Annotated in this window: 61 protein-coding genes (2 of these 61 only partly in view); 42 read left to right on the forward strand and 19 right to left on the reverse strand. The window is 38.3% G+C overall.

Annotated features, from left to right (window positions below):
* The 6 genes from ctaD to AC5WOC_RS20080 all read left to right on the forward strand — a co-directional run.
* A protein-coding gene (gene ctaD / locus AC5WOC_RS20055; protein WP_496057254.1) for a cytochrome c oxidase subunit I crosses the window boundary here: on the forward strand, positions 1–429 show its 3' portion. 1398 nt of this gene lie to the left of the window's left edge; only the last 429 of its 1827 coding nucleotides appear in the window; its start codon lies beyond the left edge, outside the window; it ends in the stop codon at positions 427–429.
* A gap of 2 nt (positions 430–431) precedes the next feature.
* A complete protein-coding gene (locus AC5WOC_RS20060; protein WP_496057196.1) occupies positions 432–1049 on the forward strand; it encodes a cytochrome c oxidase subunit 3 in 618 nt (205 codons plus the stop codon).
* A gap of 3 nt (positions 1050–1052) precedes the next feature.
* The gene (locus AC5WOC_RS20065; RefSeq protein WP_496057197.1) at positions 1053–1349 is read left to right on the forward strand and encodes a cytochrome C oxidase subunit IV family protein; all 297 of its coding nucleotides are present in this window, start codon (positions 1053–1055) and stop codon (positions 1347–1349) included.
* 64 nt (positions 1350–1413) lie between these two features.
* Entirely contained in the window at positions 1414–1968 is a 555-nt protein-coding gene (locus AC5WOC_RS20070; RefSeq protein WP_496057198.1) for a DUF420 domain-containing protein, read from the forward strand.
* 111 nt (positions 1969–2079) lie between these two features.
* A complete protein-coding gene (locus tag AC5WOC_RS20075; protein ID WP_496057199.1) occupies positions 2080–2346 on the forward strand; it encodes a hypothetical protein in 267 nt (88 codons plus the stop codon).
* A gap of 132 nt (positions 2347–2478) precedes the next feature.
* Positions 2479–2742, forward strand: a complete 264-nt coding sequence (locus tag AC5WOC_RS20080; protein WP_496057200.1) for a hypothetical protein — start codon at positions 2479–2481, stop codon at positions 2740–2742.
* A gap of 157 nt (positions 2743–2899) precedes the next feature.
* Here the strand turns inward: AC5WOC_RS20080 and AC5WOC_RS20085 are convergent, their stop codons facing one another.
* A complete protein-coding gene (locus AC5WOC_RS20085) occupies positions 2900–3325 on the reverse strand; it encodes a MarR family winged helix-turn-helix transcriptional regulator (RefSeq protein WP_496057201.1) in 426 nt (141 codons plus the stop codon).
* 118 nt (positions 3326–3443) lie between these two features.
* Here AC5WOC_RS20085 and AC5WOC_RS20090 point away from each other — a divergent pair, with 118 nt between their 5' ends.
* Entirely contained in the window at positions 3444–4031 is a 588-nt protein-coding gene (locus tag AC5WOC_RS20090) for an NAD(P)H-dependent oxidoreductase (protein ID WP_496057202.1), read from the forward strand.
* Between the two features lie 44 nt (positions 4032–4075).
* Here the strand turns inward: AC5WOC_RS20090 and AC5WOC_RS20095 are convergent, their stop codons facing one another.
* Positions 4076–5806, reverse strand: coding sequence for an ABC transporter ATP-binding protein (locus AC5WOC_RS20095; RefSeq protein ID WP_496057203.1), 1731 nt, complete (start codon positions 5804–5806; stop codon positions 4076–4078).
* A gap of 305 nt (positions 5807–6111) precedes the next feature.
* Here AC5WOC_RS20095 and AC5WOC_RS20100 point away from each other — a divergent pair, with 305 nt between their 5' ends.
* Positions 6112–6369: a hypothetical protein gene (locus AC5WOC_RS20100; protein WP_496057204.1), complete on the forward strand. Its 258-nt coding sequence runs from the start codon at positions 6112–6114 to the stop codon at positions 6367–6369.
* A gap of 133 nt (positions 6370–6502) precedes the next feature.
* On the opposite strand, the gene AC5WOC_RS20105 is transcribed toward AC5WOC_RS20100, so the two are convergent.
* The 3 genes from AC5WOC_RS20105 to AC5WOC_RS20115 are packed head-to-tail and all read right to left on the reverse strand — an operon-like array spanning position 6503 to position 7961.
* Positions 6503–6805 (reverse strand): hypothetical protein, encoded by a 303-nt coding sequence (locus tag AC5WOC_RS20105; RefSeq protein ID WP_496057205.1) that lies wholly within the window; start codon positions 6803–6805, stop codon positions 6503–6505.
* A 12-nt stretch (positions 6806–6817) separates the two neighbouring features.
* Positions 6818–7411 (reverse strand): hypothetical protein, encoded by a 594-nt coding sequence (locus tag AC5WOC_RS20110; RefSeq protein ID WP_496057206.1) that lies wholly within the window; start codon positions 7409–7411, stop codon positions 6818–6820.
* A 25-nt stretch (positions 7412–7436) separates the two neighbouring features.
* The gene (locus AC5WOC_RS20115) at positions 7437–7961 is read right to left on the reverse strand and encodes a DUF6557 family protein (protein ID WP_496057207.1); all 525 of its coding nucleotides are present in this window, start codon (positions 7959–7961) and stop codon (positions 7437–7439) included.
* Between the two features lie 362 nt (positions 7962–8323).
* Here AC5WOC_RS20115 and AC5WOC_RS20120 point away from each other — a divergent pair, with 362 nt between their 5' ends.
* The 3 genes from AC5WOC_RS20120 to AC5WOC_RS20130 are packed head-to-tail and all read left to right on the forward strand — an operon-like array spanning position 8324 to position 13905.
* Entirely contained in the window at positions 8324–10036 is a 1713-nt protein-coding gene (locus AC5WOC_RS20120; protein WP_496057208.1) for a fatty acyl-AMP ligase, read from the forward strand.
* Entirely contained in the window at positions 10033–13158 is a 3126-nt protein-coding gene (locus AC5WOC_RS20125; RefSeq protein WP_496057209.1) for a beta-ketoacyl synthase N-terminal-like domain-containing protein, read from the forward strand. Before AC5WOC_RS20120 ends, AC5WOC_RS20125 begins: the two co-directional genes overlap by 4 nt.
* A gap of 12 nt (positions 13159–13170) precedes the next feature.
* Positions 13171–13905: a thioesterase II family protein gene (locus AC5WOC_RS20130; protein ID WP_496057210.1), complete on the forward strand. Its 735-nt coding sequence runs from the start codon at positions 13171–13173 to the stop codon at positions 13903–13905.
* Between the two features lie 55 nt (positions 13906–13960).
* On the opposite strand, the gene AC5WOC_RS20135 is transcribed toward AC5WOC_RS20130, so the two are convergent.
* The 4 genes from AC5WOC_RS20135 to AC5WOC_RS20150 all read right to left on the reverse strand — a co-directional run bounded on the left by AC5WOC_RS20135 (position 13961) and on the right by AC5WOC_RS20150 (position 18332).
* Entirely contained in the window at positions 13961–14371 is a 411-nt protein-coding gene (locus AC5WOC_RS20135) for a lipocalin-like domain-containing protein (RefSeq protein ID WP_496057211.1), read from the reverse strand.
* A gap of 57 nt (positions 14372–14428) precedes the next feature.
* Entirely contained in the window at positions 14429–14755 is a 327-nt protein-coding gene (locus AC5WOC_RS20140) for an EthD family reductase (RefSeq protein ID WP_496057212.1), read from the reverse strand.
* Positions 14756–15138: 383 nt separating this feature from the next.
* Positions 15139–16434 (reverse strand): glutamate-1-semialdehyde 2,1-aminomutase, encoded by a 1296-nt coding sequence (locus AC5WOC_RS20145; protein ID WP_496057213.1) that lies wholly within the window; start codon positions 16432–16434, stop codon positions 15139–15141.
* A 461-nt stretch (positions 16435–16895) separates the two neighbouring features.
* Positions 16896–18332: a hypothetical protein gene (locus AC5WOC_RS20150; RefSeq protein ID WP_496057214.1), complete on the reverse strand. Its 1437-nt coding sequence runs from the start codon at positions 18330–18332 to the stop codon at positions 16896–16898.
* A 160-nt stretch (positions 18333–18492) separates the two neighbouring features.
* On the opposite strand from AC5WOC_RS20150, the gene AC5WOC_RS20155 reads away from it, so the two are divergent.
* Positions 18493–19374, forward strand: coding sequence for a winged helix-turn-helix domain-containing protein (locus AC5WOC_RS20155; protein ID WP_496057215.1), 882 nt, complete (start codon positions 18493–18495; stop codon positions 19372–19374).
* Between the two features lie 161 nt (positions 19375–19535).
* Here the strand turns inward: AC5WOC_RS20155 and AC5WOC_RS20160 are convergent, their stop codons facing one another.
* A complete protein-coding gene (locus AC5WOC_RS20160) occupies positions 19536–19988 on the reverse strand; it encodes a hypothetical protein (RefSeq protein ID WP_496057216.1) in 453 nt (150 codons plus the stop codon).
* Between the two features lie 218 nt (positions 19989–20206).
* Between AC5WOC_RS20160 and AC5WOC_RS20165 the strand changes: the two genes are divergently transcribed.
* From AC5WOC_RS20165 to AC5WOC_RS20190, 6 genes are all read left to right on the forward strand, one after another.
* Positions 20207–23344 (forward strand): hypothetical protein, encoded by a 3138-nt coding sequence (locus tag AC5WOC_RS20165; protein WP_496057217.1) that lies wholly within the window; start codon positions 20207–20209, stop codon positions 23342–23344.
* 43 nt (positions 23345–23387) lie between these two features.
* Entirely contained in the window at positions 23388–24131 is a 744-nt protein-coding gene (locus AC5WOC_RS20170) for a sporulation protein (RefSeq protein WP_496057218.1), read from the forward strand.
* 10 nt (positions 24132–24141) lie between these two features.
* Positions 24142–24900 (forward strand): sporulation protein, encoded by a 759-nt coding sequence (locus tag AC5WOC_RS20175; RefSeq protein ID WP_496057219.1) that lies wholly within the window; start codon positions 24142–24144, stop codon positions 24898–24900.
* Between the two features lie 273 nt (positions 24901–25173).
* Complete coding sequence (efeO, locus tag AC5WOC_RS20180) at positions 25174–26031, forward strand: iron uptake system protein EfeO (RefSeq protein WP_496057220.1); 858 nt, start codon at positions 25174–25176, stop codon at positions 26029–26031.
* Entirely contained in the window at positions 26028–27290 is a 1263-nt protein-coding gene (gene efeB, locus AC5WOC_RS20185; protein ID WP_496057221.1) for an iron uptake transporter deferrochelatase/peroxidase subunit, read from the forward strand. The genes efeO and efeB overlap by 4 nt, the downstream gene beginning before the upstream one ends.
* Positions 27291–27292: 2 nt before the next feature.
* The gene (locus tag AC5WOC_RS20190) at positions 27293–29053 is read left to right on the forward strand and encodes an FTR1 family iron permease (RefSeq protein ID WP_496057255.1); all 1761 of its coding nucleotides are present in this window, start codon (positions 27293–27295) and stop codon (positions 29051–29053) included.
* Between the two features lie 377 nt (positions 29054–29430).
* Here the strand turns inward: AC5WOC_RS20190 and AC5WOC_RS20195 are convergent, their stop codons facing one another.
* Entirely contained in the window at positions 29431–29727 is a 297-nt protein-coding gene (locus tag AC5WOC_RS20195) for a hypothetical protein (RefSeq protein WP_496057222.1), read from the reverse strand.
* 555 nt (positions 29728–30282) lie between these two features.
* Between AC5WOC_RS20195 and AC5WOC_RS20200 the strand changes: the two genes are divergently transcribed.
* Genes AC5WOC_RS20200 through AC5WOC_RS20210 form a run of 3 tightly spaced genes read left to right on the forward strand, consistent with a single transcriptional unit; the run spans position 30283 to position 32862 of the window.
* Positions 30283–31278, forward strand: coding sequence for an ABC transporter ATP-binding protein (locus AC5WOC_RS20200; protein WP_496057223.1), 996 nt, complete (start codon positions 30283–30285; stop codon positions 31276–31278).
* Between the two features lie 2 nt (positions 31279–31280).
* Positions 31281–32075, forward strand: coding sequence for an ABC transporter permease (locus AC5WOC_RS20205; RefSeq protein ID WP_496057224.1), 795 nt, complete (start codon positions 31281–31283; stop codon positions 32073–32075).
* Between the two features lies 1 nt (position 32076).
* Positions 32077–32862 (forward strand): ABC transporter permease, encoded by a 786-nt coding sequence (locus AC5WOC_RS20210; protein WP_496057225.1) that lies wholly within the window; start codon positions 32077–32079, stop codon positions 32860–32862.
* Here AC5WOC_RS20210 and gerPC read toward each other — a convergent pair.
* Positions 32813–33142, reverse strand: a complete 330-nt coding sequence (gene gerPC / locus AC5WOC_RS20215) for a spore germination protein GerPC (RefSeq protein WP_496057226.1) — start codon at positions 33140–33142, stop codon at positions 32813–32815. The two genes, AC5WOC_RS20210 and gerPC, sit on opposite strands and share 50 nt — an antisense overlap.
* Before the next feature lie 106 nt (positions 33143–33248).
* Between gerPC and AC5WOC_RS20220 the strand changes: the two genes are divergently transcribed.
* The 12 genes from AC5WOC_RS20220 to AC5WOC_RS20275 all read left to right on the forward strand — a co-directional run bounded on the left by AC5WOC_RS20220 (position 33249) and on the right by AC5WOC_RS20275 (position 47231).
* Positions 33249–33638 carry an Hsp20/alpha crystallin family protein gene (locus AC5WOC_RS20220; RefSeq protein WP_496057227.1) on the forward strand — a complete coding sequence of 130 codons (390 nt, stop codon included), beginning with the start codon at positions 33249–33251 and terminating at the stop codon, positions 33636–33638.
* 22 nt (positions 33639–33660) lie between these two features.
* The gene (locus AC5WOC_RS20225) at positions 33661–33879 is read left to right on the forward strand and encodes a spore germination protein (RefSeq protein WP_496057228.1); all 219 of its coding nucleotides are present in this window, start codon (positions 33661–33663) and stop codon (positions 33877–33879) included.
* On the forward strand, positions 33879–34175 hold the full coding sequence (locus AC5WOC_RS20230) for a hypothetical protein (RefSeq protein WP_496057229.1): 297 nt from the start codon (positions 33879–33881) through the stop codon (positions 34173–34175). Before AC5WOC_RS20225 ends, AC5WOC_RS20230 begins: the two co-directional genes overlap by 1 nt.
* A gap of 381 nt (positions 34176–34556) precedes the next feature.
* Positions 34557–42878 (forward strand): DNRLRE domain-containing protein, encoded by an 8322-nt coding sequence (locus AC5WOC_RS20235; RefSeq protein WP_496057230.1) that lies wholly within the window; start codon positions 34557–34559, stop codon positions 42876–42878.
* Between the two features lie 4 nt (positions 42879–42882).
* Complete coding sequence (locus AC5WOC_RS20240; protein WP_496057231.1) at positions 42883–43371, forward strand: DUF2247 family protein; 489 nt, start codon at positions 42883–42885, stop codon at positions 43369–43371.
* Between the two features lie 61 nt (positions 43372–43432).
* Complete coding sequence (locus AC5WOC_RS20245; RefSeq protein WP_496057232.1) at positions 43433–44251, forward strand: polymorphic toxin-type HINT domain-containing protein; 819 nt, start codon at positions 43433–43435, stop codon at positions 44249–44251.
* 11 nt (positions 44252–44262) lie between these two features.
* Positions 44263–44514: a DUF7660 family protein gene (locus tag AC5WOC_RS20250; RefSeq protein ID WP_496057233.1), complete on the forward strand. Its 252-nt coding sequence runs from the start codon at positions 44263–44265 to the stop codon at positions 44512–44514.
* A gap of 142 nt (positions 44515–44656) precedes the next feature.
* Positions 44657–44917 (forward strand): hypothetical protein, encoded by a 261-nt coding sequence (locus AC5WOC_RS20255; RefSeq protein WP_496057234.1) that lies wholly within the window; start codon positions 44657–44659, stop codon positions 44915–44917.
* Between the two features lie 25 nt (positions 44918–44942).
* On the forward strand, positions 44943–45437 hold the full coding sequence (locus tag AC5WOC_RS20260; RefSeq protein ID WP_496057235.1) for a pentapeptide repeat-containing protein: 495 nt from the start codon (positions 44943–44945) through the stop codon (positions 45435–45437).
* Between the two features lie 108 nt (positions 45438–45545).
* Complete coding sequence (locus AC5WOC_RS20265; protein ID WP_496057236.1) at positions 45546–45779, forward strand: hypothetical protein; 234 nt, start codon at positions 45546–45548, stop codon at positions 45777–45779.
* Between the two features lie 199 nt (positions 45780–45978).
* On the forward strand, positions 45979–46455 hold the full coding sequence (locus AC5WOC_RS20270; RefSeq protein ID WP_496057237.1) for a DUF2247 family protein: 477 nt from the start codon (positions 45979–45981) through the stop codon (positions 46453–46455).
* A 362-nt stretch (positions 46456–46817) separates the two neighbouring features.
* A complete protein-coding gene (locus AC5WOC_RS20275) occupies positions 46818–47231 on the forward strand; it encodes a hypothetical protein (RefSeq protein ID WP_496057238.1) in 414 nt (137 codons plus the stop codon).
* Between the two features lie 217 nt (positions 47232–47448).
* On the opposite strand, the gene AC5WOC_RS20280 is transcribed toward AC5WOC_RS20275, so the two are convergent.
* Positions 47449–48318 carry a hypothetical protein gene (locus AC5WOC_RS20280; protein WP_496057239.1) on the reverse strand — a complete coding sequence of 290 codons (870 nt, stop codon included), beginning with the start codon at positions 48316–48318 and terminating at the stop codon, positions 47449–47451.
* A 310-nt stretch (positions 48319–48628) separates the two neighbouring features.
* Between AC5WOC_RS20280 and AC5WOC_RS20285 the strand changes: the two genes are divergently transcribed.
* The 3 genes from AC5WOC_RS20285 (at position 48629) to AC5WOC_RS20295 (ending at position 50522) form a co-directional block, all read left to right on the forward strand.
* A complete protein-coding gene (locus tag AC5WOC_RS20285) occupies positions 48629–48802 on the forward strand; it encodes a hypothetical protein (RefSeq protein ID WP_496057240.1) in 174 nt (57 codons plus the stop codon).
* Positions 48803–48823: 21 nt separating this feature from the next.
* The gene (gene bla / locus AC5WOC_RS20290; protein WP_496057256.1) at positions 48824–49474 is read left to right on the forward strand and encodes a subclass B1 metallo-beta-lactamase; all 651 of its coding nucleotides are present in this window, start codon (positions 48824–48826) and stop codon (positions 49472–49474) included.
* A 790-nt stretch (positions 49475–50264) separates the two neighbouring features.
* On the forward strand, positions 50265–50522 hold the full coding sequence (locus AC5WOC_RS20295; protein WP_496057241.1) for a DUF4176 domain-containing protein: 258 nt from the start codon (positions 50265–50267) through the stop codon (positions 50520–50522).
* A 167-nt stretch (positions 50523–50689) separates the two neighbouring features.
* Here the strand turns inward: AC5WOC_RS20295 and AC5WOC_RS20300 are convergent, their stop codons facing one another.
* The 3 genes from AC5WOC_RS20300 to AC5WOC_RS20310 form a co-directional block, all read right to left on the reverse strand.
* Positions 50690–51058, reverse strand: a complete 369-nt coding sequence (locus AC5WOC_RS20300; protein WP_496057242.1) for a spore germination protein — start codon at positions 51056–51058, stop codon at positions 50690–50692.
* Positions 51059–51338: 280 nt separating this feature from the next.
* Entirely contained in the window at positions 51339–52241 is a 903-nt protein-coding gene (locus AC5WOC_RS20305; protein ID WP_496057243.1) for a L,D-transpeptidase family protein, read from the reverse strand.
* A gap of 134 nt (positions 52242–52375) precedes the next feature.
* Positions 52376–52642, reverse strand: coding sequence for a hypothetical protein (locus AC5WOC_RS20310; RefSeq protein ID WP_496057244.1), 267 nt, complete (start codon positions 52640–52642; stop codon positions 52376–52378).
* A gap of 160 nt (positions 52643–52802) precedes the next feature.
* Here AC5WOC_RS20310 and AC5WOC_RS20315 point away from each other — a divergent pair, with 160 nt between their 5' ends.
* Entirely contained in the window at positions 52803–53336 is a 534-nt protein-coding gene (locus tag AC5WOC_RS20315) for a hypothetical protein (RefSeq protein ID WP_496057245.1), read from the forward strand.
* Between the two features lie 148 nt (positions 53337–53484).
* Here the strand turns inward: AC5WOC_RS20315 and AC5WOC_RS20320 are convergent, their stop codons facing one another.
* Together AC5WOC_RS20320 and AC5WOC_RS20325 are read right to left on the reverse strand one after the other, a co-directional pair.
* Positions 53485–53715: a hypothetical protein gene (locus AC5WOC_RS20320; RefSeq protein ID WP_496057246.1), complete on the reverse strand. Its 231-nt coding sequence runs from the start codon at positions 53713–53715 to the stop codon at positions 53485–53487.
* Between the two features lie 185 nt (positions 53716–53900).
* Positions 53901–54347, reverse strand: a complete 447-nt coding sequence (locus AC5WOC_RS20325) for a carboxymuconolactone decarboxylase family protein (RefSeq protein ID WP_496057247.1) — start codon at positions 54345–54347, stop codon at positions 53901–53903.
* A gap of 175 nt (positions 54348–54522) precedes the next feature.
* On the opposite strand from AC5WOC_RS20325, the gene bcp reads away from it, so the two are divergent.
* From bcp to AC5WOC_RS20345, 4 genes are read left to right on the forward strand one after another with little or no spacing between them, the layout of a single operon-like run.
* Positions 54523–54987 carry a thioredoxin-dependent thiol peroxidase gene (gene bcp, locus AC5WOC_RS20330; RefSeq protein ID WP_496057257.1) on the forward strand — a complete coding sequence of 155 codons (465 nt, stop codon included), beginning with the start codon at positions 54523–54525 and terminating at the stop codon, positions 54985–54987.
* 24 nt (positions 54988–55011) lie between these two features.
* Complete coding sequence (locus AC5WOC_RS20335; RefSeq protein ID WP_496057248.1) at positions 55012–55797, forward strand: class I SAM-dependent methyltransferase; 786 nt, start codon at positions 55012–55014, stop codon at positions 55795–55797.
* A 1-nt stretch (position 55798) separates the two neighbouring features.
* A complete protein-coding gene (gene nth / locus AC5WOC_RS20340; protein WP_496057249.1) occupies positions 55799–56449 on the forward strand; it encodes an endonuclease III in 651 nt (216 codons plus the stop codon).
* A gap of 44 nt (positions 56450–56493) precedes the next feature.
* Entirely contained in the window at positions 56494–56952 is a 459-nt protein-coding gene (locus tag AC5WOC_RS20345) for a Fur family transcriptional regulator (RefSeq protein WP_496057250.1), read from the forward strand.
* Here the strand turns inward: AC5WOC_RS20345 and AC5WOC_RS20350 are convergent.
* Positions 56949–57275: a DUF2614 family zinc ribbon-containing protein gene (locus tag AC5WOC_RS20350; protein ID WP_496057251.1), complete on the reverse strand. Its 327-nt coding sequence runs from the start codon at positions 57273–57275 to the stop codon at positions 56949–56951. The genes AC5WOC_RS20345 and AC5WOC_RS20350 overlap by 4 nt on opposite strands.
* A gap of 275 nt (positions 57276–57550) precedes the next feature.
* Here AC5WOC_RS20350 and AC5WOC_RS20355 point away from each other — a divergent pair, with 275 nt between their 5' ends.
* On the forward strand, positions 57551–57671 hold the start of the coding sequence (locus AC5WOC_RS20355) for an MATE family efflux transporter (protein WP_496057252.1). It continues 1562 nt past the right edge of the window; the window shows 121 of its 1683 coding nt (coding positions 1–121); it begins with the start codon at positions 57551–57553; its stop codon lies beyond the right edge, outside the window.

Consider the following 57671-nt stretch of genomic DNA (forward strand, 5'->3'; position numbering starts at 1 on the left):
ATCGGAACGATCCTTTTCCTCATCAATGTCATTCGTACACTTCGTAATGGAGAAAAAGCGAAAGCGGATGCCTGGGGTCTTGGTCGTACATTGGAATGGTCGATACCATCACCTCCACCAGAATATAATTTTGCACAAACACCTTTGGTTCGTGGATTTGATGCATTATGGATTGAAAAAGAGGCTGGTAATAAGTCGATGACACCTGCCGAACCATTAGGTTCGATTCATATGCCATCGCCGTCATATATACCGATCTTGATGTCACTCGGATTTTTCTTTGCTGGCTTTGGATTTATTACAAGAGCCATACCTGCCGCAGCTTTAGGACTGGCAGTCGTTGTAATAGCTCTCTTCCTTCGATCATTTGACTATGATCATGGGTATCATGTGGATCCAGTCGATCCTGAGAAGGGAGGAGAAGAATAATCATGGCTAATCATGTTAATTCCAGTACAGAAATGCCAGACCATTTGGAGACGTCTACATTTGAGGGGAAAAATAAAGTATTAGGTTTTTGGTTATTCTTAGGTGCAGAAACGGTACTATTTGCTTGTTTATTTGGTACGTATCTCGCGCTCCGCAATCAATCACTGCAAGGACCAACTACACATGAGTTATTTGACTTAAAGCTAGTTGCATTGGCGACAGCACTTCTTTTAACAAGTAGTTTGACAAGTGTTTTGGCGATGATCAAAATGAACCAACGTAGCCTAAAAGGGATGGTATCTTGGTTAGTCATTACTTTGCTGCTGGGTTTAGGCTTCCTTGTGTTAGAAATATATGAGTTTCAGCACTATGTTCATGAAGGACATACGTTTATGAGTAGTGCATTTGGTTCATCATTTTATGCGCTAGTTGGAACACACGGAGCTCACGTAACCTTTGGGATCATCTGGATTACAACTCTGATCATCCAAACTGCACAGCGAGGAATTACAACAGAAACTGCTCCGAAATTATTTGTAAGTAGTTTGTACTGGCACTTTATTGACGTTGTGTGGGTATTTATCTTCACTCTCGTCTATCTGCTAGGAAAGGTGGGCTAAATAGTGGCGAAAGAAAATAACCAAGCTATTAGTCGCAAACCTGAAAGTGCGATGAAACATATCCTTTCTTTTGTGTTTATGATCGCATTTACAGCTGCTGCTTTTTTTGTAGTCATGTCTGATAAAGTTCCTAGTGGTTGGGTTATTCCCTTATTGCTCATATTTGCTGTCATTCAGGTCTTTTTGCAGCTATTTACGTTTATGCACTTAGATCAAAAGGGTACAGCGTTTTATACAATCTTTATTATTTTCGGGATTTTTGTAGCAGTAATTTCTGCACTTGGTATTCTTTTAATGTAAGAAAGAACAGCTCTCCCCTTCTAAAGCGGAGGGCTGTTCCTATAATGCTAACGGAGTGATATATGTGAGTTCGGAAGACAAAAATCAGGCTCTACTCTCAGAAGACAAAAATTATACTCCTTGGATTGTGACAATCACGATTGTACTCAATCTAGCTATCGTACTCATTTTCTTTTTGCCTAAATACCAAGGATTGAACCATCTTGATTTGACATTTTTGCCGATGATGAATGCGATATTTAACAGTTTCACATTTATTTTTCTTTTGACAGCATTGTTTTTTATAAAAAGGCGAAATATTGTTTTGCATCGACGCTTTATATATGCTGCATTTACAACTACCCTGCTTTTCTTAGTTACCTATGTGTTTTATCATATCAATGCGGCTGATACGCATTATGGAGGCACAGGTCCTTTAAAATATATTTACTTTTTTATCTTGATTTCGCATATTGTGCTAGCGGTACCTACAGTTTTGATTGCTTTGCTTACAGCCGTTTTTGCGCTCCAAAATAAACTGCATAAACATCGCAAAATTGCAAGATGGACGATGCCGATATGGCTGTATGTAAGCCTTACAGGTGTATTGGTTTATATTATGATTTCTCCATATTATTAAAAAAGCACGCTCTAATTGGAGCGTGTTTTTTTAATAAAATAATCGATTGATTTAAAAGAAGTAACCACATAAAATGAAATTGTATATGGACCTACAATGAGAGGATTCCAAATGAATCAGATCAGAATTGGCAACGATTTCTCGCCTTATTGGAAAGTAGAATCCACAGTGCCTCAGAAAGGCGGCTATGAAGTAGCTCCTCGAAATCACCATGTCACAATAGATTTTCGAGTTGGAGATGAAGTAGCAACTCTGGTGCTGGAGAAGAACTCTGCGAGAATTTCTGGAGGCGGCTTTCATGATTCAGCGAATGGAACCAAAACATTTCGAAACAGTAATGGGGAAATAGTAAAGGTCACAAGAAGTAGAAAAAAGTGATCATATTTTCCCATCAGCCCGAGCAGCTTGCAAAGCTGTTCGGGCACGATTAACTATAAATTGAAAATGAATACTGTTACATATAAAATGATAAGAGGCAGGAATTTTTCCTTTTTGATCTAAGGGATTCCAATGAAAAAGTATACAAATCTCGGCCGTTATTCCGATGTCTGGGAGTTTTCTACCAATCTATACTATTTGGATGGACCTTTGGAAAATACATACGACAGGCATGTTATCTATGATTTTGATAACCGAAAAGATACTGTTGTTACAATTGATATTTCCATGGATAGTGTGAAAGTTTCTGGTGGAGGCTTCTCAGAGGAGGAAGTGACCGATTCGAAGACAATTCGCAGTGGTCTAAAAGTGATTAGGATTACAAAGAAAAAATAACTTCGAATCAATCTGGGCAGATGAAATTTGCTGTCCAGATCAAACTGATTATTCTTTTATCGAATCTAATATATTTTTTGCTGTAATCAAAAACACCTGCACATATGGTACAGGTGTTTTTGATTACATTAACTGATTGGTTCGATATAGATCTGAATTAAAATACTCTGGTATTCAGTATTATCAATGCTTGCCTCACTTCTTCTATGCCTTCTTCAGACAGATTTTTTACCTTATCATGAAATCGATCTTCTATCCTTGCAAAAGCTTCGTTAATTAACATTTCTCCTTTTTTGGACAGACAAATATATTGTTTGCGGCGATCTTCTACAACAGCAGTCTTTTCACATAAATTTTTTTCAATTAATTTTTTGAGTTCACGGCTTGTGTTAGGCATTGATATTTGCAAACAATCACTGAGTTCACTAAGTGTAATAGGATGTTTAACTCCTATGTATTGCATTATCTTGAACTGTATCGGAGTCAGGTCTGCAGGTTTGAATTCTTTTGTTAATTCATCCGTTATTTGATGAACAGAAATGAGAAAATCAACAAATTTATAGGAAAAGTTTTCTTTCATCATTCAACTCACCTCATAGTGATAGAATAACCAATTTATTATCAAATGACAATTATCAATTGACAACAAAATGAGCATTCTGTATAATCTAGTTATCAATTGATAACTAAAGGATGGAAATATGAAAACACTGGTTATTTACACTTATCCGAATCATCAGAGTCTATGTTATGCTTTTTTGCAAAAAGTTATTGAAGGAAGCAGTGAAAATCCCAATATAGAAGAACTTAAGATATTAGATTTATATGAAGAACAATTTAACCCATTGCTCGTATTCAATGAGAAGAAACGAAGAAGAGATATGCATATTGATCCATCACTAGAAAAGTATCGCAAACAAATTAAATGGGCGGACAAAATCGTTTTTGTGTATCCAATCTGGTGGGGACGCCCTCCTGCTATGCTCTTAGGATATATAGATCAAATGTTTGCTTCTGGATTTGCTTATAAAGACAGGGGTGGGCTTTTTCCAGAAGGATTACTAAAAGGCAAATCAGTTGTTTGTATTTCAATGATGAAGGGACCTGCATATTATCCTTTATTTTGGCTAAACAATGCTCACAAAGTATTGATGAAAAAAGCATTGTTAAACTTTGTCGGTATAAAAAAAGTGAAATTTTTTGAGTTCGGCAATATGGAGAGTCCTAAGGGAAGACAAAAAGAAAAACTAAATAAAATATACGAGTATTTTAAAACACTTCCTCATTAAAAAAACGCGACAAGGGGACGGTTCTCTTGTCGCGTTTTGTATTCCTATGTTAATACAGGTGCTTTGCCAAACTGTGCATCATACAAACGATTGTAGTGTCCTTCTAATGCAAGCAATTCATTATGTGTTCCTTCTTCTTTAATCCCTTCTTCTGTCACAACTACAATTTTGTCAGCATTTTTTATCGTTGCTAAGCGATGGGCAATGATCAGCGTTGTTCTGCCGACCGCCAATTCGCTGAGGGATTGCTGAATGGCTGTTTCTGTCTCTGTATCCAATGCAGAGGTTGCTTCATCCAAAATAAGAATGGGTGGATTTTTTAAGAACATCCGGGCAATCGCCAACCGCTGCTTTTGTCCTCCGGATAGCTTCACTCCACGTTCTCCAATGATGGTATCCATCCCTTCAGGTTGAGCTGAGATAAAATCTTGTAACTGTGCCCGATTAGCAGCTTCCCATATTTCATCTTCAGTTGCCTTCAAGTTGCCATAAGAGATATTTTCACGAATGCTTCCAGAAAATAAATATACATCCTGCTGTACAATCCCAATATTACGACGCAGGGAAGAGAGAGTTATATCGGTGATAGATTTTCCGTCAATCGTGATGGCGCCCTCTGTAGTGTCATAAAAACGCGGCAATAAACTGCATAACGTTGTTTTTCCTGCACCGGAAGGTCCGACAAAAGCTACTGTTTCACCAGCGTTTATTTTCAAATTAATATTTTGCAATATAGGTGCAAAATCCTCATAACCAAACGACACATTTTTAAATAAGACATTTCCCTCTAACTGTCCAGCATCAGCAGCATACGGAGCATCCGCAACATCAGGTGCTGTATCCATTATTTCAACATATCTTTTGAACCCAGCAATTCCTTTCGGATAGCTTTCGATAATGGCGCTGATTTTTTCAATAGGACGCACAAAGACATTAGACAGCAACAGAAATCCGATAAATTCCCCGTACGTCAATTGACCATTAATAACAAACCAAGTACCGCAAATTAGGACAAACAAAGAGATGAAACGCATGAGCATATAGTTAATCGATATACTTTTTGACATGGTTTTATACGCTAATAATTTTGCTGCACGATATTTGCCGTTACTTACTGCAAATAATTGTTTTTCATGTTCCTCATTTGCAAACGCTTGAACGACGCGAATTCCGCCTATATTTTCTTCCACTCTTGTATTAAAATCTGCTAAATTAGAAAAGAGTTTCTTATAAGTTTGCGTCATTTTTCGATTGAAATAAAACGCTATAAATACAAGGAATGGAATCACCAAAAATGTTATAACCGCCATTTGCCAGTTAATATACATCATCAGAATACATGAACCTACCAATGTCATACCTGCAATAAATAAGTCTTCAGGGCCATGGTGCGCAACTTCCCCAATTTCATTAAGGTCATTGGAGATTCGCGTCATGAGATGACCTGTTTTATGGTTGTCATAAAAGCGAAAGGACAGTTTTTGCAAATGACCAAACATTTTTTTGCGCATATCCGTTTCGATGTTAATACCGAGCATATGCCCCCAATAGTTAACAATGTAGTTAAGCACGGTATTCAAAACATATATGCCTAGTAATAGTGCGGAAGCTCCAAGAATGAGAGACCAAGACTTGCTTGGAAGCAATTTATCAACAAATTGGTTAACAGCGATTGGAAAACCCAATTCCAGTAATCCTGCGATAACGGCGCAGGAAAAATCCAAGATGAATAATTTTCTATAAGGTCGATAATAAGAAAAAAAACGGCGAAGCATAAACAATCTACCCCTATTCTTTATAAACTGCTAATGAATCAATGTTTATTTTGGTGAGATTTTACATATATATTGAACAGTTTGGCTTGCTTGTAAGTTGACTTTCGTTATCAGTGAGCAGCCTTACTGCTGTCGTCAAAATACCTAGCATTTATTATATCATTACAGATGTGAAGATATTGCAGGGAATGGAAAATTAGACAAGGGATGGTTCAACTTGTCATAAGGTGGATTTTGAATACTACCTGTATTAGAATAAGTAATGACTGCAAGAGTAGTCTCTTCCTGATAGAAAGAGTTTACCAATGGCTGAGTTGACCATGATCAATGCTAGGCTCAAGGCGATCTGGAAGATTGAGGCTAGGGGAATCTTTCGAGGTTTTAAGCTCAACGACACCTATCTTTTTCTTATGGAAACGACACATTTTCGCATCATGAATAATGCAAATAATTGTGTAGTAGAAGTGCATCGTAATCAGCTTAAAGTAGGTAAGAAAACGCCTGTTTATATTAAAAAGGGTGAGGAAAAAGTCGAGATTTGCCAGGTAACGCTTTTGCAGTAGTAAAAATAAGATAATAGAGAAAGCAAAAAGGCTGGGTAGATCCGATTCTATCCAGTCTCCAAATTTTTAAGAACAAAATATTAGCATAAGGCAAACATCTGATTGTCTCTAATGTTTGTCTTATGCTAACGTGTTAGGATATAAATTGAAATAGTACATATAGAACAGATATGAAACAAAAAATACAGAGAACAAAGAATACGACAGATGACCAAATGGTATTGGATGGTCCACTATTCATCATTTCAACCTTGTTATTCTCGTCAATCTGGACTTTTTGAAAGATGAGAAATGAATCATCATTATCGAGCCGAAGGCTAAACTGCCCGCCTTCTTCATACAGTTTTTGCAGTTCATGAATGGTATAATGCAGATCATCTTTACTCATATGTAATATGAGATCATCATTTGTTTGGAAGACTTTTGATTTGTTCATTATCCAGCCTCTTTAATTATTAGTGATAAGGCTCCAAATCTCGGTGATTACCAAATAAATACCAAGCAAAGTCCCCACGATAAACAGCAAAAAGATAAAGTTTTGTCTCCACCGTTTATATGGTTTTACTTCTCCCCCTATCAGTTTTACAGATAAGTGAGGATAGTCAGAAGACGGGAGATGAAACAATACCTGCTCTTCCAAATTTTTGTCGAGTTCTTCTAATGTTGTCCAAAAGTGCAGTAATTCATCTTCTGTAAGTTGGACAACATATTGCTTACCCATTGACTTTTCATTTACTTGGACTCTGCTCATCGCTAATTCTACTCGATTTGTTTCTATTTCAGCAGGTTTTTGGGTTTGACGTGAAACATCAAAAAAAGGTACCTCCCAATGGAACAAAGAGAAGAACCAACCGTTTAGGCTAATTGCCAGAATGAGTGAGAGGATATTAGGGATATAGGAGTCAATGGTATAAATAAGTCCTGTGTCAATCGTGTACACTTGCTGTATATACACCCAAATTTCTTCCATTACAAACTTATCAAGACACTTGTATAGAAAGAAGGATGTCAGTATAAAAAGTAGATAGCCGATGTATTTCATATTTTTCCCTCCATACAATACAATATCAGCCTGTATGGACTTGGAACCTTTGGTTGAATTCATTTTCGGAAACACTGTTTGAACTCATACTATATAGTATAGCAGAAACAAGCGTTGCTTTATTGTATTGTTGAAGTGATTTAGGAGAAATTGTATAACCTAAAACATTTCCCCAACTTTCATACTCAATCATATATTCTGTATATGGATCGCCTGATTCTTTTGAACAAACGTCGATAAAGTTACGTTCTTCATTGATATGAAGATACAGTGAGAACTTTTTGGGAGGATTACTGTTTGGTTCTTCCGTTTGTAGTCCTTCATAAATTTGTTTCAAAAAGGATATTTCCTTTTTTTCATCGAGTTTCAAGCGAATCATTTCCTGCTCGATATCTTCCCACGATATTTCCTGAAGCAATTGATGGAAGCTTGTAGGTTCTTGTGTTGCGATATTTTCTTCTCGGTTGTTATTACTCTTATGTTTTTTTGAATTGGTGATTAAGAAAACAATACTGAGTACAATGATGATACCAATACCTGCAACGATCAACTGAAATGACCTCCTTGAAAAATTTGTTTTTCACTCTTTCGTTATATACACATCGTAAATCAACTAATCCATCATAGCACAATTATTTATTTTTTTTTCAGACAGAAAGGAAGAAAAGGAAACAGATTGAGAAAAATTTGTTTATCCTTTTGCGGTTGAATGCTATTTCGAAATAATTTATAATATTATTAATATAAAATAAAATTATTTATAGATTTGCAGCGATTTTCATGCAGTAAACCAATCCTTTATTTCCCTTTCCTTCCTCATTCTCACTACATCATATATATCCCGACAGATAAAACAATCACATACTAGAATATGTATATAATCTAACTTCTAAGGAGGTATTTTTACCATACATGGGTAAGAAAACGTGGATAGAAGTCATACAGAAGCAGTCAGCAATTCGCCCCGATAAAACGATTTTTACTTTTTTACGAGATATCGGGGGTAATGATTCACGGCTTACCTTTCGAGAATTAGAGCATAAAATGAGTTCTATTGGATCTCATTTGGTACAGGATAGTGCGACGGGTGAAAGGGTACTTATTCTCTTAGAACCCAGCATGAATTATATCCTGGCTTTTTTAGGTTGTCTGTACGCAAAAGCAATTGCGGTTCCAGCATATCCACCTAGTATGAAAAAGCAATATGGCAGACTGCTCAGTATTATTCAAGACGCAGAAGCGAAATTTGCGATAACAAGCCGGAATATTTATGAGAAATTAAAAAAATGGACGGAGGCAGACTTTCCAAATTTACATTGGATCGTGATAGAGGAGTTATCATTGACTCCATCTAAGCCGCCTTTTATCGATTATCGTGCGGACGATCTTACATTTCTCCAATATACTTCCGGCTCGACGGGAAATCCAAAAGGCGTAATGTTAAATCATGCACATCTAATGGAAAATTGCCAACGAATGATCGAAAAATGGGCAATACATGAAGATTCTAAAATGGTGAGCTGGCTACCGCCATACCATGACATGGGATTGATCGGAACGATACTAACTCCGATTTTAGCTGGCACAGAAGCGATAATGATGACCCCGTTTCATTTTGTGCAGCGCCCTATCCGCTGGTTACAAGCACTTTCAGATTATCAAGCGGAAATTTCGATATCTCCTAACTTTGGTTTTGATTTATGTGTGGATAAAATAAAAGAAGAGAAACGCGATTTATTAGATTTAACGCATTGGCGTGTAGCGGTTAATGGTTCAGAACCTGTTCGGCCAACGACTTTGCGAAACTTTTCTACTTACTTTTCAAATGTCGGGTTTAAAGAAGAGGCAATGTATCCAGGCTATGGCATCGCAGAAATGACTTTAATGGTGGCTGGCGGTGATTGGAAAAAGAAACCAGTTTATGCGCATTTTGATGCAGTTTTATTAGAACAGGGGATTGTAAAACAAGTGGCAGCGGATCATCCTAATGCCAGAGAACTAGTAGGAAATGGTCAAGGTGTTTCTGATCATGACGTAATTATCGTTAATCCTGATACAAAGCGAATAGTATCAAAAGGATCAGTGGGCGAAATTTGGCTGAAAGGCCCATGTGTATCACTTGGATATTGGAAGAATGAGATTGCAACGGATGAAGTTTTTCGTGCTTATACAGAAGATACAAAAGATGGTCCATTTTTACGCACAGGTGATCAAGGTTTTTTTAGGAACAATGAGTTGTATATTTACTCTCGTTTAAAAGATTTAATTATCATCAATGGAAGAAATTTTGCACCACAAGATCTGGAATGGGAAATAGAAAATGCACATGAGGGAATACGCAAAAATTGTCTAGCTGCTTTTTCCATTGATGATAGAGGTGCTGAAAGACTCATTGTTGTTTCCGAATTAGAAAATCGATTACTGAAAGAAATGGATAATCCCAAACAAATGCTGAGCAGTTTAATACGCAAAGTTATCTCACAAACATTTGACATCCAAGTATATAAAGTCGTTTTTATCAAACGAGGAACCATTTTAAAAACATCGAGTGGAAAAATACAAAGACAAGCAATCAAAAAGGCATTCCTTGCTGATCAGCTCGAACGAATCGAGGAGAAGCCATGATGAAAGATCAATTAATCAAATGGCTTCAAAATCGTGTAGCAGAGAGTTTGAACCTTTCCCCTGACGATATAAAGCAAGATGAGCCATTGGAACAATATGGACTTGGCTCCAAAGAAAATCTTCTTATCTCTGGGGATTTAGAAGAGCTGTTAGACAGAGAGTTATCACCTACTCTTTTATGGGATTATCCTACCATTGAATCATTATGTGGATTTCTATTGGGAGAAGAAGAGATAGTGCGGGAAATTCATGAATGTAACACTTCCCAAGAACCGATCGCTATTATTGGAATGGGTTGCCGATTTCCTGGGGCGTCATCACCGGAAAAGTTTTGGCAAATGCTAAAAAGGAAAGAAGACCATGTCAGCGTTGTTCCAGAAGGAAGATGGAAGCAAACAGATAAATTGAATGGTTATCCTAATTTTGGCGGATTTTTGCAGAAAATAGATCAATTTGATGCTGCATTTTTTGGAATATCCCCTCATGAAGCACAACTAATGGATCCGCAACAGCGACTATTGTTGGAAGTAACATGGGAAGCAATGGAGGATGCTGGAATTTCAGCAGCAAAATTAAAAGGGAGTAATACTGCTGTGTATATGGGGGTTTCCGGTAATGATTATGCGGATTTGCTTGCTAAAGAAAATGAATTTCATTATTTAACAGGTAATTCCTCAAGTATAGTCGCAAATAGAATCTCCTATTGGATGGATTGGTATGGTCCGAGTATGTCAATTGATACGGCTTGCTCCTCTTCTCTTGTTGCAGTAGATCTGGCTTGTCAAAATTTACGCTGCGGGCAATCTACTTTGGCATTTGTCGGAGGAGTAAATATTATGGCAACACCAAGTAATTCGATCCGATTTGCTTCCGGCGGTGCCTTAGCTTCAGACGGTAAGTGTAAAACATTTGATGCAAAAGCTGATGGTTATGTGCGTGGTGAAGGTGCAGGAGTAGTCGTTTTGAAACGCCTGTCACAAGCTATCCAAGATAAAGATCATATTTATGCAGTTATCAAGGGATCAGTAGTGAATCAAGATGGAAGAAGCAATGGTTTAACTGCTCCCAATGTACATGCGCAAAAAGTGTTACTAATGACTGCATCAAAGGTGGCAGGAATTAACCCCGCTGACATCTTTTATGTTGAAACACATGGTACAGGTACACCCTTAGGTGACCCAATTGAAGTTTCTGCTTTAGCAGAAGTATATGCAGTAGAACGTAAGCAGCCTCTTTATCTTGGCTCTGTGAAAACAAATATAGGGCACTTAGAAGCAGCAGCAGGAATAGCAGGTCTGATTAAAGCAGCAATTTCCCTTGAAAATCGATGGATACCGCCACATCTTCACTTTGAACAATGGAATTCTGATATTCCAGCTGGAAAGTACCCCTTACAAGTTGTGACCGATGGAGTAGATATACCAAGTAACACCTATTTGGGAGTGAGTTCCTTTGGTTTTGGAGGAACAAATGCTCATCTTATACTAGGACAAGCACCGTCTTTACCATTATCCGAAATTATTTCTCAACCAAAGCGCGATTACTTCCTATTATCACTCTCTGCTAGAAGCAACACTTCTCTGCAACAGATGACTATACAATATAAACAACATTTAGAGCAAAGTAAATCCTCTTTTATTTCGCTTGCAACTAACGCTTGGTACCATAGAGATCAGCAAGAAAAACGATTGTCCATTATTGCAAGAAATAAACAAGAGGCGATAAAACTGCTAGCTAAAGCAAAAAGCGAAGAGCAGGATACCAATATTTTTTATAAGACAGTATCGAAAACAGATCGTGTTGTATTCGTTTTCTCTGGGCAAGGACCACAACTGTCCATTTGTTCTAATTTGTTCAACGAGGAACCTGTATTTAGAAAAACAGTAGAAGAAATAGAAGCATATGTAAATAAACGTGTTGATTTCTCCCTATTTGATTTGTTTTCTACCACTGCGATTGAAAAAGATAACATCAAACAAACACAGCTATTTGCTTTCTCGATTCAAGTTGCTCTAGCAAATTTATGGATTTCTTGGGGGATTAGGCCATCAAAAGTTGTTGGTCACAGTTTGGGTGAAGTTGCGGCTGCATATGTGGCAGGAGCATTAACACTCAAAGAAGCGGTTGAAGTTGTCATACAACGAAGTAATTGTGCTGAAAAAATGAAAAACAAAGGGAACATGCTGGTTGCACAAATAGATCATCAAACGGCCTGGGATTTGGTGCAAAAATCAGCTGGAAAAGTCGCAATTGGCGTTTACAATAGTCCCTGCAGCCATGTCCTTTCGGGGGACAGTCTTTATCTGAAGAAGTTACATGATGAACTCAATCAACAGGGAATATTCGTTCGGCTATTAGAAACATCTATGTATCCTTCTCATAGTTTTTATATGAAAGAAATAGAAAAAGAATTATCTCATCAGTTAACACCCATAAAACCTCGAAAAACTACAATTCCATTTTACTCAACAGTAACAGGGCTGGTTCACGATGGCTCACGCTTAGATGCACAGTACTGGTGCGACAATCTCTGTAAACCTGTTTTATTTCAAGATGCCATGCAGACTTTATTAAAGAAGGAGGAAACGTTGTTTTTAGAAATATCTGCGCAACCCAGTTTGTTAAATGCAATGACGGAATGTGCTGATACATGGAATAAAAATATATTAGCTCTGCCTTCTTTACAACGTGATCAATCAGCAATCTTTACATTACTATCATCCCTTGGGAGTTTACACAGCAATGGTGTTCCTTTTGACTGGGGAACGGTTTTTGGTACGCAGCCGACCAGTGAGCGAATTCCAACTTATGCTTGGGATCATCATTCATACTGGATAGATTCCTCCTATGAAGAAATGCAGACTGTGAAAAGTGTTGTTGCACATAAAACCAAGAAAACAATAGTATTAGACGAATATATCAAAAGTGTGATAAGCGCTACTTTAAAAATACCTATCGAGTCAATTCCTCTGGACAAACCGATAATTCATTTAGGGTTAGATTCCATATTAGCATTGCGAATAAAAAATACACTAGAACAAGATTTGAATACACGTATTTCGATAATCCCTATTTTACAAGGATGTTCCATAATTGATCTGGTGGAAACCATTACAGAGTAAAAGGGGGATACAATGAGCTTACAACATTCTTCATCTGTTCCTTATCCAAAGGGAAGGCTTATCTGTTTTCATCATGCAGGTGGTAATTCCCAAGTTTTTCATACATGGACAAATTGGTTAAATGATTTGTCACTTGATATATTAGCTGTTGAACTGCCTGGTCATGGACGGAGGTATCAAGAAGATTTAGTATCTACAGCAGAAGAAATTGCTTCCCAATTAGTTCCTGATCTAGTCAATTTTTTTCATGAGCCCGTCTTTCTATTAGGCCATAGTATGGGAGCCATTCTTGCTTTTGAAACTGCTAGACAGCTTTTACTTTTAAATAAAAAGCCCAGTCACTTATATATTATAGGAGCATATCCGCCTAATGTCAGGAGAAATAGCATAGCTGATGAAAATGATGATGTTTTTTTGAGAGAGATCCGGCATTTAGGGGGAATGCCAGCAGAAGTGCTGCAAGATCAAGAGTTTATGTCCTATATGCTGCCAATCATACGCTATGATTTTAAGTTAGTGGAAAAGTACAAACCAAATGTTACAAACTTTGCTTGCCCAATAACAGTTTATGGTTCAGAGAAAGATATTATTTCTGAACAAGATCTAAGGAAGTGGAGAGATATAAATCCTGTAGATTTTTCCCTCCAAATGTTTGGAGGCAGTCATTTCTTTTTACATGAGAAAAATCAAGCTTTTCAATCAGCATTAAAAAAATCTTTAAGACACCAAATGGATAATCACGAATAAGGAAAACATAGTTAAGATAGAAACTAGTGCTAGATTTGACTCTAGCACTAGTTTTTTAATCATTTATTTTTTTCCATACAATATCGTTGGATAGGAACATTTTTCCCATAACTGTTATAGGAGAGACTGTTGATAGTAATAATTCTCTATCATTTAGAAACTGAAATGACCTTTCTTGTTTTCCTCCCACCCAGCTGGGAACAGAGGCCACTTCTAAGTGGTGTATTATCATCTGATTCTGTATCTCGAATTTTCCTCCGTAAGATAAGTAGTCTAGTACATTTGCCGGCTGGTCATCTTGGAGTGGAAATTTTTCATGCATGATAGCAACTTGAACATAGTTTTTATTTGTATAGAGCAAATATCCTTTTGGATTTCCTCCATATAAATGTGTTTTTGTCCCATTTGCTAAAATACTTTCAAATGAGACTAATTTCCATGTTCCATATAATCGATTTTCGGTCATCAAATCACTCTCTTTTCTAAGCTGTGTCAATCCAGCAAGCAAGAAAGATCAATTATGTTAGAGAGTAGAATAATGGGTGTTGCATTGACCAACAAAGACAGTTGAAATATCTCCAGCTGTTTCTAAAAACACTCTCGCTGTTTCCATTCCCTGCATACTAGAGAGAGTATGCGATAATGCCTCTTGACTAGAAAAATACATTTGCCCCATGAGAAAACATGGACTAGGTTCTCCAGTAAAAGGTAAATCACTTGCTAATCGAGTAACTTCTACTTTGATAACTCCTTGTAATGAAAGAAGTAGTGGTACAAATTCCTCTTCATAGTATTTGATAAATTTTTCGGGGTCTTCCGCATCATAAAATAAAGCAATAATTTTGTACACTTGTTCCTTTCTGCTACTAAAAATATAGAAAAACATCTCCGTATACATGATTTTCTACTGAAAATAGTTTATTTCATTATGACAAAAATGTGGGAATGTTTCGAAATAATTTGTCATAATGGTATGAACACTCGTAAGCTTTATCCCCACGAAGTTCACGGTGTATCCTACATCAAATTTGTTATTTTGGGTTTTATTTTTTATGTAAATTTAAAATTAGTGTACAGTAACTGGATATCATTCTACTAAGTAGCAGAGTTCACCTCCTGATGTATGTTGAATGCAGAACTAAAAAAATACCTATCCATCTCAAATGGGGATAGGTATATTATTCGCCATAGTAATAAATATTCCTACTATTTAAATGTTAATCTATGAATATATCAGGTATTTGTCATTTGCCTAAATGATTGATGGACTGCTTCTATTGTTTTTTCGATATCCCTTTGGCTGTGTGCAGTAGTGAGAAACCAAGCTTCGTATTTGGATGGGGCTAAATATATTCCTTTTTCCAGCATCAAGCGGAAAAACTGACCGAATTTCTCACTGCTTGCCTTTCGTGCTCCTTCATAGTCTGTGACGGGTTGATCACTAAAGTAAACAGTAAGCGCTCCGCCTTGACGGTTTAATTGGATGGTTATGTTGTATTTTTTTGCAGCTTCCCAGATCGCATCTTCCAACTGTTCACCCATACTACTTAATGTTTCATATGTATCTGGTTTTGCTAATTCGTTTAAGCAAGCCATTCCAGCAGTGATGGATAATGGGTTCCCAGCCATTGTACCAGCTTGATACATTGGTCCCATTGGTGCGACCTTTTCCATAATTGCTTTTTTCCCACCGTATGCACCGATTGGAAGCCCACCGCCGATAATTTTTCCTAAAGCAGTAAGGTCAGGTTCCACATTGTATAGGTTTTGTACTCCGCCAAAATGGAAGCGGAAACCAGTGATTACTTCGTCGTAAATAACAAGTGCCCCTGCTTGATGTGCAAGGTTGTTTACTTGTTGCAGAAAATCGGGTTTTGGAGGAACAATCCCGAAGTTACCAACAAGCGGTTCCACTAATATTCCTGCTACTTGATCTCCCCAGTGTTCCAGCGCTTGTCTGAATGCTTCTATATCATTAAATGGGACTGTGATCACTTCTCCAGCGATACTTGCAGGTATACCAGCACTATCGGGAATGCCTAATGTGGAAGGGCCCGAACCGGCCGCTACCAAAACTAAATCAGAATGACCATGATAACATCCTGCAAATTTGATAATTTTATCTCTGCCTGTGTATGCACGGGCGAGTCGAATTGTTGTCATGACTGCTTCTGTACCGCTATTTACAAAGCGAATTTGTTCCATGGAAGGAATGGCATCCCGTATCGTTTGCGCAAATCGCACTTCTTTTTCTGTAGGAGTGCCATAGAGAATCCCAAGAGACGCCACTTCTTGGATCGCTTTGGTTACTTCCGGGTGTGCATGGCCTAGTATAATCGGCCCAAATGCTGCTAAATAGTCGATGTATTGATTATCATCTTCGTCCCAAAAATATGCCCCTTGTGCTCGTTTCATAAAGATCGGATATTCACCGCCAACAGCTCCAAAAGAGCGTGATGGGCTGTTGACTCCACCAACAATGACGTCTAGCGCTTCTTGGTATAGCTTTTGTGATGTATTTGTTTTCATTTTTATTGCTCCTTTCTTCCTTCGTAATTATACATGAGAAGAAGGCGGTTTTTAGGTGAGAGTAAATTTAAAATAAATAGATTATTGTTTACAGGGATATTCTAGGAGAGGTGTGTGTAATGAGGTTAACAGAAATAGAGATATTGATAGAGAGAGCAATCAAAATTTTTAATAAATTATATTCTTTCTGATTCGTATATGGTAAAATGAATTTATTATTGAATACTATTCTTTAGGAGGTAAAAGTAACCATAAGTAGCAAGTGTTATTTAGAGTTCAACAAATACATTTGTATGTAAAGATGTGAACGATTACATTTTAAAATAATGCGATGGTTTGAGTTAGTCCACACTGACTGCTGTGTTTACAGCAGTTTTTATTTTGTATAATTCACTTCTTTTTGTAATGTGCAGCAGTGATGGAAGACTATATCCATCACTGCTGTTCTGCAAAATATGGAGTTAAACCTGACTATTTGGGAGCTTCTTATGGATTGAACACAAGATTCTATAGTATTCCTTTTTTGCATTCTTCCATGTGTCATCATCCCAAGTTTTGTCGAGATGCCAACGTTTGATGACTGAAGCTAGCTTTCCAAGGACGGCTTGCCATTCGATGAGGTCAGCATCAAGTTTCAACGCATCCCAACGAAGATAAGCGAGTTTTGCCTCCATGCCAGCCTCATACACATCAAGTTCACGAGGAATTTCTACAAAACTTCCATCATAGTTCGTATCTTCCAATTGTGCATGGCGGTTCCAAGCCGTCTTATTAGCCGTTTCGGCTTCGGGAACGGCTACTTGTGCCATTTTAATGATTGTCTGGAATCGTTTGATCTGCAGACTACTGTACTCTACATTTTCTCTGCTTTTTGCTCTCGAGGCGAAATGAAAACCTTCACCTGTGATGATTGTGACAAGTTGACCAATGACCTCATCAACCCGATCCGCAGCCTGCAGCGTGTTTTGAGTAAGCTGCATTACCTTTTTTACAGGTTCCCGGGTCTCCATGCTCATCCATGTGTCCCATGCTTCTGTCTGTTTCGCATAAAGGTATTCCCACAGACGAATGACAGACTCCGAGTGTGGATCAGACTGATAAGCTTGAATACTCTGTTCCTTGTATTCAAGTCGGTTTTTGGCACGACACCAAGCATTTTGAACGAGGATTACATCGTTCTTATTCTGACCTAGTTTTATCGTTTTTTCAATTTCGGCAATTTCTAGCCCAAGTTCCTCCAAAAAAGAATCAGCAGTACTTTTGCTGGCCACTTTCTTGTTGTCCACCTCATATGCGGGAATAATGTAAAATACGTCTGCAGTTTCTTTGATCGATTCATAAACCTCGCGAACTTTTTCATTCACACGGTATAGAATCAGAGGTTTTACTTGTCGCGTCCTTCTAGCGTTGCGAGCAACAGCTGTTGCAAAGTCTGCATCAAAGTAGAGTACTACTACAAAGCGATTTTCTTCCTTCGCATCGGCAATCACAACATCGCGCATCGCTTCATTGTCACCGGACTCAGAAATGAAGTTAACCTTAATGGTTCGCACTTCTTTGGCATGTTGACGTGCTGCTTGCCGAAACGTTTCTGATGCACGCTTGGAACCAATTTGTCCAGCCTTGCCACTTTTTTCTTTTGGTGTGAGAAAGTGATCAGGGTTGATATCAACACATTGAAGCGGTCCTGGATAAAAGAGTCGGATAACGTGTTCATGGGTGTGATTGAATTCTCTTGTAATATAGAGAATCATATCTTCGACAAAAACGGACTTGCCAACTCCACAATCCCCATGGAGACAAAAGGTGATCGGACGGCCATTGCTAAGATAGAAAATTTCCTCGAATGTAGGTTGTTCACGCAATTCGAGTGGTGTCATCTGCTTTGTCTTTTGCATCGAATTTCGCTTTCTGAAGAGATGATACATTATCTATATTATAGAATCTGAAAGGAAGAGAAGCTATATTTTTATTGTTATTTTCACTCAAATACTGTAGAAGTAATACGATGAGAGTATGTATAATTAGGGATACCGAACCACTTTTCTTAGGAGAATAATGAATACTGCACCTCCCCGAAAGCAAATTGCAGACAGTTTGAAAGAACAGATCTTGCAAGGGAAGCTTGCACCCGGAATGAGACTAAAAAGGGAAATTGCTCTTGCCTATGAGTTTCAAACTTCATGGGCGACGATTCGAAATGCACTCTACGAGCTAGCAGCCGAAAATTTGATCAAGGAGCAGGACGGCCGCTGGGTAGTCATCTATGATGGCGATATTCGTATGCTGAAAAACGAAGGTCGCGCCATGCAAATGTTGGAAGACAGCATTTGGTGGGCATTTAGCAAGAGTGAACTAATGCGTGAGGCTAGAGGAAAGCGCCAATACGAAGTAATCATTGAAGCAATTAGTTTTACAACAGAAATGCTATACAAAAAAATCACACCGATTTTTGAAGCATTTCGATCTGGTGAGCTTGTTCCGCCAAAGTACCTCACTGTACGCATTATTGCAGCGGATACATCTTCTCCGCTTATTTTTCCAGTGGACATCGATAGCCCAGCGGATCCGGATGCGTTGGAACGATTTCGTGAGCTGCAACGCGATTTTCTGATTCCTCTGGAACAGGAATTGAGAGGTTTGCAGACTGCAGGTCTCGTCCAGCAGGTAAACGTCAATATCCGACTCTTGCCTCAAGTGCCTCTTTCGAAGCTGTATCTGTTTAATGGCAGAGAAGTCTTGGAGGGAGATTATCTACCAAGGAATAACGAAGTGGAGTACAGGGGAAAAAAACTTACAATTCTAGATGTCGTCAGCCTGGATGGAATCCTTACTCGAGAGAGAGACAGATTTCGAGTAAAGAAGAAGCAATTGTTTTTCAACGGGCTTTGGACGAATGTCGTGAAAGATGTTCCTCTGCACGAAATACTGAACTCTTAAGAGAAGGTTTACAGGTAATTTTGCCGTTAACGCAAAATGTGGGTCAGAGAGAAACTCTGACCCACAAAAATTTTTATATTAATGAAATGGATATATCCTAACACTGGCCACCCGAAATGAAATTCAGGTGACCAGTGGTGTTCATATGAGGATGTGTTTCCTCACACGAACTGGGTCTTATCGATGCAGGGCTGGAGAGCCGCATGCAGCTCGGAGTCCGTGGGTTTCACCGACAGTCTCCTCAGCAGAGCCTGAGCCCGCTCGACCGCATCGCACTCTTCTTCGGTCTTGAATGAGATCGTGACGCACCTGCCAATGATCCAATTCTCCCAGATCAGAGTGGTCTTGGGCGGGTAGGTGGTGCGCTTGATTTCACCCTTCTCACTAACCCAGACAAGCGTGGTGTCTTTCTCCAGCTTACTGAACACATACCTCTTGAAGCGAAAGAACGCCATGAATTCTTCGAGAGTGATGTGCTCGGTGACGCCAGGCACTCCGTAAGGGATGGTCGTGGTATCGTCGGGGTTCTGGCGCAAGTAGATTTGTGCTGCGATATTCGTTGCGCCCCATTCACGGACGGTGATCTCATTGGCGAGCAATGTTCCCTCGGACATGTATCCTGCCTTGATCGAGTTGTTGAATTACTTTAACTATACTGTACATATCAGCAGGAAACAATAAATTTGCACTCACTATTTTCACTTTCACTTCTAATGGAAAATATCGGTGCTTTCTGTGTATTGTGAAAGCAAGCGTTCTTATGATATTCTTAAGCTATTCATCAATTTCTCTTATTATTTTACAAATTTTGCTGGTTAAAGGAGGTTGTAGCATGGCTTTCTTTGAAGTAGGCGATGTATATCGACAAAGGTATCTGATAGAGAGCGTTGTTCCCTTCTTTCAAGGTGAACTGGCGATTGCTGTATATGAAAACAAACGATACTACTTACAATCTGCAAGTTTAAATAGACAAGCACCACTGCGCGCGATATCGCAATACCGTAATTTAAAATTGCCACAAGTGATCCCATATTTAGACGTTTATGATGAACCAGGTATGTTAGTATTTATTCGACCATATGTGGAAATTCGACCACTTCGTGAAATTATTACAATGCAAGAGTTGTCGGAAGAACAAGTAGTGAAATGGGTGCGGGAGTTATTGCATGTGGAAGCAGTTTTACGCTCCAAACCGATGTCCATGTACTTACTGCTTGATTTACGGAATGTAGGGATAGACGATCAGAACCAGCTGAAACTGTTTTTCTGTGGCTTGGAACATATTATGGTTTATGAGTCCAAATTGGATTGGGGAACATTTATTTACAGCATGTTATCGGGACAATTTTTGGATGGACCGATTTTGAAGTTGCCAAAAAATTTCAAAGTATCCAGAGCAATGTCTCGGCTAATTCAAAAATCGTTTAAAGAATATTCCGTTCCACCTGTATTAGAACAAGTGGAGATTTTCGAAAATAAACAGTCAAGCAGTGGATTGTTGGGAAAGTTTTGGGGAGAAAAAAAGGCTGAAAATGATACTGTACTCGTACCCAATACAACCAAGCGCAATGTGGAGACTTTCTCTCCCGTGATTCGACCGATTCATCGTACTGAACATCCATTGAAAGAAGAAAATTCTCCTGCTACTACGATCGTAACGGACAAATTCAACCGGTCAGAAGAGGATGATTCCAAACACATCGTCATCCAAGAGAGGGGCACATTGGTGAACGAAGACGACGCAAAAGGCTTAGATAAGACCGATGATACAAAAGAAACCAAAGAATCTCCCGTAGCAACAGTTATTCATGAAGAAGAAAAAACGGTACCTGTGGAAGACAAGAAAGAAGAGTTGGAAAAAGAAGAGAAATGGGAAGACGAATTAGAAGAATTTTTTGCAGAAGAGCCTTTGGTAGGAGAAAAAGATGAACATGTATTTGTTGAGGATGAGCAAATTGCTATTTCCAAACAAGCAGAATCGAATGTAACCACAGAAGAAGATGCCAATGTGTTTAAGGAACCAGAAAAAGAACTTGTTGAGGAACCAGAAGAAGCAAAACAAGAACAACCAAAAGAAGATGTAGTAGAACAGCCTGTTTTTCAGGTCGTTGAGCGTGTTGATATCGAGATATCACCAGTAATGGAAGAAGCAGCATCAGAAGCAAAAAAAGAAGAAGCAACAACGAATGAAAAAGAACAATTGCCAGAACAAAAAACAAAGGAAGAAGAAAAAGCTGTCAAGCAGCATCCAGAATCCAATCAAGCAACATTTAAACTTTCTCCTGCTTTGGCCCAGTTAGAAGGACAAGATCTTTCCCAATCTTTTGTGCTGAAACTCAACAAACAGCAAGAAGAATTGGAGAAGGAACAACAAGAACGCTTGAAAAAAATGCGCGAAGAGTATGAGCGCAGAGAACAAGAGCTGATCGAAGAACACCGTCGAAAACTGGAAGAAGAACAGCAACGTCTGTTAGAAGAGCAACGGAAAAAATTAGAACTCCAGCAACAAGAACTATTGAAAAAGAAACAAGAAGAACTGGCTCGACTTCAGGAAGAAGCAAGACTAGCAAAAGAGAGAAAGAAAAAAGAAGAATTGCGCAAAGCAAAATTAGCAGATGCACGCAAGCAATTTTTGGAAAAACAAAAAGCGATTTTGGCACAAGAAGAAAAGTCATATCAAGAACGTCAACAAGTCCTGCTGACGCAATTGCAGGCAGAATATGAAGAACGTAAATTAACGCTATTAAAACAACAAGAAGAAGAATTCCACTCACGGACTCAAGCACAATTAGCAGCATTGCAAGCAGAACAAGAACAAATTGAGGCAAATATCAATGAAGATCCATCTATCCAAATACCTTCAGATACGAAAAAAATTGTCAATCCAATTGTTTCCGATCAAAAGAAAGATTCAGTCGAATCCTTGTCTCCTTTTACAACTCCAGAGGAGTCATTAGCCGAAAAGGTTGTTGTGCATGATCAATCGGAAAAAACAGCAGTGGAACCAACAGTAAACGAACAAACCAGAGTACCAGCAGTTGAGTCCAACGAAAAGTCCCCTATTTTTAAAGAATCGGAACCAATTTCAGAGGAAGAAAATGCTGAAATTGATAATGTTTTTGCAGAAGCAGTTCCTACAGAGGAGGTGCAATCTGTTGCTAAAGAAGAAGCAGCAATGGAGGATAAAACAAATGAACAAGTAGCAAAAGAAGATTTAGTGGAAACTGAGTCAGTAGCTGAATCAAAGCCCGAACAAACAGTAGATCCTGTGTCAAAACCGACGATGGAAGCTGTTATTGGTAAAGCAGAGCAAGTACTAAAAGAAAAGCAAAAAGAAGAAGAACAGCAAAAAGAAGCAAATGCAGATGAAAAACCAAAAACGTCACAGGTAGTAAAACAATCAGAAGATGAAGATACAGAAGAAGACCAAGAGACTTCAGACGAAAGTCAAGAAGCGACAGGAGAAGAAGCACCGAAAAAGAAACGTAGACGGAGAAGACGGAGAAGAAAGAAAAAGACTGAAAATACCGAGGCTACAGAAGGAGCAGTGACTGAAGCAGCGTCTGGTGACAATCCGTCAACTGAATCTGCTGAAAAATCACCAGAAGATATGAGTTTGGAAGAAGCTCGTAGAAAAAGAGAATTAGAACTGCAGCAACTGGAACGTGAATTAGAATTAGAGCAGCAAGATCAATTATCTAAGCCTAAACCGCCGCAGAAAAAACAACAGTCTACCAAAACAAATAACCAAGCTCCTAAACCCTCACAGGAACAACTGAAAAAGGAACAACCGAAAAAAGAGCAGCCAAAACCTGAACGTTCCAAACCAGAGCCGGAAAAACCAAAAACTGCACAAGCCCCAGTAGTAGCAAAGAAAACGGAGGTTCCTGTTGTAAAAGATACAACTGAACATGCAACACTTGCCAAACAGTTCGAACAGTATTTAAAATTGTTTAAAAAGAAACGATAGGAGGCCAGGCACCTCCTATTTTCTTATGAAAGGAGATTATTTATTGTTTAATTGGATGTCTAGTTTAGGAATAGGTGCAGCGACAGTAGATACACATTTAGAAAGGGACCAATATGCTCCAGGAGATATTGCTTCGGGTGAAGTGGTGATTAAAGGAGGGCTTGGTTCCCAAGTTTTTGATCATATTGAATTACATCTTGCATTAGAATATCGAACAGAAGGAGAATTGAAAAATAAATCTTTCACTGCCCAAACATTTGAAATAACAGGGCCAATCAAAATACAAGAACATGAGATACAAAGAATTCCCTTTCAATTTACTTTGCCTGATATGTTGCCAATGTCAACCGGTCATTTTCCCATTTATATTAATACGGTTTTAGATGCGAAGTTTGCGGTTGATCCCAAAGATGAAGATAAAATTACGATATTGCCAGCGAAATTAATTCAACATATCTTAAAAGTAATAGAAGATGCAGGTTTTATTCTTTATAAAATTGAAAACTTAGAATTAATCCAAAAGCCAAAAGCAGGTTTTCCGTTTATGCAAGTTTTTGTTTTTCGTCCCACAGGTTCGAATCATGGAGTTATTGACGAATTTTCTGTGGTATTCACACATACAACCTCTTCTTTTAAAATGGAAATGGAGATTTTACGAGCAGAGCAAGCATTGCAGAGTACTTTTGAATGGAGTCATCGTGATCCTGAAAGTACATTTCGCATTAATGGAGCGCCTGCCGAAGGAAATCCATTTGAAAAACTTAGATCATTGTTGAGAAGGAAATAGGGGGAACACCGTGAATTTATTTAAGAAATCGCTTGCTACTTTTGGAGTAGGCTCTACAAAAGTTGATACCCGTTTAGAAAAATCTACGTATATGCAAGGGGAACTTGTGAGAGGGAAAGTGCATGTACTAGGTGGAAGTGCAGAACAAAAAATTGATGAGATATATTTGCATTTACAAGTACAATATGAACTAGAAGGAAATATGTCTGAGTATTTGGTAGAGAAAATATTAATTACCGAACCATTTACCATTGGTCCAAAAGAAGATAGACAGTTTGCTTTTGAATTTCAGTTACCATATGATGCACCTGTTTCTACCTCTGGTGCTCCAATATATTTACAGACAGGCCTAGATATTAAACTGGCAAAAGATCCACAAGATGTAGATGGAATCGAAGTATTGCCGCATCCGTATATTGATATGATTTTAGAAGCAATTGAGTCAAATGGTTTGCGTTTAGCTAAAGTAGAATTTGATTTTGAGCGTCACTTTTCGAGACATCCATTCGTACAAATGTATCATTGTGAACCTACTACCCAAATAGAGTTTGATTTGGATGGTGCAGCATTTGTATTTTTTGCTCATCAAAACGAAGTAGAAGTCATCATGCATTTGGATAAAAAGGGGGATGATTTATTCAGTTCCATGGAAGAAGCATTTAAGTTAGATGAAAGACTTGGTAGATTTGTTATACATCTCGATGAGATCCATCAAGGAAAAGAATACCTCTCCCATCGTGTAAAAAATGAGATATTAAAAACGATATGATCCTTAAAAAACACTGCCTTCTTTTAGTAGGCAGTGTTTTTTTGAGGAACTGCAGCATCCTTTGTGTGTTTTACTATTCTGAAGGGAAACATAATGTCCAGCAAAGAGTTTTGTTTCAGGGCTCAGGATGGCCTATGTATTTGTTCACAGACTCTTTCATCCTTCAGCGAGAGGTTTTTGTATATTTTATGAAACTATTCGTTGACAATGAGAATCAATATCAATGATAATGAGGAAGGAATGAGAGCGCAGAAGAGGAGAGTTTATTATTTCATGAAATCAATAAATAAAAGTATGATGTTTCTTGGTGTAGTTCTTGTTTTAGTAACTGGTTGTACATCACAAACAACTGATATTAACAAAAATTCAACAGCACCTGTGAAACAGACGCAGGCAAATCCTGAATTGAATCAAGTGGTTTCAGAATATAGAACTTATGTTGTGCAGCAAACGGATCAATTAGTACAAAACACAGAAGCTTTTGTTCAGGCTGTACAAGCAGGTGATATGGAGAAAGCGAAGCAGTTATACGCACCTGCCAGAATGTATTATGAAAGAATCGAACCAATTGCAGAATCGCTTGGAGATTTTGATCCAAAAATAGATGCCCGCGAAAATGATGTCCCAGCAGTTAGCTGGTCTGGATTTCATAAGTTAGAAAAGGCGCTGTGGAGCGACAAAACAATAAAAGGACAGGATAAAGTAGCAACTCAACTTTTACAAGATGTCCAATTACTCAGAGCGAAAGTAGAAACCGTTCAAATTACCCCTGATATGCTGGTCACTGGGTCAGTAGAATTGTTAAACGAGGTATCTACCAGCAAAGTAACGGGAGAAGAAGAACGTTATTCACATACGGATCTATATGACTTTGTTGCTAATGTGGAAGGTTCGGAAAAGATTTTCACCTATTTAAAGCCTTCTTTACAAAAGAAAGATGCATCATTAGCTAATAATATCCAAACCAAGTTCCAAGCACTAAATACTGAATTAGCAAAGTATAAAAAAGGCGATGGCTATGTATTATATGGTGATTTGAGTAAAGAGCAGGTAAAAAAATTATCCCAACTTCTCGATGCTCTAGCAGAACCATTATCAAAAATTGGTACTGTTTTGGAGGGAGCTTCGTGAAGTCAACAAATGGTGATATTTTATCGCAGCCAATCAGCAGAAGAGAAGTATTAAAACTTACAGGCATTGGTGGATTGGGGCTAATGCTTGGATCGAGTGGAACATGGATTGCAAGTAAAACACTGCAACAAAAAAAGCCAATTGATGTTGTTCCGTTTCATGGGAAAAATCAAGCTGGAATTATTACACCAGTTCAAGACTTTGTTTGCTTTGCTGCATTGGATGTAGTTGCAACGCGATTGGATGATATCCGAGAATTATTCCGTGAGTGGACAGAAGCGGCAGCACGTATGAGTAAAGGTCAAACAGTTGGACAAGAATCAAAACAAGGTCTGATCCCTCCCACTGATACTGGTGAAGTTGCTGGACTATCAGCATCATCGCTAACCATAACATTTGGAGCTGGGACAACATTTTTTCGCAAAGACGGAGAGGATCGATTTGGTTTAGCCGCAAAACAGCCAGCTAGGTTATCAGAGATACCTGCTTTTACTGGTGATAATTTACAAGACGAGTGGTGTGGAGGAGATGTATGCATTCAAGCATGTGCGAATGATCCGCAGGTAGCATTTCATGCGGTGCGTAATTTAATTCGAATTGGCCGAGGTTTAGTTACAGTCAGATGGATGCAGTCTGGTTTTCAGCGAACAGCACAAGCGGACCCCCAAAAAGGCACTCCTCGAAATTTACTAGGATTCAAAGATGGAACGGGAAATCCAGATATTCGCAATATGCAAAAGATGAAACAGGTAGTTTGGGCACAAACTGCTGATAGAGTGCCTTGGATGGTAAATGGTAGTTATATGGTTGTAAGAAGAGTTCAGTTTCGAATAGAAATATGGGATCGCACTACTCTTCAAGAAGAGGAAAATACATTTGGCAGACATCGTGACAGTGGAGCACCTCTAGGAATGAAAAATGAATTTGATAAACTCGATTTGGATAAGAAAAATCTAGACGGCAGCTATATGATACCCGATAATTCACATGTTCGTTTGGCACATGGTGATGGTAAAGTCGAAATTTTACGTCGTTCGTATTCTTATACCAATGGATTAATAGATAAAACAGGACACTTGGATGCAGGACTTTTATTTATTTGTTTTCAGCGTGATCCGCGGCGCCAGTTTGTTCCTATTCAGATGCGTCTATCCAAAGCTGATAAATTGAATGAATATATTTCACATGTAGGAAGTGCGGTTTTTGCTTGTTTTCCAGGAACCCATCAAGGTGGTTACATAGGGGGTTCATTGTTTTGATAATGATTAAACGTAATGTAAAGATATTATGTCTATTAAGCTTACTTGTTTTTCTTCAACCTTTTGCAATGGTGTATGCGTCTTCTTCTGATGAGTTAATGATTCTCGTAGGTGACGCCTTGGCAAAAGCAGGGGCAAAAGATTGGACAACGGTTCAAGCGGATTTGACAAAGTATCAACAGACATGGCAACAACAAAAAAATACTGCTGATAAAGCAACACAACAAACAATCAATCAAGCTCTTTTACAGGCTGATCAAGCATTGAAAACAGCAAATCAAAACCCGTCAAATGCTTTTCAATCGATTTCCAATCTAGCAAAGATTACCGATAAATTTGTTTCCGGCTCGCAGCAGATCGCGAAAAAGTCTGGAAAAGAAGAAGCAAAGCAACTTTTAACGCAAATGCAGAAATGCCTAACATTTGCTGGTAAAAATGAACAATTGCAAACAAAGAGCTGCTACCAGCAATTTACGATCGAGTGGACAAAAAATGAACAGCTTATTCGTAATGATTCATCCGCTTTTTATGGGCAAGTAGAGACAAAGATGAGTTTGGCGCGGATTTATATTCAAGCAGAGCCGGTCGATCAAACAAAAGTAATCCAAGCAATGCAGGAACTCATAAAAACGCTGGAAGATTACAGCAATGGAAATGTGAAAATATCTGCGAATAGCAGCAAAGATACAATAGCAACTGTGCTGCAAATTTTAAAAAAGGCAGATAGTCTTGTATCTTCAGGGCAAACTTCTCAAGCAGCAGAGCAAATGCAATTATTCATTCAAAAGTGGCCGAATGTAGAAGGAATTGTCCAGATTAAAGCGCCTGAACGCTATACGAAAATAGAAAATCAAATGGCAGAAGCATCTAGCTATTTGGTATCTGCTCCTGTGCAGACAAAAAAAGCATCACAAGTAATCAAACAGATGATCACTTCCTTAGAGATGGTATCGACAAATGAAAATTACAATGCATGGGATGCAGGAATTGTACTGCTTCGCGAAGGATTAGAAGCAGTGTGCATTATTGCAGCATTACTTGCTTTTTTAAAGCAGTCCAATAACCGAGGAAAACGAAAATGGATTTGGAGCGGGGCAGTAACAGGTGTCATACTCAGTATTGGAATCGCCGTTATACTGCATGCGTTTCTGGCTGACATTGCAACAGGCAGTACAAGGGAATTGATCGAAGGAATCACAGGTGTTATCGCCGTAATCATGATGATTACTGTTGGGGCATGGCTGCACTCCCAGTCCAATATGAAAAATTGGAAAAAATATGTTCAAAACAAGATGGGAACAGCGATTGCAACTGGAAGTCTATGGTCATTATTTGCGATAAGCGGGCTGTCTGTTTTGCGAGAAGGTGCGGAAACTTTAATCTTTTTTATAGGGATGGCGCCTTCTATTCAGACAAATCAAATGTTGTTAGGAATCGCTGTTGCTAGTTTATTGTTAGTGATCATTGGTCTTTTGATTTTAAAGATAAGTTCAAAAATACCTTTGCGTCCTTTTTTCATCATTGCAGCTATCTTTATGTATTATCTTACAATCAAATTTATGGGACAGAGCATTCATTCACTGCAAGTAGCAAATAAACTGCCTGCGCATACATCGAACATATTACCATCTATCAGTAGTATCGGGATTTATCCTACTTGGGAATCAATTCTTGCTCAGACTGCTATCTTATTAATCATTTTAGCGGTGGTAGTTTGGAATACGACAAGATTAAAAGAAAATAACATACAAAATACAGCATAAAATTGCCCCCCAAAGTTGGGGAGTTAACTTAGAGGAGGCGATGTTCTGTTGATGTTCTGTTACACAAGAGTAAGAATGATGTTGACCATATGAACCAGCACAAATTTGTGTGGGAGAATGCTTAATTTCTTCCATTTGCCGTTTTGTTTTCTCAGCGGAATCTGGTCAGTTGACTTTTTTGGCTGTGTCTTCCAGATGTTTGATATATTTCTCTCTCGTTACCCCTTTGGGGAGGTGGAGTACAAGGTACATCCTTTTCTCCTATGTTAACTAGACAAATGGTCACCTAAATTATATACAACAATGACAAAATGCTAACCCGTTGTACAAGTTTTCACCCGATACCGCCTAGCAGTATCGGGTGTTTTTCTGAGGAGCTATTTGCAGTTTTGATCGTAGCAGATCCCGTTCTTTACTGCCTCATGGAGTTCGTTTCGCAGATTCTGTTCCTGAGATGTAGTGAGTCTGCGTTTCTTTTTCTCACTCTCTACGATGAGATGAATGATACCTTCGTCAGTAGTAGGACGATATATGGCAATGGGTTCACTGAGTCCCTGTACGACTAGTGACATCTTCTGTGCGAATTTGGACTTACCAGGAACATGCCAATGGATTTTTTTGATTGCTCCGTTGGATGCGGGTTCCAGATGATAGCGAAGATCGAACTTCGACATGTGATCTCCTTAGAAAGGATAAGGGTTGCTGGATACTATCAGTATACTTATTTTTTTTCCAATTTGAAATGAATTTGTATGGTAGAAATAGAATCTACACTTGGCAGTCGCTATTGCAAATAGCCGCATCTGATAGTTCCTGCCGCAGTTTTGCGACTTGTGAGGAAGTGAGTTTTCGTCTAAGCATCTCAATTGCGATGATCATCTTGATAATACCTTGCTTTGATTTATCTACATGTCCATTGTATGCACGTTGAATGGCAAGAAGGAGTTTCTTTGTTTTTTCTCTTTCCTGCTACATGCCAATGGATTTTTGTGATCTTGCCATCTGGTCTATTTTCTTGTCTATCAAAGGAGTATGTCATTCGAAGTGTACCCATTATTTTTTCCTAATCTGAGAAATCCGTTCAATTAAATTATATTTTGTTGAGGTATGATAAGGAAATAAATTATCACAAATATTGTTTGCAGAATCGACAAATGTACTTTACAATAGTAAGTGATCTGATGTTCGCTTTTTCACAGAGCGAACGTTTTTATGTGGAGGAAACAGGGATGAATGCAATACAAGCAGAGAAATTAACAAAGGAATTTCAAATTTATCAGAGTCGGAAAGGATTGACTGGTGCTTTTCGTGATTTGTTTAATCGTAACTATCGTACCATCCGTGCTGTAAATGAAGTGAATATAAGCATCCCTCAAGGGGAGATGGTTGGATATATAGGGGAAAATGGTGCTGGGAAGTCGACCACCATTAAAATGTTAACTGGTATTTTGCAACCAACTTCTGGCGAGTTAAAAGTAAATGGCTTTGATCCGCACAATCAACGGGAAGAGTTTGTGAAGACGATCGGTGTTGTTTTCGGTCAACGCAGCCAGTTGTGGTGGGATATTGCTGTACAAGAGTCATTTACGTTGTTGCAAAAAGTATATCAAGTAAAAAATCAAAAACTGCTTGACCGCATGATTGAAGTATTAAATATAGGTGAGCTGCTCGATCAACCTGTTCGAAAACTAAGTCTTGGTCAACGGATGCGCTGCGAATTAGTCGCTTCGTTAATTCATCAGCCTTCCCTGCTATTTTTGGATGAACCAACCATTGGTTTGGACGTTCTAGTAAAAGAAAATATTCGTCAGTTTCTGCGTGAAATGAATAAGGAATTCGGCACTACTATTTTACTAACAACACACGATTTAACGGATATTGAAGCACTTTGTAGTCGTGTGATTATGTTGGATAAAGGTAATATTATTTACGATGGCGGACTGACAAAGTTAAAACAAGAGTGGGGAGAAGGAAAGAAAATTCACTTGGAACTCGATCAAGAAGTTTCTTTGGATCGTTTAGATCAATTGACAGCTGCTCTTCCTGTCATATGGAGTAAAAGTGAAGTGAATAAAAATTTGTTCACAGCACAATTACAAGGCAATTCCATTAGTGCATCAGAAGTTTTGTCTTTGTTGGTGACATCTGGTGTGCCGATTCATGAAATGCAGATACAAGAAGTATCGACAGAAGAAATCGTTCGGAAGATTTACCAGGAGGGCTAAACGTGTTAGCGATGTATAGAGAGGTAATCCGCATTCGGTTTTTGATGATGCTGGCTTACCGAGTTAACTATTACAGTGGGATAATCATTTATAGTATCAACATTGGCGCATATGTATTTTTGTGGCAAGCAGTTTACAATGGCAAGCCGAGTTTAGTGGGGTTTACTGCGACTCAAATGGCGACCTATATTGCTGTTTCTTGGATGGCACGCGCTTTTTACTACAATAATTTGGATCGGGAAATTGCAGAAGAAATTAGGGATGGTTCGGTCGCCATTCAAATTATACGACCTTATAACTATTTGATGGTAAAAGTATTTCAGGGATTCGGCGAAGGTTTATTTCGTCTATTCCTATTCAGTGTACCAGGGATGGTGATTGTCTCTTTCATTTATCCGATTCAGTTACCGACGGATCCCCTGGTATGGATTCAGTTTTTGATCAGTTTATTATTAGGATTTATTGTTAATGTAGAAGTCAATTTGATCATCGGGCTGTTTGCATTTTTTGTCTTAGACAATCAAGGAATACTTTGGGCAAAACGATTTTTGGTCGATCTTTTATCAGGATTAATTATCCCAATAACTTTTTTCCCTGCTGTGCTTCAAAAAATATTTGCTTTTCTACCTTTCCAAGCGATTAGTTATATTCCAAGCAATACTTTAGTAAGAGGATTGAGTATCGATAAGTGGCTGCCAGCGATCGGTATTCAGTTTGCTTGGACAATCATTTTGGCATTGATCTGCTGGGGAATATGGGTGAAAGCACGCAAAACGCTTATTGTGCAAGGTGGTTGAGATGGTACAATTTCAGATATTTTGGGAATACGTAAAACAGTATATGAAAGCAAGGCTTTCCTATCGACTTGATTTAATAGTAAAATTTATTACTGATTTGGTTTCCCAATCATTTAACCTCATTTTTATCGTCGTAGTTTTTGGACATACAAAACAGCTGGGCGGCTGGAACCAACAAGAAGTAGTATTTATTTATGGTTACTTTTTGCTGCCTTGGGCGATATTTGGTACATTTTTTAATTTATGGAGCTTTAATGATCGTTATATTATCAAAGGCGAACTCGACCGTGTGTTGACTCGACCGGTACATAGTCTTTTACAGATTATCATGGAATCGATGACACCAGAGTCTTTGATAGGAGTAATCACCGGTTTAGCGGTGATGGGTTATGGTGCTTCAGGGCTTCATTTGCATTGGACTTGGTATGACCCACTATTGATGATTTTGTTTATTTTAGGTGGTGTCTTAGTATATGGTGGAATATTTATTGCCTTGACGAGTGTTAGTCTTTATACAGACTCTAAGACAGATATTCAACCGATTGTTTTTAATGTGAGTAACTACGGCCGTTATCCTGTTAATATTTATAATCGGATTGTACAGTTTGTATTGACATGGATACTGCCGTTTGCCTTTGTTGGTTTTTATCCGGCCAGCTTTTTGCTTGATCGTGGAGATTGGCGGATTTATGCATATATTACACCTATTGTCGGTTTGGTATATATATCGATTGCCGTCATGTTGTGGAATCGTGGGATTCGTCATTATCGGGGAGCGGGGAATTAACCTGCTCTTTTCTTTTGCCCAAATCTACCGATACTCCTTCCTCATTGACGATGCGTTCCGCCAATTCCGACATGTGTTCTCCTTCGCCATTTAAACTCAATCCTAAATTTAAAATGCCATTTAAATTTTCAACATTTAATTCTTGAATTTTGTATTCCAATCTGTCTACTCTGATCGGTTTTAATTCCGAGATTTGTTGTTTTAGTTCTGCATTTTCATTACGGATTTTTTCTATTTCTTGTCTCAAATACTCCAAGTACTGCCAATACTCATCATTCATACTTTCCACTCCCATTCGTTATTGTCATTTCTTTATTATATGGGGTGACCATATCGTCTCATGACGCATAAACTAGGCTAACAACGGTTAAAAGGGGGGAAGAAACTTGAATCAACCAAACTTTTCTCAAGTACATGAGTTGGCGAGAGCTTTTCTTGGAGATGATTTTTTTCAAGAGATGGGCCGGATTACTTCTTCTGCTTCCCCCTCAGATCCAGCAGCGGATGTTTACCAATCACGCAATGAAGTGATAGTTGTAGTGAATTTGCCCGGTATGGAAAATATACACACTATTGATATCAATGTGGAGAATACAGATCTTAAGTTAAAAGGGGCTTTTGAATCGCCTTATCAAGCTTATGAAGCGACTTTGATGGAACGAAAACGGGGAGTATTTGAGCGGGTCATCCCGCTTGGGGTAAAAGTAGAATCAAAATATCAATCCGCACGGTATAAAAAAGGAGTATTGGAACTACGGTACCGAAAAAAAGACTAAATAATCAAAGGAGGAGGAGTCGGTGGGAACCATAAACAATATTTTTAATTTACGCATCAACAGTGTGTCCAGCACCGCCTCCGTAAATTTTGGCAATACCATCAATGTTGGCTCAGAGAGTAATTCTAAGTCAGTTGGGGGATCTTCCCCAGTAGGTGATTTTTCCAGAAATGCTGATTTTGAGCGTAATGTGAATATCGATCCGGATTTAATTGACCAAGGAAGGTCAGGGTTAATCTGATGATTTGTGTAAAAGTGGGATGCATTAGAATAAATTTAATAGATGGTGCTGCTTCATTTAATATGGGAACAGTTATCAATCTGCAAAATACAGCCTATCGAGTATTACAACCAAGACAACCAGAGGGAGCACCACAGTTGCCAGAAGGCCCGCTTGTTCCAGAAAGACCGATTCCTCCTGTGGAACCAGAACCACCAACGCGACCTGGTCGGCCAGAACCTCCAGTTATCCCTGGAAGACCAAGAAAGCCATTTAGACCTCGGCCTGTTAGACCACATCCAAGACCAGGACGCTAAAAAATACAATTACACGAGATGAAGTCCAGGTCCATGCATGGAACGCATAGATCTGACTTTATCTTGTTTTTTTATCTAGCTGACAAAATATGTTCCTTATCTGCCTAGATTTGTAGTGATGTTAACGAGTTTTATGAGTTGCCTATTTCGTCAATGAATCATTGTATATTCTCTATATTAATTAAATGTATTACTTTATTATAAATAGAAAAATATATAAATTCATATCAATGGATTTAATTTTAAATAAATAAAAAATTAATTTTTATAGTTGTATTTCAATTTAGAATAATGTACTATCAATTTGTGTCCAAAATTCGAACATGGAGGTAACATTTGAAAGATAGCTAATAGCGATGAATAAGCGAGGAGGATTTCTATTTGAAATCGTTTTTTTCTGTGTGCAAAAAAATAGCTTTGATTTTACTGATTGCTGTATTTTTGATTCAAGCAGCTGAACCTTCTACATCATTAGCAGCGGATTTAGTAATGGATTGGATAGAAAAGGAGAAAACAAAACCAAAAGACTTGAAAACAGATTTTAATGAAGATCCTTCTATTTTTGATTCCGTGATCGATTATGTTACAGACTCTAAAATCGTAAAAAATATAAAAGAAATAACAAAATCTGATCAAGAACAAGCGGAAGAGAAGCAGAATAAACAAACATTGCCTTTTCACAATCCTGTGCCGCAAGGCAAAGATAAGCCAAAAGTTACGATTGTAAAAGAGTTAGTTGAGAAAAGGACTGCCACTTCTACCTTCTATCAATTGTCCGATGGAAAAATAGAAGCGGATATCAGTCTGAACCCCGTTCATTACAAAGATGAAAAAGGGAAATGGCAAAAGATAGACAATAAAGTGGTGCAGACCTCAAAAGAAAAAGGTTATTTGTTTGGAAACGAAACAAACCAAATGAAAACCTATTTCGGAAATAAAAATAGTTCTCTGCTTAAATTTACAGATGGCAAACATCAATTGGTTCTTGGAGCAGGAACCACTACGACAACTCCATTTAATCCGAAAACAGAAAAGAATGAAGTAATCTATGAAAATATATTTCCTGAATCGAAACTAAAATATAATGTTCTCAGTGATTCGGTAAAAGAAAGTCTCATTTTATCATCACCCCCGTCTCAAAATACATTTGATTTCCATTTTCAACTAAAAGGTGTACGAGCTAAAAAAGAAAAAGATGGTTCCGTGTCTTTTATTAGTGCGAAGGAAGACCGGCCGATTTTTACTATTCCTAAACCTTTTATGTTTGATAGTAACCCGCAGAGTGCCTCTCCAACAGGCTTTTCATGGAGTGATAATGTAACCCAAGATGTCATTCAAAAAGGATCAGATATTACTTTACGTGTAACAGCGGATGCAGAATGGATGAAAAGCCCACAGCGAAAATACCCACTTACGATTGATCCAACCATTATTATTCAGCCGCCTCCTACCGGGCAGCAAGCTAGTAAAGATGCGATGATCAACAATTCTACTCCTACTACCAACTATGACGGAAATTGGCGTTTATCAGTAGGAGCAGATCCGACACAAACCTCACGTTCTTTGGTGAAATTTGATCTGAGCAGTGTACCTCAAGGTGTACAAGTCAATTACGCACAAGTTAGTTTGTACTATGATCAAAACTTCTGTAATAGCTGTACAACAACTGACAATTTAATAGACTTTTCTATTCATCGTGTATTACAAGACTGGGATCCAAAGACAGTCACTTGGAATCAAGCAAAAACGGGTGTTCCTTGGACCTCGACGAACAAAGGCGGAACCTATAACGCGAGTTTCGAAACAACGAGTCATATCGTTGATGACAGCAGCACAACAGCAGCATTTGCCAATGGTGTTTGGACTACTTCTTCCAGTGTTGCTGGAGCAGTCGGCGATAGTTATCATGCCAGTGCTGCTAGTACAACTGGAGCAGATACTTTTACGTGGCAGCCTTATTTTAACGAGGGTGGAAACTATAAGGTAGAAATGTTTAATGTTCCGGCATCGGATCGTGCGACGAACACGCCTTTATCGATAACCCATGCAAATGGAACAACTGCGAAGACTATTGATCAAAAAAATTCTACGAAAGCATGGCAAGACCTAGGAACCTATTATTTTAATACTGGTAACACTGGAAAAGTAGTGATGACAGACAAGGCAAATGGTTATGTGATTGCAGATGCGATGAAGTTCACGAAATACGGATTTGCTACTCGTCATACATCACAAAACAATATGTGGCATGACTTCACCGTGCAAGATTTAGTCCAAGATTGGATTGATGGAAAACAGCCAAATTACGGGGTTCTGATTAAAGCAAAAGATGAAACCCAGAAAATCGGCGGCGTTCGCTACGAAGCGAGTGAAATAGGAGAAGAATCCATCCGTCCTCTGTTGAAGATTGTTTATGACAAAACAGCAGTTGATTTGCAGGAACCAACAAAAATTCATGCCAATGGTGCCGATCTCAAATGGAGCAAATACAATGGTGATGACTTTGTAGAATACCAAGTTCACCGCAGCCCTCTGCAAAGTTTTACTCCAGATGAAACAACACTAGTAGCACCTATAGCAGATCCCAATACATTAGCATTTACGGATACTACAGCAGAGCCGACTCCAGCTTACAGCAGTCAGTTATTCGGCAAATCGTATTACTATATGGTGGTAGTGAAGACGAGGGATGGCAAACTCATACCCGGCCGCTCGCAATATGTTCAGCTGCCTAAGTCGGGCTATACGAAACAAATCTTACAAAATGCAGCAGATACAACGATTTCTAGTGCTTATCCCGCAAATAATTTTAATTTATTCGATGGAGAATCATGGGATGGAGTAGGAAATAACAGCGCGACTTATGGAAATACTCGATCGCTCTATAAATTTGATATTTCGTCTATCCCAGCTAAATCCTATATTGCTAACGCTCAATTTGGACTCTGGACTTGGTATGCAGACAATACAGGAACGGCTTCTGCTGTCTACAATGTGCATACACTGAACAAGGCTTTTACTGAAACAACTGCAACATGGAATTCCAACGCGACTGGCTTTAATAGTACAGTGGCAGCTTCCCTTACCAATGTTACCAATGATCCGCAATGGAGGAACTGGAACCTAACTAGTAGCGTGCAGTCATGGGTTAATGGTGCTTCGTCTAACTATGGTTTGATGGTGAAACATGCGAATGAAGCAAGCACCACCCAGCTTGAGCGGATACTCACTACAAGCAGTGAATTGACATCTGCACCGCAATTGCGCCCGAAGCTGGAAATAACATATGTGGATAAAAAAGCTGCAAATTCTTACTATGCACCAAAGTCACCGACGAAGATGACTGTTGGAGCAACCTATGATGTGGATGTTACCTTAACCAATGCTACAACATCTACTTGGACGGGAACGACCGATAACCTTTCCTATCACTGGTCTTTACCTGACGGAACAGATGTAACCAATACAGGTAATCAACTGAGTACGCCGTTTAAGCCATTGGATGCTAATGGAGTGGAAGCATCTTCACCTGTCAACATCGCTCCAGGGCAGACAGTCACTATAAGAGCAAAAGTAAAAGCACCGAATCTCAATCAACTCGGAGCCATCCGCGAAGGATTTTTCCTCAAGTGGGATATAAACCTCAATGGAACTTGGTTATCACAGCGAGCTGCAGACCCGATACCCACCTTAAATCAATACATTTCCGTAGAAGATCCCAACGGTGGGAAACAACTGGGACTAGAAGATTCGCATACCACAGTAGGAGATGAATCAGGAGCAGACAGTGGTACAGGATTAAACTTATTCCGGGGAAATGCGGTATTTACTTATGATGCTTTTGTCAATCCATCAAAGGGAGATTTGGATACTACTGTTGATTTGACATATAACAGTTTAGATACTTCTGAGTCTGTGTTAGGAGACGGCTGGTCCCTTTCGATTTCCAGCATGATGCGTGTTGGCAGTCCATTGGACAATATGGTCAAAGTGGATCAACAAGGCAGCATTGTTTCCGGAGATATGATTCTCACCGATGAAGATGGCACCACTCACCTATTTTCGTATGATACAACCAAAAAAGAGTTTGTCGGACCGCCAGGGACGGATATGTATCTGCAATATTTAAATGGTGGGATAAAAACGAGAAAATGGGTGATCACAGAGCCGGATCGGACACAATATTTCTTTGATGAACAAGGATATATTTCCGAAGAAGTAGATAATACCGGAAATTCCTTGAAATATATATACGAAGATGTTAATGCCAACAATATGCCGATACGGATGCTGCGTTATATGGAAGATTCGTCCGGCCGAAAAACACTGACCATCGATTACAATACCGATGGCACCATCAAACAGATCAAAGATGTTGGTCAAGGGAATAACCAGCGAATTCTTGATTTTACCTATGATAACGATGGCCATTTGCAGCAATTTGTTGATGGTTATGGAAAAGCGGAAGCCAAAACATACAAATTTTACTATGATCTTCTTTACAAAAACGTAATTAATCGCGTTGTAGATCCATTAGGAAAAGAAACAAAATATACGTACTATGTCAGCGGCACCAATCAGATGAAGGTCAATACGATCACAAATAGAAAGTCTGAGACGGTCACTTACACATATAACGGGAATGAAAAAATAGCGACGGATATAAAAGGCAATCAAACCAAATACGTGATGGATGCCAACGGTAATCCAACTTCTGTCACAGATGCCAAAGGAAATACAACCTTACTCACGTATGATGCAAATCAAAATCTTACCAAACAAGAAGAAGCAAATGGTGCAGTGACAACATGGACATATGATAACAATGGATTGGTATTGACAGAAACAGACCCTGAAAACAATGCAATTGCTGATGAGAGTCTGCGCAAATCGACCAAGTATGAATACCAATATTCTTTAAATGGACACATCGCGGAACTAAAAAAAGAAACAACACCCGCAGGCAGGTCAATCAACTACACTTATGATGCACAAGGAAATGTTTCTACCATTACAGATGATTTAGGAAATCAAACCGTCCATACCTACCACGGTACTTCTGGATTATTAAAAACCATTAAAGATGCCAATGGTAATGTTACAACATATGGCGACCCAGACGCTGCAGATTATGGATACAGTGCTACTGGGCAAGCCAAGATCGTCAAAGACGCCCAAGGCAATGTGACCAAAACAGAATATGGGGATCGTGGGGAAGTCTTATCTGTCACCGATGAAAATGGGAATGTCAGTACCTTTACCTACGATATATTTGAACGTCCATTGACGAGTAAGCTGCCAAAAGACGTTTCGAAAAATGAGTACATTGAAATACCAGCTCCGGTTTATGATGGAAATGACAATATATTAGAAAAAACAATGCCAAATGGTGCGAAGTATATTTATAAATATGATGATAATGACAACGTTCTGGAAGAAATCAGTCCCAAAGATTCACCGACTGACCCAGAGTCCAAATCAACTTATGAGTATGATGAACTTGGAAACCTTATCAAAGAAACCGAGCCAAAAGGCAACCTTACACCAGACGATCCAAACGATTATACAACTACGTATAAATATGATGAGCTAAACCGGCTCATTTCCGTCATCAACAGCAAAGGCGACAAAATTACGTATGAATATGATTCGGTTGGAAATCAGACCAAAGTTACCCAGCCAAAAGGAAATCTAACACCTGACAATCCAGATGACTTTGCTGTAAAGACCGAATATGACAAAAATGACCGACCTATTAAAGTTACAGACCAAGATGGAAAATCAGTCGAAACAAAGTATGATCTGGATGGCAATGTTTTGACGGAAAAAGACAAAGATGGCAATATCACTGAAAACTATTACAATGAAGTCGGTCAATTGATTGAGACTCGTGATCCACACGATGCAGGAAAAATACGGACGACGCGTTACAAGTATGACAAAAACGGCAACCAAACCACAGTAGAAACACCGAAAGGAACTGCTACCGCGACAGTCGACGATTACGTGCAAAAAGTAGTATATGATGAACTCAATCAAGTAAAAGAAGTAATTTTTCCAAATGATCCATCAAGTGATAATCCAAGATACTCCGCAGTTGAGAAAATGATCTACACTTACGACAAAACGGGTAATGTCAGTTCAGTCAGCATGCCTCCATCAGAAGGTCAATCCAACCGTCTCATAACAACATTTGAATACTTTGATGACGGTGAAATCAAAAATTCCACTGACCCTTGGAACATCAAGACGACGTATACCTATGACAACATGGGACAAGAAACACAACGAATTATCACCGGTTCGGATGGCAGTGTTTCCCGTAACATGAACTGGTCATTTTATGCTGATGGAAAACTGAAGACAATGACAGATGACGGTCTGCAAACAGCTGGCACCACTGCTGACGCAGTAAAGAAACAGTTTGCTTATCAATATGATGTCAATGGCAATCTGGTAAAAATGAACGATACCAGTTCAGGAGCTACTATTGATACGTACCAGACAACTTATAATGAACTCAACCAAGTAGCCCAGCTCGACGAGATGCAAGGCGGACAAATCAAACGTTCCAGTAAGTTTGAGTATGATATTCATGGAAATCCGACGCACCAAGAACATGCAGGCGGAATCTTGGATATGGAATACACTGGTGCAAAAGACGCCATGACCAAATTGACCAAAAAATCCAGTCCAACAGATACAAAGCCGCAAGTGTATACCTATGACTATACATCAAGTGGGGAAATCGCCAAGGAAACCCTGCCAAATGGCAACACAACAACCTATGATTACTATCTTGATGATTCGCTACAACAAATGGAAACCAAGAAATCAGACGGTACAGTAATCCAAAAACACGATTTAGAGTATAACGAAAACGGGAACCGCTCCAAAGATGTGTATACCGGAAAAGATGCGAATAACAAAGCGATTAACAATACGTTTACGTATCAGTATGATCCGCGTGACCGCTTGGTACAGTATGACAAAACAGGCGATAATCCTGTTACCGAATCGTATGTATTGGATGCAAATAACAACATCATAACCAAAACCAACAATGGACAAGTTACCGCCTACACCTATGATAAAAACCGACTGACTTCGATGGTGAAAGACGGCAAAACATCGCTCTATTCTTATGATCCGATGGGACGGGTAGAAAAGATCACCAAAGAGGACAAAGTAGAGGAACAATTTACGTATGATCCATTTGACCGAACGATCGAACACACGAAACTAAAACCCGATGGGGTATCCAAGACAACAACACAGTACACCTATGATCCAATGGACCGCACGACATCGAAAATAGAAAAAGCAGGTACAACCGAAGCAAAAACGACGAATTTTAACTATTTAGGCATGACCGATCAAATGATCTCGGAAGAAGTCGCAGGTCAGATCACCAAATCTTATACCTATTCCCCTTGGGGAGACCGTCTGTCCATGTTGAAACAAGACGTAGATGAACTTTCTTTCTACCAATACAACACGGACATCGATGTGGAAATGCTTACCGACAAAAACGGTGATGTCAAAGCAACGTATGGTTACACCCCTTATGGCGAAGACGATACCAGCATGTTCACTGGTATAGATAAACCAGATCCATTCGAACCAGACAAAGAAGTATACAATCCGTACCGATTTGGAGCACAGCGCTGGGATCCAAATACCCAGTCCTATGATCTCGGATTCCGTGACTACTTCCCAGCACTTGGGAGATTTCTCACACCGGACTCCTACAATGACTCCGTTGCCAACAAAGGAATTGTCTTAGACCCAGCGAATAACAACCTATATGCATTTGCTGCCGGCAACCCGCTCGCCTTTACCGATATGGATGGCCACTGGTCCTTTTCTGGATGGGTAAAGAAGAATATCGTCCAACCGATCAAAAAAGCAGTCAAAAGAGCAAGCGCTGTAGCTAAATCTGTAGTTAAGAAGACCAAACAAGTCATATCTAAGACTGTGAACAGGATCAAAAAAGTTGTAAAACAGACTTACTATCGAGCCAAACGATGGGTGCAGAAGACGTATCGGAAAACGAAACAAGTCATCCAAAATCTGCAGAAAAAGACAAAGAAACATATTAAGAGTACCCAAAAAGCTTCTAGGCGATCGAGTAATAAAACAAAACCCAAGCCGTCCTCCGCACCGAAACGGAAAGCGAGTACACCTAAGAAATGGTACAGCAATGGTTCAGGCGAGAGAAAAGAACTTAGTATTTTATTTGGATCTCTACCAGTTACAGGTGAATTAAACGATTTAGGCATCTTATTTACTGGTCATGATTACATCGCGGGTGAATCAACAGACTGGCGTTATGGTTTACTGGTAGCTGTACCATTAGTAGGTGCTGGATTAATTAAAGGTATAGCTAGTATCGGGAAAAAATCAAAAATTAGTAATCCTGTAATAAATAATATTAGAACAGGTAGTGCATTAAAAAAAGATGAGCTTCATGCATTTAATGATATTGTAGATAACTATGCTGGCGATGCAAAAAAATTTAACTTAGTGGGTGGAGATGGTGTTAAGAGAACTTTATATCAAATTGAGGGTTCATATAATGGTAAGCAAGGAATTTTTGAATGGATAGTAGATCCTGATCCTAAAAAAGGGGTAACACATAGGAGGTTTATCGAAGGAGTGGAAGTGACAGGCAAACCAAATGCTAGGAAATTAAAAAGGTGATAATATGTACAAATTAGAGATATTTAAGAAATATAATGTAAAATATCATTGGATTACACTATTAGTAGGTCTTGAATTAGAATTGCTTGATATTCAAGAAGTTAGTAAATATGCGGTGTCCTTCTTGGAAACTGAAGATGATATTGCTAACAATCTTATTCTCGAACTAGCATGGAACAAAACAAGTGTTGTAGAAGTTGTTAATTTACTTAAACAATTAGTTGGAAATGAGAATATCGGTGATGAATATGAGCTAGAGAAACGTAAATGGAGATACTGTATTCTGATGGAATTAAAAAATATGATTAAGGATGAAAAAGTCCTTCTAGAGGAGATTTCCTTAATTTACAGTGATTTTGATTATCCGGAGGATATGGAAAGTTTCATCTATTATTTGGAACCAGAAAAGGAAGGACGAGATTTGAGTAATTCTAATCTATTGGAAAATTTCAAGACGTTTTTAGAGAATGAAAGTCAGGTTATAAAAAGTTAGAAACTTTGCATGTCGTCAATGCCTTCCAGCTTGACGACTTTTTTATATTTTATAAATTAGATTGTCTTATTTTTTAGTATACAAAGGAATTGACAAAACGAGCAATGCAGTAGAAGACGTAATCCGCTCCTGTAAATGCTTTACTGCTGGAACAGTAGTCAAAACCAGCAAAGGCGACAAAAAGATCGAAGAAGTCAAAGTAGGAGACAAAGTCCTTGCTAAAGACGATAAAACAGGCAAAGTCGCCTATAAGAACGTAGCATGGCTGTTCCAAAAGACAGTAGACAAACTGTATATCGTCCATGTAGGCAAAGAAAAAATCCAAACCACCCACGATCATCCCTTCTGGATGAAAGGATTAGGTTGGGTAGCCGCCGAAGACCTTAAAGCTGGTATGATGTTGGAAGATGACCAAGGCAAACTGCTAAAAGTAGCAAAAGTAGAAGTTAAGCAGCAGAAGTCGAAGGTATATAACTTCAAGGTGCAAGGTTTTCATACGTACTATGTGTCGAACTTGCATGTATGGACGCATAACATGTGTGGAGAACTTGATCCTAAAGATATTCACTTTATGCAGAGTTCTGCCAAAAATCAAACTGGGAGTCATACCGTATTAGGGAATGTAGAATCACTAAAAAATGGCGACTTAAGTCCGGGAGATCTTCCACCATTAAACGTTTGGAAAGATACAAATGGAAAAGTATGGTCTTTAGATCATAGAAGACTTATAGCATTTCGACTATCTAATATAAATAGTGTACCAGTTAACTGGGCTTCCGCTGAAAAAGTTCAAAGTCAGATGTGGAAAATGACTACTAAAACAGATGGAAAATCAATCAGATTAAAGCTTGGAAATGGACAATCAATGATTGTTAAATAGTGGGTGGAAAAATGAAAATTGAGGATATAAGTAGTATTAACAACAAAGAAGATTTTTTAGATTTTTTAAGTTGGCTATGTAAGGATTTTAGAGAGAATAAAGATTCTTGGATTAATATTGATATAGAAGATTATCTAGATGCTATTCATTCATGGATAGAAGATATGGATGGTTTTTATAAAAATGTTAATCAAACTAAGCCTAAAACAATTAATTGGGGTTTTATTGCAACAATACTTATTGCAGCTAAGTATTATGAATAACCATTAATAAAAATCTATTACCAGAGAAGAAATAGTATCTGTGATGATACTATTTCTTTTTATGTTTTCAGTATCGTTATATAAACTAGATTCATTTAAATGTAAAAAATGCAGGGATCTTCAGTGACTTTATATCTATTAAATGAAATTTTTCTTTTTCAAAGTTTCCAAAGATGATAAAACAGGCAAAGTAGCCTACAAGAACGTCGCATGGCTGTTCCAAAAGTCAGTAAACAAACTCTACATCATCTATGAGGCAAAGAAAAAATCCAAACCACCCATGATCATCCCTTCTGGATCAAAGGATTTGGCTGGGTCGTCCACCGAAGACCTTAAAGTCGGTATGATGCTGGAAGATGACCAAGGGAAACTGCTTCGTGTAGATGGAGTAGAGGTCAAGTAATCTTATACAAGAGGGTAAAATTATTATGATTATTATTAACAACATTGGGAATGATCCAATTGTATTGGATATTGATACACTTGAAAATGCTTGTTTAGATGGTCTAAATCTTCATCGAGCATTCTTGAACCGAGAAAATATGTCAGGTGCCAGTTTTGTTCGTACTGAGTTGAGAAACGCAGAAATGGATGAGTCAGATTGTAGGAATGCTAATTTTGGGAATGCATCGTTAATTTTAGCATCTATTCGGAATTCAAATCTTTCAAATGCGAATCTTGAGTCTGCACTGTTAATTGGTGCCTACTTATCTGGAACAGATCTAAGTAATGCCAATTTAACAAAAGCCTATCTAGCAAATGCAGATGTCTCGGGAGTGAAATGGAAAGGAGCAAAGTTATTTGGTGCAAATATGACATGTAATAAATTAGAAAAATCATTTCTAGAAGGCGTTTTCTACGATGATAATACAATTTGGCCCTCAGGATTTAAAGCACAGGACTTTGGGGCTGTAAAAGTATAAATTTTATATATTTAAAAATACATCTTTTTTCAGATGTATTTTTATTTTTACTCTAATAGTTCGGTAACAAACAAAAGAATCGTTCTCGATCTGGTGAATAACAACTTAATGCCTTTGAAGCAGAGAACCCAACTAGCCTTCACCATTACTCTTCTCTCTATAAAGCAAAAAGATGTGTTCTGCGAACATATTGGAAAACGAAGCGGACTATCGGAAACTTATATGAGAAAAGAAAAAGCATATAAAAACGTCGCATCGCTGTTCCAAAAGACAGTAGACAAATTGTATATCGTCCATGTAGGAAAAGAAAAAATCCAAACCACCGACGATCACCCCTTCTGAATCAAGGGATTTGGCTGGTAGCCGCCGAAGACCTTAAAGCAGGTATGATGCTGGATGATGACCAAGGCAAACTGCTTTAAGTAGATTGTGAATCGATAGTTGATCCTAATCCTAAAAAAGGGGTAACACATAGGAGGTTTATCGAAGGAGTGGAAGTGACAGGAAAACTAAATGCCAGAAAATTTTAAAAGGTGATAGTGTGTACAATTTAGTGTTATTTAAGAAATATAATGTAAAATATCATTGGATTACACTATTAGTAGGTCTTGGATTAGAATTGCTTGATATTCAAGAAGTTAGTAAATATGCGGTGTCTGAAGATGATAATTCTAACGATCTTATTCTTGACCTAGCATGGAACAAAACAAGTGTTGTAGAAGTTATAAATTTACTTAAACAATTAATAGGAAATGAGAATATCGGTGATGAATATGATCTAGAGAAACGAAAATGGCGATACTGCGCTCTGATGGAATTAAAGAATATGATTAAGGATGAAAGAGTTCTTTTAGAGGAGATTTACTTAATCTACAGTGACTTTGATTACCCTGAGGATATGGAAAGTTTCATCTATTATTTAGAACCAGAAGAAAAAGGACAAGATTTGAGTGCTTCTAGTCTATTAGATAATTTTAAAATATTTTTAATGAATGAAAGAAAGAATATAAAGAGTTAGAAATTTATTGTCGTCATTGCCTTCCGGCTTGGTGGCTATTTTATTTTGATATTTAAATTTAGATTTAATTATCCTTAGTGGGACAGACAATGTACAATTGATTAGCCAAAACGAGTAACACAGTCGAAGGTGTCTTTCATTCGTGTAAATGTTTCACCGCTGGTACCGTCAAGTTCAGAAATCAGCACCCTCAGTTGATCCTCAATTTCTGCAAACACAATGGTTTTTTGTTTGTCCTATCAGAACTTTTTTCTAAGCTAATTAAGATTTCTATAAGCATTTGAACTATGAATTTTCCTAAAAAACAATTTCCAGTATAATGATAGATAGACAAGATCACGTTCAATTGACAGGATTGTATTATGCCTGAGATGTCCGAAATTTGGATCAAAAATGTCCATCACACAAAGCTGAGTCCTCCTAGCTACGAGGAAGGCGTCTACCATCTCGCCGGTGTGATGTACTACACCGATGACTGGAACGACCGCCCCATCATCCTTCAGTTCGGGTTTGGAGAAAACCGGATCGAAGTGATCTGCTACGACACGGTTTTCTCGTACGCAGATGGAACCGTTGTGTGCAGCACTTGGTCGATTAAGGGTCAAGAGGGCATCCGCTACACAGGATGTACCCGTTTTTACCCACTCGACAAGGGCCCGCAAGGGATCAACTTCGAACCGTACAAGGCCAAAAGTGGTAACATCACAGTTCTCAGGGAAGATGGAATCGTACAAGAAGTGACGACTCGTGATTTCGAAAACCTTCGGGTCAGTTGAACAACACTGGGCATCCCATTGGTATAAGGATGCCCAGAAACATTTCCTAAAAGCAGTCATTAAGTTTTCATTAATTATAAAAGAAGACTGAGGTTTCTGATGTAATGGTTAGAGTGCCAGTTCCTGTTAAGGACAGCGAATATAAAACTGTACTATCTTGCGGATATTCTCCTCCAAATTTTTGGCATAAAAAGGAGAGGTTTTCCGATGATTCAGTTTAATTTATTTTTTTGGGGAAATTAGACAAAAAACTCCACAAGAGGCAACTAAGCCAGATGAGCAAAGCAAAGCTAATTAGCCCCATATACACAGTAAAATCAAATACTGATTTACCAGCTGCGGTTTGTATAAATAACAAGATGATACATATCAGCCAAGCTGCCCCTGCCAGATGAATTATTTTCTTTGCTTTCCTTGGAGGAATGATGGATTGATCTAGGAACCACCCAATAATAGGGATCGTTTGCAGGCTATGAAAACCAACAAAATGAATAATCATAATATTACCGCTGCTGCCTACCCATCTGCCTTGTTCCATACTCATCCATATGCCAGACATGATGCCGCCCAAAAAAACAGCAAAGCAGCTGTATTTTACAGCAAGCAAAAGCAATGGATGCTTGTCCGTTTTGCTGCGGAAAATTATTATGGAAAAAACGATGAACAGTAAAATTAACATCGCAGCAACAGTCGTAATCATATCATTTAAAAAAGCGAATGGAAGGTCTGTTTTGGTAAAACGAGCATTAATACCTCTTAAGTTTTGGACGGTTTCACATAAATATGCTACTAATGCGGTAAGGATCAAAGGATAGACTAATATTTTTTTTCGAAATGGCGTAGATAACTGTAAAACGGTCAATAAAACTGCAGTCGTCAAAACAAATAGTCCGATGGCTAAATCGAATGAGATCACATTCGAAAATTTCCCCTCAGGAGGTATATCGTTGCTTCCGTGTATGAAATAAAGTACTCCGCAAATCATTGCTATGAAAGCTCCGATAAGTCCAGTCCAGACTAATCCTCTCTCTTGTTGGTATGTTTCTTTTGATGCTTCTTTCAAATTAGGAATAAAAAATGCAGACATATTGTTTCACCTCTATATTATGCTAGGTAAAGCATATCGAATTGTGGGAATAGTAAAAACATCCAAAGGACTGATATTAGCTGAGACCAAAGTCTTAATGAAAGGCGTTTTATATCAATCTGGTTTGGATTTGGACTCTAGGGATTTTTGTCCAAAAAGGTATGGGGGTAATCAAAGATAACATCATAGGTTGGACTAAGAATTAAGCAGCATGCTGAAATAGATCTTGTATTGAAGTGAGATGGTTGTGAAGTGCTGCATCGTTGTTTAAGGAGAAAAACACTGCTCCATCTAAGAGAGGAATGGTAATTTGATAACTAAAAAAATATTAATAATTTTGGGTGTTGGACTAAGTGGTTTAAGTCTCTTAATCGGTATGATGGTCTTTAAAAACGAGTCTAAGCAGACAAATACTACTGAAAAAGAAAAGCAAAATACAAGTATAGATCATCAATCGCAAACGAAAAAATCCATACCTGCTTAAATTACAAATTCAGACAAGTCTATTGTTTTAACGAGATTGAGTAATGAGGTGTGGGTTCATACAACATATGGAGAATGGGAAGGGGCGTCAATACCTCATAATGGATTAATCATAACCACTTCAAAAGGCGTCATTTTGATTGATACCGCATGGGATACATTAGGAAAGCAAAAAAAGACGGATGAGTTATTAAAAATGATTCAAGTACATTTTAAGCAAAAAGTAGTTTCAGCGCTGGTTACTCATGGGCATGATGACAGCATTGGAGGCATTCCAACCTTACAAAAAAACAAAATCGCAGTGCATAGTACAAATTTAACAGCTCAAATAGCGAAAGAACTGGGATATCCTTCACCTAAACCTACACTCGATGTTCATCCAATAATAAAATTAGGCGACACTACAATTGAAGCTTTTTATCCTGGAGAAGGCCATTCAAAGGATAACATTACTGTTTGGATTCCTTCATCTAAAATATTATTTGGAGGCTGTTTTATCAAAGCATTAGATGCAAAAGACCTTGGAAATCTATCTGATGCAAATGTAGATCACTGGGATGATTCTGTTCGAAAAGTAATCAGCAAATATCCACAAGTTAAAACGGTTGTACCTGGACATGGACAATGGGGAAATAAAAGCTTGCTCTTTCATACCATTGATCTACTAAAATAACACAATTAAATTAAATTCGTAAATATAATTTTCCTCTTTATTGATTTTTACCCTTTAGAAGAAAAAGTAGAAATATCCCTTGGGCTGAGAATAAGCAAGGAAAAGTTCATCGATTTGATTTTTGTTTTCTCAATGACGCGATAATGAGCAAAATCGTTGGAACGAGCATGAGGTAAAATGCTCCTATTTGACATTCCACATGGCTGAAGCCATGGGATTCTTGGGACGGTAGCCTTCTGACTACTTCATTACCAAGCTAACTCCGTGAGCCCCACGGTTGATCAGAGTTTTTGTTGCTACGTCATAGCAAAGACTTACTGCTAGGTTTTCGCATTTCAGTCTAGCCATTTTTCGGTACGCATAGCATTTTACGTGCAAAACGATTGGTTTGCACAACCCTATATACTATCCACTTTTCAAAGAGCAACTGTCGATAGTCTAACGATAGAATGTATGTTTGTAAATTGTTTTTTTGAAAAATTTGTAATATTCGCGAGAGGTAGAAACCTCTTTCGTCTACAAAGTGAGACTTGCCACTTTAGTGGATTGGCGAAACTTGTGCTCCCTTTGTAGTGATGCTCGCTAACATCCCACGATTCAAACCGTAGGCTTTCTCACTCGCAAGACTATAAACAAATGAAACAATTTTTTTATGAAAAAGTTGAGACAGGCCAATGACTGCAAAGAAGTGACATGCAACAAAGATTGTGAAGACTTTTAATATCCAAATTGCAATAGCGGAGTAAAACAGGAAAACTCAGTTGATTTTAAACATCAAGGAGGAACACAATTGAAAGATGTATTATTGAATGTGGGAACTATCGTGAAAGCAGAAGTAGGTGCTGAAATACATACTCTCTTAATCACTGGTAAACGCCAAGTAAAGGAATCTAAGAACAGTTATGATAATGGATATAGTTATAAAGCATATGATTATATTGGAGTTCAGCTACCCGACGGCATCGATAAAGGCATCTATTACTTTAATCATCTAGAAATTGTGGAGCTGATTTATGAACGGCATGTGGATCAGTACACACAAAGGTAAGAGTAAAGTATAATAAATCAGCTAATAACTGTGTATTTATTTATATTTTCTTTTGTTTCCTTCGTTTTGTTTGGAAAAATCCGATGGCTAGCATAAGACAAATAGGCAAAATAGCACAAAAAAAGTCTAAAAAAGCTTTTAAACGATGCAGATTGGACAAATAGATACTATCTGTAGAAACGATGGATGTGTTCGGTATTATATATTGTTGGAAATGGTGTTAGCTTTTTGTCTTGAATCGCTTGCTCAATCATTCCACTCTCTAATACACTTTTTAAGTCTACTTGTTTTAAGCGTCTACGCACTTCCTGGATTAATTTTTCATCCACAAGGTCTTTTATGTACATAATCGTTACACTGGTCTGGGTTATTTTACCTGCAGACATATTTTCACAAGTGTCACTTCCATCAAGTAAAAAAATCGCAAAACCAGCTAATAAATTTGTGTATATCGCCTCAAAATCGAAAATTTCTTTTATATTGCCTGCTGTTAAGACGGATTCTTGTAATAAAGTAAGGGGCTGTTCACTGAGCATCACCAGCTCCTCTAATTCTGTTTCTTTTATTTCTAGTAATAGAGGCGGGAAGAAAAAAACCAAAATGAAACAAGGATTATGGAAAGATATAGAAAACTGTATTTCCTTGTTCCATTCGTTTGAAGAAACTCATGTTCATACCATCCTGTTAAAAAGTTATATATCTATTCTTTAGTAAATGGAGATTTTTTATAAATGAGGGGATTAGTATTCAAAATAAAAAGTTAAACCGGTGATGGTTTAACTGAACAGCATTTCATTTGGAGTTTTTATTCTGACTCTACTGTTGGACAACTGTTTTGCTGATATAGCCTACTTTGTTGTTTTTTAGTTGTAACTGGTAGAAATCATCTTTCAATTCAGTAAATGTCAAAATAGTTCCATATGGCACTTTTTGCAAAACAGTAGAAGTAGTGTTTGGTTCTGAACGGATATTTGCTAAATCTACATCGGCGATAACAGTTGATATCTCCGCAGGTGAAAGAAAGTTTTTTTGAATGAAAGCATATTTTTTGTCAGCGAATTTCACTTGAATCCAATTATCTGAATAGCCTGTTTTTTGTAATTGGGTGGATTTTGCTTTTGTTGTGGTAATAAAAGAACCTACATTTGGTCCTGTCCACAGCTTCACTTGATTTCTTGCTATTGTTACAGATCCTTCTTCTTTTTGGAGTCCAACTTTTGGTTCACCTTTCCATGTGTTGTCGCTTTTTCCGGTGTGAATCCACACTGGAGTGCCTTCATAAATAAAGTTATATAATTCTTTAACATCCTCATTGTACATTCGCACACACCCGCTGGAAGCATGTGAACCTATAGAATCCGGATTGTTCGTGCCGTGTATACCGTAAGTACGTCCGCGGTCGCCTTTTACTTCTAATCCATTCCATCTCGGTCCGAGCGGGTTTTTTGGGTCACCCCCAGGTGTATCTTTCCATGCTGGATCTACTATTTTTACTACAATGGGAAATGTGCCCTCAGGAGTCAGGTCGTTGGAACGGCCAGTTGCGACAGGGTATGTTTTCATTACTTTTCCATCTTTATATAAGTACAGTTTATTCGTATCTTTGTTGATTTCAATTTGATAGATAGGAAGGTCAGCAGCGAATATTGAAGAAGGTTGATAAAACAAAAAAACCATGGTAGTGAATAAAAACAACAAAAGTAATTTTTTTAATACCATTACAGCACTCCCTTTTTTATACATAAAGTATTAATAATATTCAGATTTTAAATTGCCGGTACCCTTCTAAAGTTCAAATGGTGTATGTAACTTAGTGTCTGGGCAGACATTTTTGTCTGCCCAGAACTGAATACTTAGAAATAGATTCGAATATGACCTGCCAGTTCTATTACATCATAGAAACTGGCGAGTCCATATTTGCGGCTCGTGGTGTCCATACCTAGTTTTTCGCATTCTACTTTAAAAGCTTGTTGGATGGAATCAACTACTTCCTTGATATCTGAAAAGTCACCGTCGTCCGGAATCTTACCAGGGTTCTTTTGACAGTATTTTTCGATGATTTTCTCTGCTTTTCCTTTTGTATTGTTGTACGCTGTTTGGAAGGAAGCGTCAGCACTCATCTAATTCTCCAATGAATTTAGGAGAGATTACTCCTTTTTATTTTAACAAAATATCGTTGTAATGGTTTACCAATTTTTCGAAATATGAAAATATTATCCTGATGGTTTTTTTGTGATATCGTAGGACTTGTCAAGAGCCTTTCGACCAGATGAGGAAATCATGCTCACCCTGCCTCCAAAAGAACTGAAGAACCTCCAAACGGCATACCAAGACTTCGCACGAGTGGCGTCTTCCGAGCCTCGTTCTAACAAGATTTCTTATCCCTCTAGTAACTATAAAATGCAGTTGATCCGAGCTAGAAATGCGGCTAAGAGTAGGGACAAGGTAAAGCAAAACAATACAGATACTTACTATGGAGAAGCCGTTACGTCCCTTCGAGGTTATATTGCTGCGCTGCAGTCTTATCGGTATATTTTGGATAATGATATTCGGGCATACCAGAGTGCTTTTGGAAAGTGCGAAAGTATCCGAAGTAACTTGCTTCGCGCAGCAGATCGAATGAAGTTGGACAAAGCTGCAGCTATTCGAGCGATGGACGGTATCAAGGACGAAGCACTTCGTAATCGCAAATCACGATGGGATGAAGAAATTCAGCGTCTTCAGAAGACAGCTGATGATATTACCCCGCTTGTCCAAGTGTTGGAGAGAGAACTCCAAACGATTGAGTCGGAGAGGGCTAATCTGAAGAAGTAAATAGTGTTTTCTATGACCGCCTTCGTTAGAAGACGGTCACTACTTTTTGATGGTATTACCATGAATATATAGGATTAACACATTATTGTCAGAGACTGTATGGGACCGATTTTTCATTGGTTTCATACAGTCTTGTTACCCTGTCAGATCAGCGGAACCACGGAACGAGTCTGCCCAATTCTTCCATTGTCAGCTTTTGACCAGAGTGGATGTTAATCATCGCTGCTCGGATCGAATCCATGGTTCCCCACCCCATGCTCGGAGTTTCACGAACATAGTGAAGAGCCATAGAGAGCACGAGAACGGTTGCATCCATCGCCTCCTCTCCACAGGGGTCGGGAGCTGCTTTGATCTCATGAACAATTTTTGGGATCATCACACTGAAGTCCTCATTGAAGCGTTTTGCGAAACGCATTGGACTGTCCTTTCGTACAGGGTTAGTGGAAAGGTTTACTGTAAATCGATTATATCAGATTAGTCAGCAGTGTATTGCCAATTATCGATACAATTTGAGTGAAGAAAAAGGCCTCCTCTATTTTCAAGAGGAGGCCTTTTTTGGCATAGTTATTTCGAAAAGCAATTTGGAAACATCCCAGTCGATACCCCAATACGATTCCACGCATTGATTGCGTTGATGCCCATGATCAATGTCATAAATTCTTTTTCATCAAAATGTTCCCGTACTCGTTGGTAAATTTCATCGGACAGACCATGTTGGATTCGGGTAACAGCTTCGGTAAGTTCTAATACAGCTTTTTCTTTGTCTGTAAAAAGGGTAGATTCTTTCCAAACAGGAATTTGGATGAGCCGGTCGATGCTTTGGTCTTTTTTTAGAAAATCTTTGGAGTGCATATCCAAACAAAACGAACACCCATTAAGTTGAGATGCTCTAATTTTAATTATTTCGTAAAGAATCGGATCGATGCCCATTTCTTGAATTGATTTCTCCAGTTGAATCATCGCAGCATAAGCTGCAGGGTTTGATTTGGAATGATTTATGCGCAATTCCATTTTCCATTCCTCCTAAAGTATATTATAGATAACTAATATCTATAATATACTTCTCTTACTCATAGGTCAACTTATCCATGATAATACATGAGGATTGGGTAAACTATCTGATATAGCACACATTTATGCAAAATGATAAAATAATGTGATGCATGTTTTGGAGGTGTTTGGTTTGATTCAAGAAGGTGAATTAGCACCAGATTTTACATTAGTATCTAGCAATGACTCAGAAGTATCTCTTTCTAATTTTCGTGGGAAAAATGTGGTTTTATATTTTTATCCAAAAGACAACACACCAGGATGTACAACGGAGGCTTGTGATTTTCGTGATGCCTATCAACAATTCAGCGATGTAAATGCAGTGATCCTTGGAATTAGCAGAGATTCTACTGCTTCTCATCGTAAGTTTGCTGCTAAATATGATCTGCCTTTTTTGCTTTTAAGTGATGCAGAAGAAACAGTATGTAAGCAGTACGATGTGTTGAAGGAAAAAACGATGTTTGGGAAAACGGGTATAGGAATTGAACGTACGACTTTTATTATAGATTCGGAAGGAAAAGTGGTAAAAATCTTCCGTAAAGTAAAAGTGAAAGATCATGTAGCGGAAGCATTGCGTTATATAAAAGAGAACCTTACCTAAATAGAGAAGAGAGGAAGGAATCGGATGGGGAGATATAATGAACCCATTATGACCGAATACTATAATTTTTTTGCCCGTAATACAAGTGATATGGATCAAGATCTAACTTATTTTGTAGAACTAGCAAAGCAAACTGGGGGACCGGTAATTGAATTAGGATGTGGAACTGGCCGTTGTGCAATTGCGATCGCAAAAGAAGGAATTGAAGTATTCGGTGTTGATTTTAGTGCGGACAAACTAAAAATAGCTAGTAAAAAAGCGGAGGACTTAGGGCTTAGCCATCGAATCAAATGGATCGAAGCGAGTATTACCAATTTTATGATTCCTGGTAAAAAATGCCCTTTGGTTATTATGCCTGATCGGTCTTTTTTACAGTTGATCAATGTGCGGGATCAATTGAGTGCATTAAAAAGTATTCGACGTCATCTAGATGAAGGGGGAGTATTTGCATTCCATGCATTTGTCCCTCATATGCGGAAATTGATAGAAATGGAAGGGAAATATACGTTCCGAGGCAGCTTTCCGTCGGGAAAAGATGAACTAGAAGTGTATGATTTTATGGAATTAGATACATTTAATCAGATTGCCAATATCACTCGTTACATGGAGAGATTTAATCAACGCGGTGATTCATTAGGACGAAATAAATCCAAAATAAGACTGCGTTATGCTTTTCCTTCTGAATTGAACCATCTTTTAGCTGTATGTGGATTTAAAGTTCAAAATCGGTATGGTACTTTTTATCGTGCTCCTTTTGACGAAAGCAGCGAAGAGCTGATTATGGAAGCGGTAAAAATAGAGAGGAGATAAAATGTTGCGAGTCTCAGCAAAGAAGATACTAGAAGTGTTAGCCCATATGTATCCGGATGCCCATTGCGAGCTCGATTTTGAAACGCCTTTCCAGCTCTTAATCGCAACCATTCTCTCTGCTCAATCAACGGATGTTCAAGTGAATAAAGTAACCAAAGAACTGTTTGCAAAATACCCAACAGCGGAAGCAATGCTCCAAATGACAGAGAATCAGTTAGCAGAAGAAATAAGGGGTCTAGGATTATTTCGTAATAAAAGCAAAAATATATATCAGACATGTCGCATATTAGTAGAACAATATGATGGACAAGTACCAATGGAGCGTGAAGCATTAGAAGCTTTGCCGGGGGTTGGCAGAAAAACAGCGAGTGTAGTGTTAAGCAATGCTTTTGGTGTTCCAGCATTAGCAGTAGATACACATGTACAAAGAGTATCCAACCGACTAGCTCTCGTTAAGAGCAAAACACCTGTGGAAACCGAACAGCAGCTTACCAAGAAAATTCCAAAGAAAAAGTGGTTAGATACGCATCATCAACTTATTTGGCATGGACGAAGGTTATGTATGGCTAGAAATCCGAAGTGTTCTAGGTGTGAATTGTTGCCTTACTGCAAATTTGGGCAAGCAAACATTGACAAGGTTATAAGTAAATAGTTATTCTTAAGTTAGAATGATTTTCATAAAAGAGGTGAACGGAAATGGCGAATGGCCGATTGATGGAGGCGGTGGAAACTTTAAAAGTACAAGGAGTTCGCATGACCCCTCAAAGGCATGCCATTTTGAATTACTTGTTATCCAGTATCCAACATCCGACGGCAGATGAAATATATAAGTCATTATCTAGTAATTTTCCGAATATGAGTGTTGCTACTGTTTACAACAATTTACGTCTGTTCCGCGAGGCGGGACTTGTACGTGAATTAACATATGGTGATTCCTCCAGTCGATTTGATGCCAATATGGATGACCATTATCATGTTATTTGTCACCATTGTGGACATATTACGGATTTTGATTACCCTGTATTATCGCAAGTCGAGAAATCCGCGAGTGAAATGACCGGATACGAAGTAAATACACATCGACTGGAAATTTACGGTACATGTCCGATGTGTCAAAAAGAGCTGACAGAAAAGAAAGAAGAGCACTCGTCTTAAGACAACGGCTCTTCTTTTTTATTTTCTGGAGCGTCTTTTGGATCTACCGATAAAATAGCTTTACAGTGCATACAGTTGTCTCTTCGGCCAAGAACCTTTGTCGGTTTTCCGCATTCTGGACAGGAAACCCGCAAAGCTTGTGTAGATAATATTCCTACCCAAAAATATATCCCCACACTACCGAGTATAAAAATCATGCCAAATGCAATAAAAAGTGCCATCCAACCAGGGATGAGAAAACCAATATACATCACCCCTACCCCTGCAAAGATGAGAAGCAGGGCAAACGTACGTATTTTATTTAATTTGCCTGATAATAACATGAAAGTCATCCCTCCAAACAAATATTGTATCATAGCGGTAAACAGGAGCAATTAATAGTACGATAATATAGCGTATATGTTTGAATGTTTGTTCATGAACTTATTTATTTAAGGTTTAACAAGCTGATAATAGGTTGTCTGACTTTAAATAAAATGAAGGATCGATGAACCGTTTGAAATTATTTAAAAATGCAACATGCTTATAAAAAATAAATTAGATGATTTTTTATCGTTTTGGTATATACTGAGAATAGTTCTCAATCGAAGGGATGGACATGGCTCACCGGAATCATCGAAAACAGTCCGCCTATAAAGATGTGCTCAAAGTGACAAAGTGGTCTGTGCTGACTGGTCTTGCAACTTATTCAAGTGATCTGATCAATATGGGTTTTCTCG

Source organism: Shimazuella sp. NTD247, assembly GCF_059510415.1.

Excerpts from the sequence above, each read along its gene's own strand:
- AC5WOC_RS20105 (WP_496057205.1), bottom strand. The coding sequence starts at position 6,805 with ATGAACAAATCAAAAGTCTTCCAAACAAATGATGATCTCATATTACAT.
- AC5WOC_RS20080 (WP_496057200.1), top strand. The coding sequence starts at position 2,479 with ATGAAAAAGTATACAAATCTCGGCCGTTATTCCGATGTCTGGGAGTTT.
- AC5WOC_RS20085 (WP_496057201.1), bottom strand. The coding sequence starts at position 3,325 with ATGATGAAAGAAAACTTTTCCTATAAATTTGTTGATTTTCTCATTTCT.
- AC5WOC_RS20120 (WP_496057208.1), top strand. The coding sequence starts at position 8,324 with ATGGGTAAGAAAACGTGGATAGAAGTCATACAGAAGCAGTCAGCAATT.
- AC5WOC_RS20200 (WP_496057223.1), top strand. The coding sequence starts at position 30,283 with ATGAATGCAATACAAGCAGAGAAATTAACAAAGGAATTTCAAATTTAT.
- nth (WP_496057249.1), top strand. The coding sequence starts at position 55,799 with ATGTTGCGAGTCTCAGCAAAGAAGATACTAGAAGTGTTAGCCCATATG.
- AC5WOC_RS20155 (WP_496057215.1), top strand. The coding sequence starts at position 18,493 with ATGAATACTGCACCTCCCCGAAAGCAAATTGCAGACAGTTTGAAAGAA.
- AC5WOC_RS20230 (WP_496057229.1), top strand. The coding sequence starts at position 33,879 with ATGATTTGTGTAAAAGTGGGATGCATTAGAATAAATTTAATAGATGGT.
- AC5WOC_RS20335 (WP_496057248.1), top strand. The coding sequence starts at position 55,012 with ATGGGGAGATATAATGAACCCATTATGACCGAATACTATAATTTTTTT.
- AC5WOC_RS20075 (WP_496057199.1), top strand. The coding sequence starts at position 2,080 with ATGAATCAGATCAGAATTGGCAACGATTTCTCGCCTTATTGGAAAGTA.
- AC5WOC_RS20275 (WP_496057238.1), top strand. The coding sequence starts at position 46,818 with ATGCCTGAGATGTCCGAAATTTGGATCAAAAATGTCCATCACACAAAG.
- AC5WOC_RS20345 (WP_496057250.1), top strand. The coding sequence starts at position 56,494 with ATGGCGAATGGCCGATTGATGGAGGCGGTGGAAACTTTAAAAGTACAA.
- AC5WOC_RS20125 (WP_496057209.1), top strand. The coding sequence starts at position 10,033 with ATGATGAAAGATCAATTAATCAAATGGCTTCAAAATCGTGTAGCAGAG.
- AC5WOC_RS20305 (WP_496057243.1), bottom strand. The coding sequence starts at position 52,241 with ATGGTATTAAAAAAATTACTTTTGTTGTTTTTATTCACTACCATGGTT.
- AC5WOC_RS20160 (WP_496057216.1), bottom strand. The coding sequence starts at position 19,988 with ATGTCCGAGGGAACATTGCTCGCCAATGAGATCACCGTCCGTGAATGG.
- AC5WOC_RS20110 (WP_496057206.1), bottom strand. The coding sequence starts at position 7,411 with ATGAAATACATCGGCTATCTACTTTTTATACTGACATCCTTCTTTCTA.
- AC5WOC_RS20165 (WP_496057217.1), top strand. The coding sequence starts at position 20,207 with ATGGCTTTCTTTGAAGTAGGCGATGTATATCGACAAAGGTATCTGATA.
- gerPC (WP_496057226.1), bottom strand. The coding sequence starts at position 33,142 with ATGAATGATGAGTATTGGCAGTACTTGGAGTATTTGAGACAAGAAATA.
- AC5WOC_RS20325 (WP_496057247.1), bottom strand. The coding sequence starts at position 54,347 with ATGGAATTGCGCATAAATCATTCCAAATCAAACCCTGCAGCTTATGCT.
- AC5WOC_RS20130 (WP_496057210.1), top strand. The coding sequence starts at position 13,171 with ATGAGCTTACAACATTCTTCATCTGTTCCTTATCCAAAGGGAAGGCTT.
- AC5WOC_RS20265 (WP_496057236.1), top strand. The coding sequence starts at position 45,546 with ATGCCTTTGAAGCAGAGAACCCAACTAGCCTTCACCATTACTCTTCTC.
- AC5WOC_RS20060 (WP_496057196.1), top strand. The coding sequence starts at position 432 with ATGGCTAATCATGTTAATTCCAGTACAGAAATGCCAGACCATTTGGAG.
- AC5WOC_RS20350 (WP_496057251.1), bottom strand. The coding sequence starts at position 57,275 with ATGTTATTATCAGGCAAATTAAATAAAATACGTACGTTTGCCCTGCTT.
- AC5WOC_RS20315 (WP_496057245.1), top strand. The coding sequence starts at position 52,803 with ATGCTCACCCTGCCTCCAAAAGAACTGAAGAACCTCCAAACGGCATAC.
- AC5WOC_RS20090 (WP_496057202.1), top strand. The coding sequence starts at position 3,444 with ATGAAAACACTGGTTATTTACACTTATCCGAATCATCAGAGTCTATGT.
- AC5WOC_RS20095 (WP_496057203.1), bottom strand. The coding sequence starts at position 5,806 with ATGCTTCGCCGTTTTTTTTCTTATTATCGACCTTATAGAAAATTATTC.
- AC5WOC_RS20260 (WP_496057235.1), top strand. The coding sequence starts at position 44,943 with ATGATTATTATTAACAACATTGGGAATGATCCAATTGTATTGGATATT.
- AC5WOC_RS20250 (WP_496057233.1), top strand. The coding sequence starts at position 44,263 with ATGAAAATTGAGGATATAAGTAGTATTAACAACAAAGAAGATTTTTTA.
- AC5WOC_RS20150 (WP_496057214.1), bottom strand. The coding sequence starts at position 18,332 with ATGCAAAAGACAAAGCAGATGACACCACTCGAATTGCGTGAACAACCT.
- AC5WOC_RS20190 (WP_496057255.1), top strand. The coding sequence starts at position 27,293 with ATGATTAAACGTAATGTAAAGATATTATGTCTATTAAGCTTACTTGTT.
- AC5WOC_RS20310 (WP_496057244.1), bottom strand. The coding sequence starts at position 52,642 with ATGAGTGCTGACGCTTCCTTCCAAACAGCGTACAACAATACAAAAGGA.
- AC5WOC_RS20195 (WP_496057222.1), bottom strand. The coding sequence starts at position 29,727 with ATGTCGAAGTTCGATCTTCGCTATCATCTGGAACCCGCATCCAACGGA.
- efeO (WP_496057220.1), top strand. The coding sequence starts at position 25,174 with ATGAAATCAATAAATAAAAGTATGATGTTTCTTGGTGTAGTTCTTGTT.
- AC5WOC_RS20145 (WP_496057213.1), bottom strand. The coding sequence starts at position 16,434 with ATGAAAACAAATACATCACAAAAGCTATACCAAGAAGCGCTAGACGTC.
- AC5WOC_RS20240 (WP_496057231.1), top strand. The coding sequence starts at position 42,883 with ATGTACAAATTAGAGATATTTAAGAAATATAATGTAAAATATCATTGG.
- AC5WOC_RS20280 (WP_496057239.1), bottom strand. The coding sequence starts at position 48,318 with ATGTCTGCATTTTTTATTCCTAATTTGAAAGAAGCATCAAAAGAAACA.
- AC5WOC_RS20135 (WP_496057211.1), bottom strand. The coding sequence starts at position 14,371 with ATGACCGAAAATCGATTATATGGAACATGGAAATTAGTCTCATTTGAA.
- AC5WOC_RS20210 (WP_496057225.1), top strand. The coding sequence starts at position 32,077 with ATGGTACAATTTCAGATATTTTGGGAATACGTAAAACAGTATATGAAA.
- AC5WOC_RS20300 (WP_496057242.1), bottom strand. The coding sequence starts at position 51,058 with ATGCTCAGTGAACAGCCCCTTACTTTATTACAAGAATCCGTCTTAACA.
- AC5WOC_RS20255 (WP_496057234.1), top strand. The coding sequence starts at position 44,657 with ATGAAATTTTTCTTTTTCAAAGTTTCCAAAGATGATAAAACAGGCAAA.
- AC5WOC_RS20100 (WP_496057204.1), top strand. The coding sequence starts at position 6,112 with ATGGCTGAGTTGACCATGATCAATGCTAGGCTCAAGGCGATCTGGAAG.